General features: G+C 67.8%; 51 protein-coding genes (2 of these 51 cut by a window edge). 35 read left to right on the top strand and 16 right to left on the bottom strand.

The features are described from left to right. The 3 genes from ASG11_RS00835 to ASG11_RS00825 all read right to left on the bottom strand — a co-directional run. A protein-coding gene (locus tag ASG11_RS00835) for a hypothetical protein (RefSeq protein ID WP_055774046.1) crosses the window boundary here: on the bottom strand, positions 1–906 show its 5' portion. 3 nt of this gene lie to the left of the window's left edge; only the first 906 of its 909 coding nucleotides appear in the window; the start codon lies at positions 904–906; its stop codon lies beyond the left edge, outside the window. Positions 907–960: 54 nt separating this feature from the next. Next, entirely contained in the window at positions 961–1143 is a 183-nt protein-coding gene (locus tag ASG11_RS00830) for a CsbD family protein (RefSeq protein WP_055774044.1), read from the bottom strand. A 129-nt stretch (positions 1144–1272) separates the two neighbouring features. Further along, positions 1273–2769: a PAS domain S-box protein gene (locus ASG11_RS00825; RefSeq protein WP_055774043.1), complete on the bottom strand. Its 1497-nt coding sequence runs from the start codon at positions 2767–2769 to the stop codon at positions 1273–1275. A gap of 254 nt (positions 2770–3023) precedes the next feature. On the opposite strand from ASG11_RS00825, the gene ASG11_RS00820 reads away from it, so the two are divergent. After that, positions 3024–4181, top strand: coding sequence for an aminotransferase (locus tag ASG11_RS00820; RefSeq protein ID WP_055774041.1), 1158 nt, complete (start codon positions 3024–3026; stop codon positions 4179–4181). Positions 4182–4343: 162 nt separating this feature from the next. Then, positions 4344–5123 (top strand): sulfite exporter TauE/SafE family protein, encoded by a 780-nt coding sequence (locus tag ASG11_RS00815; RefSeq protein ID WP_055774039.1) that lies wholly within the window; start codon positions 4344–4346, stop codon positions 5121–5123. A 48-nt stretch (positions 5124–5171) separates the two neighbouring features. On the opposite strand, the gene ASG11_RS00810 is transcribed toward ASG11_RS00815, so the two are convergent. Continuing rightward, positions 5172–8165, bottom strand: coding sequence for a TonB-dependent receptor plug domain-containing protein (locus ASG11_RS00810; protein WP_055774038.1), 2994 nt, complete (start codon positions 8163–8165; stop codon positions 5172–5174). Positions 8166–8493: 328 nt separating this feature from the next. Between ASG11_RS00810 and ASG11_RS00805 the strand changes: the two genes are divergently transcribed. The 7 genes from ASG11_RS00805 to dacB all read left to right on the top strand — a co-directional run bounded on the left by ASG11_RS00805 (position 8494) and on the right by dacB (position 18289). After that, complete coding sequence (locus ASG11_RS00805) at positions 8494–10875, top strand: penicillin acylase family protein (protein ID WP_055779973.1); 2382 nt, start codon at positions 8494–8496, stop codon at positions 10873–10875. Beyond that, positions 10872–12476, top strand: coding sequence for an N-acyl-D-amino-acid deacylase family protein (locus tag ASG11_RS00800; protein ID WP_236697335.1), 1605 nt, complete (start codon positions 10872–10874; stop codon positions 12474–12476). Before ASG11_RS00805 ends, ASG11_RS00800 begins: the two co-directional genes overlap by 4 nt. A 276-nt stretch (positions 12477–12752) precedes the next feature. Next, positions 12753–13790: an N-acetyltransferase DgcN gene (gene dgcN, locus ASG11_RS00795; protein ID WP_055774036.1), complete on the top strand. Its 1038-nt coding sequence runs from the start codon at positions 12753–12755 to the stop codon at positions 13788–13790. Continuing rightward, complete coding sequence (gene dgcA, locus ASG11_RS00790; protein ID WP_055774034.1) at positions 13748–14740, top strand: N-acetyl-D-Glu racemase DgcA; 993 nt, start codon at positions 13748–13750, stop codon at positions 14738–14740. Before dgcN ends, dgcA begins: the two co-directional genes overlap by 43 nt. Then, entirely contained in the window at positions 14737–15987 is a 1251-nt protein-coding gene (locus ASG11_RS00785; protein ID WP_055774032.1) for a dicarboxylate/amino acid:cation symporter, read from the top strand. Before dgcA ends, ASG11_RS00785 begins: the two co-directional genes overlap by 4 nt. Continuing rightward, positions 15984–16868: a LysR family transcriptional regulator gene (locus ASG11_RS00780; protein WP_055774030.1), complete on the top strand. Its 885-nt coding sequence runs from the start codon at positions 15984–15986 to the stop codon at positions 16866–16868. The genes ASG11_RS00785 and ASG11_RS00780 overlap by 4 nt, the downstream gene beginning before the upstream one ends. After that, positions 16868–18289 carry a D-alanyl-D-alanine carboxypeptidase/D-alanyl-D-alanine endopeptidase gene (gene dacB / locus ASG11_RS00775; protein ID WP_055774028.1) on the top strand — a complete coding sequence of 474 codons (1422 nt, stop codon included), beginning with the start codon at positions 16868–16870 and terminating at the stop codon, positions 18287–18289. The genes ASG11_RS00780 and dacB overlap by 1 nt, the downstream gene beginning before the upstream one ends. A gap of 497 nt (positions 18290–18786) precedes the next feature. Here the strand turns inward: dacB and ASG11_RS00770 are convergent, their stop codons facing one another. Next, positions 18787–19812, bottom strand: coding sequence for a serine hydrolase domain-containing protein (locus ASG11_RS00770; protein WP_055774026.1), 1026 nt, complete (start codon positions 19810–19812; stop codon positions 18787–18789). Beyond that, positions 19809–21341 carry an MFS transporter gene (locus ASG11_RS00765; RefSeq protein WP_236697334.1) on the bottom strand — a complete coding sequence of 511 codons (1533 nt, stop codon included), beginning with the start codon at positions 21339–21341 and terminating at the stop codon, positions 19809–19811. Before ASG11_RS00765 ends, ASG11_RS00770 begins: the two co-directional genes overlap by 4 nt. Positions 21342–21515: 174 nt before the next feature. On the opposite strand from ASG11_RS00765, the gene ASG11_RS00760 reads away from it, so the two are divergent. Genes ASG11_RS00760 through ASG11_RS00750 form a run of 3 tightly spaced genes read left to right on the top strand, consistent with a single transcriptional unit; the run spans position 21516 to position 24100 of the window. Beyond that, entirely contained in the window at positions 21516–22382 is an 867-nt protein-coding gene (locus ASG11_RS00760) for a BadF/BadG/BcrA/BcrD ATPase family protein (RefSeq protein WP_055774024.1), read from the top strand. Positions 22383–22406: 24 nt separating this feature from the next. After that, entirely contained in the window at positions 22407–23201 is a 795-nt protein-coding gene (locus ASG11_RS00755; RefSeq protein WP_055774022.1) for a protein phosphatase 2C domain-containing protein, read from the top strand. Positions 23202–23215: 14 nt separating this feature from the next. Then, entirely contained in the window at positions 23216–24100 is an 885-nt protein-coding gene (locus tag ASG11_RS00750; protein ID WP_055779966.1) for an N-acetylmuramic acid 6-phosphate etherase, read from the top strand. On the opposite strand, the gene mltA is transcribed toward ASG11_RS00750, so the two are convergent. The 5 genes from mltA to ASG11_RS00725 form a co-directional block, all read right to left on the bottom strand. After that, complete coding sequence (mltA, locus tag ASG11_RS00745) at positions 24080–25393, bottom strand: murein transglycosylase A (protein ID WP_443024466.1); 1314 nt, start codon at positions 25391–25393, stop codon at positions 24080–24082. The genes ASG11_RS00750 and mltA overlap by 21 nt on opposite strands. 317 nt (positions 25394–25710) lie before the next feature. Continuing rightward, positions 25711–28269 carry a bifunctional lysylphosphatidylglycerol flippase/synthetase MprF gene (gene mprF, locus ASG11_RS00740; RefSeq protein WP_082472517.1) on the bottom strand — a complete coding sequence of 853 codons (2559 nt, stop codon included), beginning with the start codon at positions 28267–28269 and terminating at the stop codon, positions 25711–25713. Positions 28270–28273: 4 nt separating this feature from the next. Beyond that, positions 28274–28690, bottom strand: a complete 417-nt coding sequence (locus ASG11_RS00735) for a DUF2147 domain-containing protein (RefSeq protein ID WP_082472516.1) — start codon at positions 28688–28690, stop codon at positions 28274–28276. Beyond that, the gene (locus ASG11_RS00730) at positions 28687–29457 is read right to left on the bottom strand and encodes an AcvB/VirJ family lysyl-phosphatidylglycerol hydrolase (RefSeq protein WP_055774020.1); all 771 of its coding nucleotides are present in this window, start codon (positions 29455–29457) and stop codon (positions 28687–28689) included. The genes ASG11_RS00735 and ASG11_RS00730 overlap by 4 nt, the downstream gene beginning before the upstream one ends. Before the next feature lie 72 nt (positions 29458–29529). Continuing rightward, entirely contained in the window at positions 29530–32886 is a 3357-nt protein-coding gene (locus ASG11_RS00725; RefSeq protein ID WP_055774018.1) for a glycosyltransferase, read from the bottom strand. A 154-nt stretch (positions 32887–33040) separates the two neighbouring features. Here ASG11_RS00725 and ASG11_RS00720 point away from each other — a divergent pair, with 154 nt between their 5' ends. After that, complete coding sequence (locus ASG11_RS00720) at positions 33041–34183, top strand: serine hydrolase domain-containing protein (RefSeq protein ID WP_055774016.1); 1143 nt, start codon at positions 33041–33043, stop codon at positions 34181–34183. 39 nt (positions 34184–34222) lie between these two features. Here the strand turns inward: ASG11_RS00720 and ASG11_RS00715 are convergent, their stop codons facing one another. After that, positions 34223–35554: a NupC/NupG family nucleoside CNT transporter gene (locus ASG11_RS00715; protein ID WP_055774014.1), complete on the bottom strand. Its 1332-nt coding sequence runs from the start codon at positions 35552–35554 to the stop codon at positions 34223–34225. 135 nt (positions 35555–35689) lie between these two features. On the opposite strand from ASG11_RS00715, the gene ASG11_RS00710 reads away from it, so the two are divergent. The 6 genes from ASG11_RS00710 to ASG11_RS00685 all read left to right on the top strand — a co-directional run bounded on the left by ASG11_RS00710 (position 35690) and on the right by ASG11_RS00685 (position 39907). Beyond that, positions 35690–36367 (top strand): queuosine precursor transporter, encoded by a 678-nt coding sequence (locus tag ASG11_RS00710; protein ID WP_055774012.1) that lies wholly within the window; start codon positions 35690–35692, stop codon positions 36365–36367. Between the two features lie 248 nt (positions 36368–36615). Then, positions 36616–37515, top strand: coding sequence for an acetylglutamate kinase (argB, locus tag ASG11_RS00705; protein WP_055774010.1), 900 nt, complete (start codon positions 36616–36618; stop codon positions 37513–37515). 95 nt (positions 37516–37610) lie between these two features. Continuing rightward, on the top strand, positions 37611–37964 hold the full coding sequence (locus ASG11_RS00700; protein ID WP_055774009.1) for an energy transducer TonB family protein: 354 nt from the start codon (positions 37611–37613) through the stop codon (positions 37962–37964). A 94-nt stretch (positions 37965–38058) separates the two neighbouring features. Further along, positions 38059–38364 (top strand): YggT family protein, encoded by a 306-nt coding sequence (locus tag ASG11_RS00695; RefSeq protein ID WP_055774007.1) that lies wholly within the window; start codon positions 38059–38061, stop codon positions 38362–38364. 39 nt (positions 38365–38403) lie between these two features. Further along, positions 38404–39279, top strand: a complete 876-nt coding sequence (folD, locus tag ASG11_RS00690) for a bifunctional methylenetetrahydrofolate dehydrogenase/methenyltetrahydrofolate cyclohydrolase FolD (protein WP_055774005.1) — start codon at positions 38404–38406, stop codon at positions 39277–39279. A gap of 7 nt (positions 39280–39286) precedes the next feature. Next, the gene (locus ASG11_RS00685; protein ID WP_055774003.1) at positions 39287–39907 is read left to right on the top strand and encodes a MarC family protein; all 621 of its coding nucleotides are present in this window, start codon (positions 39287–39289) and stop codon (positions 39905–39907) included. A 161-nt stretch (positions 39908–40068) separates the two neighbouring features. On the opposite strand, the gene ASG11_RS00680 is transcribed toward ASG11_RS00685, so the two are convergent. Continuing rightward, complete coding sequence (locus tag ASG11_RS00680; RefSeq protein ID WP_055779953.1) at positions 40069–41820, bottom strand: hypothetical protein; 1752 nt, start codon at positions 41818–41820, stop codon at positions 40069–40071. 173 nt (positions 41821–41993) lie between these two features. Between ASG11_RS00680 and ASG11_RS00675 the strand changes: the two genes are divergently transcribed. Both ASG11_RS00675 and ASG11_RS00670 read left to right on the top strand, forming a co-directional pair. Further along, positions 41994–42377, top strand: coding sequence for a GtrA family protein (locus ASG11_RS00675; protein ID WP_055774000.1), 384 nt, complete (start codon positions 41994–41996; stop codon positions 42375–42377). A gap of 14 nt (positions 42378–42391) precedes the next feature. After that, positions 42392–43123, top strand: coding sequence for a class I SAM-dependent methyltransferase (locus tag ASG11_RS00670; RefSeq protein WP_055779949.1), 732 nt, complete (start codon positions 42392–42394; stop codon positions 43121–43123). 493 nt (positions 43124–43616) lie between these two features. On the opposite strand, the gene ASG11_RS00665 is transcribed toward ASG11_RS00670, so the two are convergent. Then, on the bottom strand, positions 43617–44651 hold the full coding sequence (locus ASG11_RS00665) for a glycosyltransferase family 2 protein (protein ID WP_055773999.1): 1035 nt from the start codon (positions 44649–44651) through the stop codon (positions 43617–43619). 94 nt (positions 44652–44745) lie between these two features. Here ASG11_RS00665 and ASG11_RS00660 point away from each other — a divergent pair, with 94 nt between their 5' ends. Both ASG11_RS00660 and ASG11_RS00655 read left to right on the top strand, forming a co-directional pair. Continuing rightward, a complete protein-coding gene (locus ASG11_RS00660) occupies positions 44746–44982 on the top strand; it encodes a type II toxin-antitoxin system Phd/YefM family antitoxin (protein WP_055773997.1) in 237 nt (78 codons plus the stop codon). Beyond that, positions 44979–45368 carry a type II toxin-antitoxin system VapC family toxin gene (locus ASG11_RS00655; protein ID WP_055773995.1) on the top strand — a complete coding sequence of 130 codons (390 nt, stop codon included), beginning with the start codon at positions 44979–44981 and terminating at the stop codon, positions 45366–45368. The genes ASG11_RS00660 and ASG11_RS00655 overlap by 4 nt, the downstream gene beginning before the upstream one ends. Here ASG11_RS00655 and ASG11_RS00650 read toward each other — a convergent pair. Then, on the bottom strand, positions 45330–46592 hold the full coding sequence (locus ASG11_RS00650; RefSeq protein ID WP_055773994.1) for a dicarboxylate/amino acid:cation symporter: 1263 nt from the start codon (positions 46590–46592) through the stop codon (positions 45330–45332). The genes ASG11_RS00655 and ASG11_RS00650 overlap by 39 nt on opposite strands. 76 nt (positions 46593–46668) lie before the next feature. On the opposite strand from ASG11_RS00650, the gene glmM reads away from it, so the two are divergent. The 7 genes from glmM to ASG11_RS00615 all read left to right on the top strand — a co-directional run bounded on the left by glmM (position 46669) and on the right by ASG11_RS00615 (position 53522). After that, complete coding sequence (gene glmM / locus ASG11_RS00645; RefSeq protein WP_055773992.1) at positions 46669–48021, top strand: phosphoglucosamine mutase; 1353 nt, start codon at positions 46669–46671, stop codon at positions 48019–48021. A gap of 153 nt (positions 48022–48174) precedes the next feature. After that, complete coding sequence (locus ASG11_RS00640; protein ID WP_055773990.1) at positions 48175–48399, top strand: DUF1272 domain-containing protein; 225 nt, start codon at positions 48175–48177, stop codon at positions 48397–48399. Between the two features lie 32 nt (positions 48400–48431). Continuing rightward, positions 48432–49307 carry a hydroxymethylpyrimidine/phosphomethylpyrimidine kinase family protein gene (locus ASG11_RS00635; protein ID WP_055779946.1) on the top strand — a complete coding sequence of 292 codons (876 nt, stop codon included), beginning with the start codon at positions 48432–48434 and terminating at the stop codon, positions 49305–49307. After that, positions 49304–49954 (top strand): ribonuclease HII, encoded by a 651-nt coding sequence (locus ASG11_RS00630; RefSeq protein ID WP_082472514.1) that lies wholly within the window; start codon positions 49304–49306, stop codon positions 49952–49954. The genes ASG11_RS00635 and ASG11_RS00630 overlap by 4 nt, the downstream gene beginning before the upstream one ends. Before the next feature lie 202 nt (positions 49955–50156). Then, positions 50157–51299 carry a site-specific DNA-methyltransferase gene (locus ASG11_RS00625; protein ID WP_055779940.1) on the top strand — a complete coding sequence of 381 codons (1143 nt, stop codon included), beginning with the start codon at positions 50157–50159 and terminating at the stop codon, positions 51297–51299. A gap of 180 nt (positions 51300–51479) precedes the next feature. Then, positions 51480–52553: a dihydropteroate synthase gene (gene folP, locus ASG11_RS00620; RefSeq protein WP_055773989.1), complete on the top strand. Its 1074-nt coding sequence runs from the start codon at positions 51480–51482 to the stop codon at positions 52551–52553. Between the two features lie 84 nt (positions 52554–52637). Further along, on the top strand, positions 52638–53522 hold the full coding sequence (locus tag ASG11_RS00615) for a bestrophin family protein (protein WP_055773987.1): 885 nt from the start codon (positions 52638–52640) through the stop codon (positions 53520–53522). 7 nt (positions 53523–53529) lie between these two features. Here ASG11_RS00615 and ASG11_RS00610 read toward each other — a convergent pair whose 3' ends face one another. Continuing rightward, entirely contained in the window at positions 53530–54954 is a 1425-nt protein-coding gene (locus ASG11_RS00610; RefSeq protein ID WP_055773985.1) for a sigma-54-dependent transcriptional regulator, read from the bottom strand. Positions 54955–55113: 159 nt separating this feature from the next. On the opposite strand from ASG11_RS00610, the gene ASG11_RS18170 reads away from it, so the two are divergent. From ASG11_RS18170 to ASG11_RS00590, 5 genes are all read left to right on the top strand, one after another. Continuing rightward, on the top strand, positions 55114–55239 hold the full coding sequence (locus tag ASG11_RS18170) for an aa3-type cytochrome c oxidase subunit IV (RefSeq protein ID WP_082472513.1): 126 nt from the start codon (positions 55114–55116) through the stop codon (positions 55237–55239). A 9-nt stretch (positions 55240–55248) separates the two neighbouring features. Then, a complete protein-coding gene (locus tag ASG11_RS00605; RefSeq protein WP_055773983.1) occupies positions 55249–56385 on the top strand; it encodes an NAD(P) transhydrogenase subunit alpha in 1137 nt (378 codons plus the stop codon). 77 nt (positions 56386–56462) lie between these two features. Further along, positions 56463–56846, top strand: a complete 384-nt coding sequence (locus ASG11_RS00600) for an endonuclease domain-containing protein (protein WP_055773981.1) — start codon at positions 56463–56465, stop codon at positions 56844–56846. Positions 56847–56872: 26 nt separating this feature from the next. Next, positions 56873–57061, top strand: coding sequence for a type II toxin-antitoxin system HicB family antitoxin (locus ASG11_RS00595; protein ID WP_236697332.1), 189 nt, complete (start codon positions 56873–56875; stop codon positions 57059–57061). Continuing rightward, positions 57061–57255, top strand: the 5' portion of a protein-coding gene (locus ASG11_RS00590) for a PH domain-containing protein (protein WP_055773978.1). The gene runs 165 nt beyond the window's last position; the window shows 195 of its 360 coding nt (coding positions 1–195); the start codon lies at positions 57061–57063; its stop codon lies beyond the right edge, outside the window. The genes ASG11_RS00595 and ASG11_RS00590 overlap by 1 nt, the downstream gene beginning before the upstream one ends.

The raw sequence follows: 57255 nt of genomic DNA, 5'->3' as shown, positions 1-57255 counted from the left end.
GGCGGTGCGCACGATGCGACGGCGGCGCGTGGCGGTGGCCCCGGCGAAGCCGGCCGCACCTGCCCCGAGGAGCAAGGCCGCGAATGCGGTGAACGACGTCCCGGCGGCCGCGCCCGCGCCCGCATCGGCCGCGTTCTTGGCGGTTTCGACGGTCGCTTCCTTGGCGGCGACGAACTGCTGCTTGGCGCGCGTCACCTGGGCCTGCGCCTCGGGACGAGCGATCTTGCGCTGTGCCGCGACGATATCGACGATCCGCGCTTCGGCACTCCGTCCGTCGGCACCGCCACGGGCAAGCGCCGGCAGTTGCTTGGCGACTTCCTTCTGCGCTTCCTGCGGCGTCATCAGCGCCGGATCGGCCGGGGCCGCGTCGAGATAGGCCGAGGCCTGATCCTCGACGTCGATCCCCGCCGCCTTGGCGACGGTCGGTGCGGTCGCGCCGATGCTGCTGCCGGCCGCGCTGGCCACGCCGCCGATCGTGCGGAACGTGCCGCCGATGATGCTGCCGACCGCCGAGGTCAGCAGATACAGCGTGATGATCAGCGTGACGCCCCAGATGACGAGGCCGTGGACCATTCCGTCGAACGCTTCGACCAGGCCGGCGATGCGCGCGGCGGCATAGCTGCCGGCGGCGAGAGCGACGATCGTGCTCAGCACCCACCAGATGCCGGCGCCGATGCCCAGGCCGCTGGCGCTCGGCGTCGTGCCCGCGACCGGATCGACCAGGCTCATCCCGATGCCGGTGCCGAGCAGGCCGAGCACGATCTGAATGGCGATGGCGATCGTCACCCCGGCGAACACCGCCTGCCAGGACATGCGCGATGCGCGATGCGCCGGTGCATCGACGATGTGGCCGGGCGACACGGGGGCGTTCCCGGCATAAGCCGGGTCTTCGTAGACATGGGACATGATGGTTTCCTGTTGAAAAGAGCGCGCGGGGGCGAGGACACCCCCGGCGGAGTGCTAGTTGCCCTTGGCGTCGCGGGCGGCCTGCTTGGCCTTGCCGAGCGCGGACTGGACCTTGCCGGCCGCCTTCTCGGCGGCACCTTCGGCCTCGGCCGAACGATCGCCGGTGATCTTGCCGATCGCTTCCTTGATCGACCCCTTCACCTGCCTGCCGGCACCTATGCTGCGGTCGTCGTCCATGCTGCGGTCCTTTCGCGACGGAACGGATGCGGCGGGATTGCCGCATCGTTCAGCCCGACCCAGATAGGGATCGGCCGAGCGCGAAATAGAGCGGCTTTGCTCAAATCGTTTAGTGCATTTGAACCAGAACTAGCGTTTTTCGATCGGTGCCCCGCGCGATGACGGCAGCGGAAATCCCCGCTCGCGCGCCCAGATGATCGCCGCGCCGCGCCGGTTGACGCCCAGCTTGGCGTAGATCCGCGCGACGTTGTTGCGCACCGTGTTGCGCGACACCCCCATCGCCACGGCGATCCCGGCATCGTCCTGTCCCTCGCACATCAGGCTCAGCGTCTCGCGCTCCCGCCCGGTCAGCGATCCGACCTCGACGATATGCTGGTGCGCCGCGGGCGTGCGCAGGTTGGCGAGCTTCTCCACGATCATCCGGCTGAACCAGTTGGTGTCGCGCATCACCGCCTCGATCGCGCCGATCAGTTCGAGTTCGGAGCGGCGGCGGTCGGCGATGTCCTGCACCACCCACAGCACGCAATCGCTGCCGTGCATCGGGATGATCCCGGCGGATACCAGCACGTCGATCCGCGTCCCGTCCGCGCGCTGCAACTGCGCGTCGCGGCCCTGGAATCCGCCGTCGCGGGTGATCTCGGCCTCGATCTCGGCGCGCGCCTCGCTCGTCTCCCACAGCTTGATCCCGCCCGCGGTCTGGCGCGTCATCTCGTCGGTGGTCAGCCCGGTCAGTTCGAGGAACGCGGCATTGCCCTGCACGAAGCGGTGTCCGTCCAGGCTGGCGATCGCCATGCCGATCGGGGCCAGTTCGAACGTGCGGTGCGCGCGCGCCTCGCTCTCGCGCAGCGCCCCCTCGGTCTGGCGGCGCGGCTCGAGGTCGGCGAAGGTGAACAGCATGCACGGCTGGTCGTTCAGGTCGATCGGCTGTCCGCCGACGATCGCGAGCCGGCGGCTGCCGTCGGCACAGCGCAGGTCGACCTGCATCTGCGGGATCGTCCGGCCCTCGCGCAGCCGTTCCTTGGCGAGATCGGGGTCGGTCGCGTCGGCCAGCACGTCCAGCTCGTACACGCTGCGCCCCAGCACGTCGTCGCGCTGCCAGCCGGTGAGTTCGCGAAAGCCCAGATTGACCTTCACGAAGCGCTGGTCGGACAGGCGGCAGATCACCGCCGGCGCCGGGTTAGCGTTGAACGTCTGCTCGAACCGTTCCTCCGCCTCGAACCGCAGCGACACGTCCTGCATCACCAGCACGAGCAGATCCGGCTCGTCGTCGGCGTTGGTCAGCACCAGGCTGCGGATCTGGTGAATCCAGCGCGGCTCCTCCTCGCCCTGCGGAATCACCTCGACTATCACCTCGTTGAAAGCCTCCCCCGCCACCACGCGTTCGAGCGGATAGTCGTTCGCCTCCAGCCAGTGGTTGTTGCGGTAGCGCAGGCGAAAGCGCGTGCGATATTCGTCGATCGTCCGGCCGAGATCGGGGATGTGCGAAGCACCGTGCATCCGAAGCGCGGCATCGTTCGCCCACAATATCGCCTGCTCGGGCGAAACGAGGATCACCCCTTCGGTCAAGCCGGTGACGATCTGCTGGAGCCGGCGCAGATCGACGCCGGTCAGGTGGAGGGCGGGCATGATCAGTCTCGTCGCTAGCGTGAGATCGTGCCGACAGCTGCTAACGGCATTGAAGCCGGTCGGACAGGTTCAATGTTCGCGGCTCAGCCCGAAGGTGCGCGCTCGCGCCGGGACCGCTGGACGCGTCCGCCACGGGTGTCGTATCTGTAGCGCCGCGGTGCGAGCCATTCCGTCGCCGACACGAGGGCACCGATCTTGCGCGAACATCCCGGTCTTCCGCACCCGCCCTGCCGCATCCCCCGCGTGATGCACGGATGAATCCGCTCTATGCCGATATGCCGACGAGCATCTTTGAGGAGATGTCGCTGCTCGCGCGCCGGCACGATGCGATCAATCTCGGTCAGGGATTTCCCGACGATTCTGGCCCGACCGACGTGCGGCAGGCCGCCGCCGACGCGGTGCTGCACGGATCCAACCAATATCCGCCGATGATGGGTCTCGACGTGCTGCGCCACGCGGCGGCGGAGCATTACCGGCGCTTCCAGGGGCTCGATATCGGCGCGCCGAACATCCTGGTCACCTCCGGCGCGACCGAGGCGCTGGCGGCGGCGCTGATTGCGCTGATCACGCCGGGCGACCAGGTGATCGTCATCCAGCCGGCCTATGACGCCTATGTGCCGCTGATCCTGCGCGCCGGCGGGGTGCCGCGCTTCGTCTCCGTCGCGCCGCCCGATTGGCGGCTGCCGATCGCCGACATCGCGGCGGCGATCGGCCCGGATACGCGCCTGATCATGTTCAACGATCCGATGAACCCGGTGGCGCGGGTGTTCGATGCGGGCGAGGTCGATGCGCTGGCCGACCTGTGCGTGCGCCACGATCTGATCGCGATCTGCGACGAGGTGTGGGAGCATGTCCTGTTCGACGGCCGCACCCACCAGCCTCTGATCGCGCGGCCGGGCATGGCGGCGCGCGCCGTGAAGATTGGGTCGGCCGGCAAGATCTTCTCGCTGACCGGGTGGAAGGTCGGGCTGGTCGTCGCAGACTCCGCGTTGCTGGGGCCGATTGCGCGTGCCCACCAGTTTCTGACGTTCGCGACGCCGCCCAATCTGCAGGTCGCGGTGGCTTACGGCTTGGGCAAGGACGATGCCTATTTCCGACAGATGCGCGCGGGCTACCAACGCGGGCGGGACCGGCTCGCGGCACTGCTGACAGATGCGGGCTATGCCGTGCTGCCGAGCGAGGGCACATACTTCCTGTGCGTCGATCTCGCCGCCTCCGGCATCGCGCAGGACGATCGCAGCGTCTGTCGAGACCTCGTTGCCGCCGCCGGGGTCGCGGCGATCCCGCTGTCGGCCTTCCACGTCACGCCACCGGACGATCACGTCATCCGCCTGTGTTTCGCCAAGCAGGATGCGGTGATCGACGCGGCCGGCGCACGCCTGGCGGCCTACCGGCGCACCCTCGCCGATTAGCTGGGCCTCGTCGGGGGGCAGAAAATCTACCTCGCGCCGTCACCGCGCATCCGTCACGCTCGGCGTACGATTCGACCATGGGCGAGGAGGGCGTATGAACGACAGGTCTCCCATCCTCCGCAAGATCGCGATTTCGACCCGCGCTGGCGTAACTCGATCGGTATGATCGGCGTCGATCTGCTCTATTCGCTGGCCGGGTTCGCGGTCGGCCTGCTGGTCGGGATGACCGGGGTGGGCGGCGGATCGCTGATGACGCCGCTGCTCGTATTGCTGTTCGGCTTTCACCCGGTGACCGCGGTCGGCACCGATCTGCTGTATGCCTCGGCGACCAAGAGCGTCGGCACGGTCGTGCACGGCATCGGCGGCTCGATCGACTGGAAGATCGTGCGCCGGATGGCGCTGGGCAGCGTGCCGGCGACTCTCGTCACCTTGGTCTCGCTGCATTTTGCCGGCACGCATTTCGAGGGCACGGAGCGGCTGATCACGATCACGCTCGGCCTCGCGCTGATCGCCACCGCGATCGCGATGCTGTTCCGCAATCGCATCATCGCCCGTTTCGGCCACTCGCTCGACCGGGTGTCGGACCGGCGTATCGCGCGTCTGACGATATTGCTCGGGGCGGCGCTTGGCGTGCTGGTGTCGCTGTCGTCGGTCGGCGCGGGCGCGCTGGGGATGACCGCCTTGCTGATCCTCTATCCGCGCCTGCCGACCGTGCGCCTCGTCGGATCGGACATCGCGCATGCCGTGCCGCTGACCTTCGTCGCCGGTGCCGGGCATTGGGCGATGGGCTCGGTCGATCCGGCGCTGCTCGTCTCGCTGCTGATCGGCTCGGTGCCGGGGATCATCCTCGGCAGCCTGGTCTCGACGCGCATCCCGGAGCGGATCCTGCGCACTGTGCTCGCCGCGACGCTCGCGATCGTCGGCGGCAAGTTGATCGTCTGACCCGACCCGTTCGCGCGAAACGAACGGGTCGGTGCAGATCATCGCGCCCTATCGAGTCTGGAAGCGGACCCCGATGCGGAACTGGCGGCCGAGCAGATCCGAATAGGTCGAGTTCGCCGCCAGACCGGTTTCTGGCACCAGCAACGGCCAGCGATCGAACAGGTTGGTCACGTTGAAGAACAGCTGAGCATCGGCCCCGCCGGCTCGGATCTTCGTCGTGAGATTGAGATCGGCGTAGAACAGCCCGGAGACGTGATTGTTGTCATAGGTCGGGAAGAGGGTGGTCGAGAGCGGGCAGCCGGTCTGGCATTCGATGCCGTTGGCGACGTATTTGCCCGCGCTGACGCCGCGCCCGGTCGCGGTGATCGAGAAATGGTCCGTGTCGTAAGTCGCGTTGACGCGGTAGATCCACTTGGGCGTCGACCCCTGTCCACCATTCACGCCGACCGTGTTGAGCACCACCGTGTTCGGAATGCCGCTGTTGAACAGGTTCTCGATATAGCGCGTCGCCACGCCGCGCAGCGTGAAATTGCCCCCGGCCTTGGCGAAAATCGCGTCCAGCGGGAAGCGATAGGACGCATCGATGTCGACACCTCGCGTGAGCTGGCTGGCGGCGTTGAACGGCTGGTTGCGGAACAGCAGATAGGGCTGGCCGGGCGCGGAGCGGGACGGATCCTGCGTGTAAGCGGCGCAGTACGTCTGGTCGCCCTGATAGCACAGATTCAGGATGGTCTGTGCATCGAGCGTGCTGATACCGCTCTTCAGGTTGATGCGGTAATAATCGACCGACAGGTTGAAGCCGCGCAGGAAGCGGGGCGACAGCACCGCGCCGATGTTCCACTGATCCGCTTTTTCAGGCAGCAGATTCAGATTGCCGGTCACCGTGGCGGAATAGCCGAAGGTCGCCGGACCGTTAAGCCCGTCGCTGGTGTAGGCGGGGTTGCGGACCGAATCGCTGTTGGCCGATCCGGCCTGATACAGCTCGTTCAGATTGGGGGCACGGATGTCGCGCGATCGCGTCACGCGGAAGCGGATGTCGGGGATCGGCTGCCAGGTCGCGCCGGCTTTCCAGGTCGTGACGTAACCCGCGGTCGAATACCAGGTCGCACGCCCCGCACCGTTGAGCTCGATGCCCAGACCCAGCGGAACGACGGTCTCGAGATAGGCTTCCTTCACGTTGTACTTGCCGTTGGTGGGCAGGTAATTGCCGACCGACCAGCGGTTCGTCGTCGCCGTCGTGGTCACGGTCGGCTGGAACTCGGCCGGCACGAAGCCACGGATCTTTTCCTCGCGATATTCACCGCCAAAGGCCACGCTGACATCGCCGGCCCAGGTGGAGAAGGGTGTGACCGAAAGGTTCGCCGCGGCGTTGTATTGTTCGGTCACTTCGTCGCGATACGGATTGCCCAGCACATAGGCGATCGCCGCCGGATTGGCGACGCTGATGCCCAGACGATTGAGCGGCACGCAGGCGGCGTCGTCGTTGGTGGTGACTGCGTCGACATTGACGCGGCACTGGATCGAACCGGCCGCATAATTGCCCGGATTGCCCGCCGCGGCGAATACCGCGTCGGTGGCGTTGTTCATGCGCGTGATGTTCATCACGTTGCGCAGCTGCTCGCGCAGGTCGGCGCGGCCATATTGCGCATAGATGTTCCAGGTCGCGCGCTTGCCGAACAGTTCGCTGACGCCCTCCGCGCCGATCGAGTAACGCTGCACCTTGCGCCGATTGTCGATCGCACGGAATGGCAGGTCGGCGGCGGTCGTCGCCACCGTCACGGTGTTGATCCCGGTCAGGCGGCTCGCACCGAGCGCGTTGATCAGGAACGCGTTGTCGCGCTGATAGACGATGCCGGTCGCCAGGTTGGGGCCGGCGTTGAAGAAGATCTTCTGCTGGTTGTACGCGCCTTCCGCGAAGATTTCGATGCCGTCGGCGACTTCGTAGCTCAGCCGGCCGAAGACACCGTAGCGGTCGTCTTTCGGATCCAGGCCGATCCGCCGGCCGGAATCGTTCACCTGCCACGATCCGCCCTGCGTCAGCGTCGGCGCCGCGGTGCCGGTAGGGGAGGGGAAGGTCAGCGCGCCGTATTGAAACTGGTTGAGCGCGCCGCTCTGCCCGAAATAGATGCCGCGCAGATTGTTCGCCGTCAGGCCGCTACCGGCGAGAACGCTGTTGCCGGTGATCAGGCCGCCCGGCGTGGAATTCGCCGCGCCGACCTGACGCCGGATCAGGAATTGCGGGGTGGTGCTGGTGGCCGTCCAGTTTGGGTCCTGGATGCGGACATAGCCGGTCGCGTTCCAGTCGCGATCGACCTGAAAGATGCCGTCGCGGTGCGCGACTTCGCCGGAGAGCAGGATATGTCCGCGATTCTCGCTGCCGAACGCCAGGCCGCCGGCCAGGCTGACCGAATAGTTGCGGCCGTCGCCCTTGTCGGTGATGCCGCTGTCGATCGCACCCTTCAGCCCGGTATATTTCTTGTCGAGCACGAAGTTGACGACGCCGGCTACCGCGTCCGACCCATAGGCGGCGGAGGCGCCGCCGGTGACCACCTCGATGCTCTTCACCAATTGCTGGGGAATGGTGTTGACGTCGACCAGGCCGGTGATCGTCGAACCGACCGAGCGGCGGCCGTCGAGCAGGATCAGCGTGCGATTGTCGCCGAGGTTGCGCAGGTTGATCGTGTTGATGCCGGCCTGGCCGCTCGACAGGTTGAGGCGCGAGTTGGCGGGGCGGGTCGAGCCGGCGACCGATGGCAGCTGGTTGACGAAATCGGCGATGTTGTTCGACGGCGACGAGTTCAGGATCTCCTCGCGCGTCACGACGGTCAGCGGCGTCGGCGACTGGAAGCCGTCGCGCACCACGCGCGTGCCGGTGACGACGATGTCGTCCGCGCTGGGCGTTTCCGTCGTCTCGGCGGCCGGCGTATCGGCGGTCTGCGCGGCGACGGGTGCGGCGATGCCGGCCGCGACGATCAAGGTCGCCAGGCTCGAAAAGCTCGCCAGCATCGAACGGTGCCGCCGGAATTGACCTGAAGTCGTCATATAAGCCCCCTAAAATCCAACTCGTCTTCGCACCGGCCATGATCGCCGGTCGAGTCCCGCTGCCTCCCGCGGCAGTCCGCCGATCGGTCGCCCGGCCCGCGCACCCGGGCCGCGACGCAGATCGTGTCGGAACGGCGAACCTGCGCGTGGGCGACCGCGAGCGTCAAGGCCCGATCGCCATTCCTCACGTGATAGACCTATAGCGTTGGATTATGGGGAGACCTGCCATAAACATCGCTTATGGTCTGCGCAGTGCTTGTCATACGTCGGAACCGCTGGCGTAAGACTAGCCTGCTTGTTCGGACTTCACGATAGCGGAACCATGCCGATGATCGACCGTCGAGTGTTCCTGCACGGCTCCGCCGCCACGCTGGCATTGACTTGGGGGTTCTCCGCCAGTGCCTGCGCGCCCAGCCCCGATAGCGCCCGGGACATATCGGCCATGCCCATACACGGATTGCACGCCCCAATCGAGATCGTCGACGACGTCTACGGCGTGCCGCACATCCGCGCCGCATCGATTCCCGATGCGTTCTTCGGCCAGGGTTATGTCGTTGCGCGCGACCGGCTGTTCCAGATCGATTTCGCGCACCGCCGCGAGATGGGGCTGATGGCGGAGGCGTTCGGTGCCGATTTCGCGAAATTCGATGCCACCGCGCGGCTGTTCCACTATCGCGGCGATCTCGCCGCCGAACTGCGCGGGATTCCCGCTGACGTGCTGGCCTGCGCGCGCGCCTATGTCGCCGGCATCAATGCGCGGATAGACGAAGTCGCCGCCGACCGCACGCTGCTGCCGCTCGAATATACCATCCTCGGCGTCGCGCCGATGAAGTGGGACGTGCGCGATCTCGTCCTCGCGCGCGGCGGATCGATCGGCAATGTCGATGACGAGATCCGCCGCGCGCAGCTCGCCGCGCTCGGTTTGCTCGATCTCGATGCGGTCGTGGCACCGCTCAGCCCCCCATGGCCGATGGCGGTCCCGCCGGGGCTGGACGTCTCCAAGGTGTCGGAGGCCGATTTCGGCGTGATGCGGCTGGGCGGCCTGCCGTTCGGCCCCGGCACCCCGACGGTCGATCCCGCCGACATCGCCACCGAGCGCGCCAATGCCGGCAGCAACGCCTGGACGATCGCGCCGTCGCGTAGCGCCACCGGCCGGGCGATCCTCGCCAACGATCCGCATCTCGGCATCGGCGGGTTCGGCCCGCGCCACGTCGCGCATCTCTCGGCACCCGGCCTCGACGTGATCGGTGGCGGCGCGCCCGGTCTGCCCGGCATCATGCAGGGCCATACCGACCGCTTCGCCTTCGGCCGGACCAATTTCCACATTGATCAGGAGGATCTGTTTGTCCTCACGCTGCACGCCGAGGATCCCGAACGCTACGCGCATGACGGCGGATGGAAGACGTTCAAGAAGGTTGCGGTGGACATCCCGGTCAAGGATGCGCCGCCGCGACGCGTGACGTTGCGCTATTCGGTGCACGGCCCGGTCATTTCGCACGATCCTGCCGGGCACCGCGCCACCGTGATGGGCTCGGTCGCGATGCAGCCGGGCGGCGCGGGCGCGTTCGCGATGATCGCGATCAACCTCGCGCACGACTGGGCGTCGCTGCGCACCGCGTTCCGCCTGCATCCGTCGCCGACCAATTTCCATTATGCCGATATCGACGGCAATACCGGCTGGCAGGTGATCGGCTTCGCGCCGGTGCGCAAGACGGGCGAGGGCCTGCTGCCGGTGCCGGGCGACGGCCGTTACGATTGGACCGGCATGCGCGATTTCGCCGCGCTGCCCAGCGAATACAATCCGGCCAAGGGCTGGTTCGCCTCCGCCAACCAGAACAATCTGCCCGCCGGCTGGCCCCGCGACCGCATCCCGGCTTTCTCGTTCCGCGATCCGTATCGCTACAATCGCATCGTCGATGTGCTAAGCAAGCAGGACAAGCACACGCTGGCCGACAGCGTCGCGCTGCAGCACGACACGCTCTCCACGCCCGCGCGCCAGCTCGTTGCCCTGCTACCGAAACGCCGCTCGAATGCCGCCGATCTGCTGCGCGAATGGGACGGTCGGATCGACGGCGACAGCGCGCCGGCCGCTTTGTTCCAGATCCTGTGGCGCGATCTCGGCAAGCGCCTGCTCGCCGCGATCGTGCCGGACCGCGCCAAGTCGCTCGTTACCGAAATCGCGCCGTCGGTGCTGCTCGGCCTGCTCGCGCATCCCGACGCCCGCCTCGGCCCCAACCCGGTCGCGGCGCGCGATGCGCTGTTCGATGCCGCGCTCGCCTCGGCCTGGGCCTCCGCGCTCGAATTGCTCGGCCCCGATCCCGCCGCGTGGCGCTGGAGCAAGCTGCATCAGGTCCGCATCGTGCATCCGCTGGCCAGCATTCCTGCCATCGCCGCGGCCTTCCCGGCGATCCAGGGCGAAGGTACCGGCGGCGATTCCTACACCGTCATGGCGCGCTGGCTCAGCAACGGCCCGAGCTGGCGGGCGAGCGGTGGGGCGAGCTATCTTCAGGTGATCGATGTCGGCGCGTGGGACAATTCGCTGATGCTCAACCTGCCCGGCCAGTCGAACGATCCGCGCTCGCCGCATTACCGCGATCTCTATGCGCCGTGGATCGCCGGGCGGATGCAGCCTATGCTGTTCGGGCGCGCGACGGTCGATGCGCATGTCGCCGCGCGCCGCACGCTGACACCAGGAAAGACCCGCCGATGACCCCGTCGATCCAGCGTCTCGCTCTCTCCGCTCTGGTCGTCGCCTGTGCCGGGCCCGCGCTCGCCGCGCCGCGCATCGACACGGTCATTCGCGGCGGAACGATCTATACCGGTGCCGATACCGCGCCGATCGTCGGCGATGTCGAGATCGCCGGCGACCGCATCGTCTATGTCGGCCCCTCCCGCCGCACCGCCGCCGCGCGGATCGTCAATGCGACGGGCAAGATCGTCGCGCCCGGCCTGATCGACGCGCATACCCATCCCGATACCTATATCCGTTCGCCCGATGCGAAACAGCGGCTCAACCTGCCCTGGCTGGCGCAGGGCGTATCGACGATCGTCACCGGCGTGGACGGTGGCGGCACTCCGGACGTGGCGCAGGATGCGCGCAAGCTCACCGCCGCCGGCATCGGCACCAACCTCGTGCCGTTCGTCGGCTTCGGCACGATCCGTGGCCGCGTGCTCGGGCAGGACGATCGCGCGCCGACCGCGGCCGAACTCGCGCGCGAACAGGCGCTGGCGGCGAAGGGCATGTGCGAGGGTGCGTATGGCCTGTCGACCGGCCTGTTCTACGCTCCGCAAAGTTTCGCCAGGACGGACGAGGTGATCGCCGTCGCGCGCGAGGCGGGTAGCCGCGGCGGGATCTACGATACGCATCAGCGCGACGAATCCAATTACACGATCGGCCTGATCGCCAGCACGAAGGAGGCGATCGAGATCGGCCGTCAGGCAAGAATGCCCGTTCATTTCGCGCATCTGAAGGCGCTCGGCGTCGATCTTCAGGGGCAGGCGCCGTTGCTGATCGCGACGATCGCCGCCGCCCGCGCCGCCGGGCAGGACGTCACCGCCGATCAATATCCCTGGCTCGCGTCCGGCTCCAGCGTCGATGCCGCGCTCGTCCCGCGTTGGGCGAACGATGGCGGCTACAGGAAACTGATCGCGCGCTTCGACGATCCCGCGACCTTGGCGAAGCTCAAGATCGAGATGGCGGAGAACCTGCGCCGTCGCGGCGGCAAGGAGTCGATCCTGCTCACCAGCGCCGGCCAGCCCTGGACCGGCAAGACGCTTGGCCAGATGGCGACTTTGTGGAAGCTCGATCCCGTCGATGCGGCGATCCGTATCCTGCGCGTGCCCAACGCCGCCGGCACCGAACCGGCCGGCGTCGGCATCGCCAGCTTCAACATGGCCGATCGCGACGTCGATCTGCTGATGAAGCAGCCGTGGATCGTCACCAGTTCGGACGGGTCGGACGGCCATCCGCGCCAATACGCCACCTTCCCGCGCAAATATCAGGTCTATGTGCGCCAGCGGAAGGTGATCTCGCTGCGCGACTTCGTCCGCCGCTCGACCGGGGCGACCGCCGATATCTACAAGCTCGACCGGCGCGGCTATCTCCGCGCCGGCTATTTCGCCGATGTCGTCGTGTTCGATCCCGTCCGCTACGCGCCGCGCGCCGATTACGTCCATCCCCGCGTGCCGAGCGCCGGGGTCACGGCGCTGTTCGTGAACGGCGAGCTCGCACTGGCGAACGGGGCGTCCACCGGCGCCGCGCCGGGTCGCGTGCTGCTGCGCCCCAAACCGGCGGGCTGCCCGGCGAGCTAGGTCATGCGTGTTCTTTGCGACCAGCCCGATTTTGTGAGACCTCTCTGTCATCCCGGACTTGTTCCGGGATTTGCTGTGCTACAGTCTCTCCGGTCTGCAGTTTGCTGCACGGTGGACCCCGGAACGAGTCCGGAGTGACGGCAATGAAGCCGCGAAGGATCGAAAGGCTCAGTCCGACATAGCTCAAGGTTATGGGCCGCAGTCCGAGCATGATTGGCGCGATACCGAGCCCGCATCCTATCCCTCGCTCCTCCTCTCCCTAGACGCAGGTATGCGATGATCCCTGGTCCCTTCCTGCTCTATCTCGGCCATTCCACCGACGCGGTCGGCATCAAGACCTCGCGCGGGCTCGCCGTGTTCCGGCCCGACGATTGCGTCGGCGAATGGCGCCACGACGATAGCCCGCTCACGCTCGGCCTGCCGCGCATGGGCGTGGCCGAGGCACGCGCGGCGGGCGCGCGCACTTTGGTGCTGGGCATCGCCAATGCCGGCGGCCAGATGGAGCCCGCACTGGTCGAGGATGCGCTGGCCGCGATCTCGGCCGGCATGAACGTTGCCTCGGGCCTGCACCACCGGCTGCGCGACGTGCCTGCCTTGGTCCGCGCCGCCGCCGATGCTGGCGTCGCGCTGTTCGACGTGCGCGATCCGCCCGCCCATCTGCCGGTCGGCACCGGCAAGTACCGCGCCGGCAACCGCCTGCTCACGGTCGGCACCGATTGCTCGGTCGGCAAGATGTACGCCACGCTCGCGCTGCGCGATGCGATGCGCCGGCGCGGCATCGCGGCCGATTTCCGCGCGACCGGGCAGACCGGCATCCTGATCGCGGGCGACGGCGTGCCGCTCGATGCGGTGGTGGCCGATTTCATCTCGGGCGCGATCGAATCGATCACCCCGGCGCGGAACGACGACGGCTGGGATCTGATCGAGGGGCAGGGGTCGCTGTTCCACCCGTCCTTCGCCGGTGTCTCCACCGGCCTGCTGCACGGCGCGCAACCCAAGGCGATCGTGCTGTGCCACGATCCGTCGCGCCCGCACATGCGCGGCCTGCCGCATTATCAACTGCCCGATCTCGCCACCTGCCTTGCCGCCAATCTCTCGGTCGCGCGGCTGACCAGCCCGGACGTGCAGGCGGTCGGCATCGCGCTCAACACGATCAAGCTCGGCGAAGACGAGGCGCTCCGGCTCTGCGCCGAGACCGCGGATCGGCTCAATCTGCCGTGCACCGATCCCTATCGCTTCGGGGCCGATCCGATCATCGACAGGATGCAGACATGCTTCGACATCTCGACGCCCGCCATGACCGGTTCGGCCTGAATGCGCCCTTCCGCATTTCGCGGGGGGTGAAGACCGCCGCCGATGTCGTCACCGTGACGCTCCGGCAGGGCGACGTCAGCGGGCGAGGGGAGGGCGTGCCCTATCCCCGCTACGGCGAGACGATCAAGGACACGATCGACGCGATCGGCGGGATCGCGTCACGGGTCGAAGCCGGCCTGTCCCGCGATGATCTCGCGCGGATCATGCCGCCCGGCGCGGCGCGCAACGCGATCGACAACGCGCTTTGGGACCTTGAAGCGAAGCTCGGCGGCACCAGCGTCGCCGCGCTCGCCGGTCTGGCCGATCCCGTGCCGGTCGCCTCGGCGATCACGATCGGCATCGACGCGCCCGATGCGATGGCCGCGCTCGCCGCTCGCGTCGCGCGCGTGCCGCTGCTCAAGGTCAAGGTCGACCGCGACCATGCCGAGGCGCAGATCGCCGCCGTCCGCGCCGCCGCGCCCGATCCGCGCATGATCGTCGATCCCAACGAAAGCTGGTCGATCGCGGAGGTCGCGCGCTTGCAGGATTTCCTCGTAGCGCAACGCGTCGACCTGCTCGAACAGCCGCTACCGGCGGGCGAGGATGGCGCGCTCGCCGGGTTCGACTCGCATGTGCCGATATGCGCGGATGAATCGCTCCACACCGCCGCCGATCTCGATACGCTCGTCGGCCGCTACGACTTCGTCAACGTGAAGCTCGACAAGACCGGCGGCTTGACCGAAGCCCTGGCACTGGTCGATGCAGCACGCGGAAAGGGGTTCGGGCTGATGATCGGGTGTATGGTCTGTTCGTCGCTCGGGATCGCGCCCGCGATGCTGCTCGCCGGGCAAGCCGCGTTCGTCGACCTCGACGGGCCCTTGTGGTTGGCGGAGGACCGCCCCGGCGGCGTGATCGATCGGGGTGGCATGCTCTCGCCCCCCGCACCCGGCTTCTGGGGCACGCCGGCTTGACGCTCCTGCGGGCCTGGTTCGCGATTCCGCTGTGGAAGCGGGTCGTCGGCGGGCTCGTCCTCGGCGCCCTGCTCGGGGCCGTGTGGCCGGAAGGGGCACTGTCGATCAAGCTGGTCGGCGACCTGTTCGTTCGGCTGATCAAGATGCTCGTCGTGCCGGTCGTGCTCGTCACGATCGCTGCCGGCATCTCCTCGCTCGGTGATCCGCGCCGGCTCGGGTCGATCGGCGGGCGCACGATCGTCTGGTTCGCGCTCACGACGCTGCTCGCGGTCTCGATCGGCATGGCGTTCGGCCTGCTGATCCAGCCGGGCGCAGGCATCGCCTTGGCCGGCATCGCCCCGCATGCGCTCGGCCCGGCGATCGCCCCGGCGGATCAGCTGCTCGGCATCGTCCCCGCCAACATATTCGAGGCGCTGGCCAAGGGCGACATGCTCGCGATCATCTTCGTCGCGATCCTGCTCGGCATCGGCAGCGTCGTCTCGGGCGAAGCGGGCAAGCCGGTCGTCGCCTTGCTCCAATCCGGCGCGGCAGTGCTGCTCCAGATCGTGCGCATCGTCATGGAGGCGACTCCGTTCGGTGTCCTCGCGCTGATCGCCGGCGCGGTGGCGAGCAACGGCATGGCGGTGTTCGTCAATGTCGGCTGGCTCGCTCTGTGCGTCGTGCTCGCCTCTTTGGTGCAGATGCTGGTGGTGCATGCCGGCCTGATCGCCTTCGTCGCGCGCCTGCCTGTGTCGCGCTTCTTCCGCGGCATCGTCGATGCGCTCGTGGTCGCCTTCTCCACCGCCTCGTCCTCCGCGACCCTGCCTGTCGCCCTGCGCGTCGCGCAGGACGATCTCGGCATTGCCCGCCCGATCGCCTCCACCGTCCTTCCTTTGGGCGCGAGCATCGGCAAGGACGGTACCGCGATGTATGTCGGCCTGCTCGGCCAGTTCGCGCTTCAGGCGCTCGGCATCGTCCCCGATGCGTGGATGCTCGGCGTCATGCTGCTGACCGGGGCGCTCGCCGCCTTCGGCACCGCGCCGGTCCCGTCGGCCTCGCTGTTCATGCTCGCCGCGATGCTGTCGGCGGTCGGCGTCGGCGCGGAACAGACCGCTCTGGTCGTCGGCCTCGTCCTGCCGTTCGATCGGCTGCTCGACATGACTCGCACCGTGCCCTCGGCCTCGGCCAACCTCACCGTCGCGACGCTCGTCGCCCGCTCGGAAGGCAGTCTCGACGAAGCGCGCTTCCGTGGGCCCGTCCGCACATGAACCTGCGCCACATCGAGATTTTCCATGCCGTCTATGTCAACGGTTCCGTCAGCGCCGCCGCCCGCGCGCTCAACATCTCGCAGCCCTCGGTCTCCAAGACGCTGCGCCATGCCGAGACGATGCTGGGCTTCGAACTGTTCCGGCGCACCAACGGCCGGCTCGTGCCCACCGAGGACGCGCATGCCTTGTTCGGCGACGTCGCCGATATCCAGGAGCGCGTGCGCGCGCTGCGCGAGGCGGGGCGCAACCTGCGCGCCGGGGCCGGCGCCACGTTGCGCATCTCGGCCCTGCCCAGCCTCGCGCTCGGCGCGCTGCCGGTCGCCGTGTCGCGCTTCCTGAAGACCCATCCCGACGTGCGTTTCGATCTGCAGACCGTCCATCACGACGATCTGCTGCGCAAGCTCTACGAACGCGAGACGGATATCGCGATCGCCGCCGAGGTGCCGCGCGGCGCGCCGCTCGGCCAGATCTGGCTCGGCGAGGGCGAACTGGTCGTGCTCTATCGCGACGAGGACATGCCGGACGCCCCGCCGCGCGTCGAACTGACGCAGCTTGCCGGTCACCCGTTCATCACGCTCGCCGCCAGCGGCCCGATCGGGCAATTGTTTTCGACCGAACTCGAACGCCTCGCGCTCGATCTGAACGAAGTCGTCTCGGCGCGCACCTTCTACATCGCCGCCGCCCTCGTCCGCGCCGGCGTCGGCCTGACGGTGGTCGACAGCTTCACCGCCGAGGCGTGGATGTCGCCGGGACTGGCGATGCGCTCGCTGAAACCCCCACTGGCGTTCGACCTGCACGCGATCCACCTGCTGGATCGCCCGCCGAGCGCACTGGCCAGCGAATTTCTCGCCGTCCTCGGCGACGTCATCGAGGCTCCGTGATGCGCATCCTGCTCGCCCCCGCCGTCGCCGTCGTCGCAATCGTCCTCACCGCCGCCGGCCCGGCCGATCCGGCGGTCGAGGCCGCCCTGGCCAGCGCCGGCCCCGGCACGCGCATCGGGCTGGTCGTGGCCGACGATCAGGGTGACGAGATCGTCGCGATCCGCCCCGACGACCGCTTCGTGCCCGCATCGAACACCAAGATGTTCACCACCGCCGCCGCCTTCGCCTCGCTCGATACCGCCGCGCCGGACGGCGGCGGGGGCGCGACCGTGCGGCTCGAGGGGCGGGACGTGGTGCTGGCTGGCCACGGCGACGCGCGCCTGTCGAGCGCCGCCGATTGCGCCACCGATTGCCTGTCCGATCTCGCTCGCGCGGTGGCGGCGCGCACCCGCATCGTCCACGACGTGGTCGGCGACGACAGCGCTTTTCCCGACGAACGCTGGCCGGCTGGCATGAGCTGGAACAACATGGCCGGGCGCTACGGCACCGCGATCTCGGCGCTGACGATCGACGACAATGTCGCGACGGTCACGGTAGCCCCGGGCGCGGCGGGTGCCGCGCCGACGATCGCCGGCGACGGTTATTACCGCATCGACAATCGCGCCACGACCGGGGGCACGAAAGCGGCGATGTCCGTCACGCGCGAACCCGGCAGCGATCTGTTGCGCGTCTCCGGCACGATCCCGCCGGGCAAGCCGGTCACTTTGTTGCCCGGCGTGGACGATCCCGCCCACCGCGCCGCCTGGCGGCTGGCCGCGCAACTCCGCACTTTGGGCGTGCGTGTCACCGGCCGCATCCTCGTCCGCCACCGCCCCGGTTCGCCCTCGGACGATCCGGCCCAGCGCGGCACCGCACCCGCGCCGCGCCCGCCCGGACAGCCGGTCCTCGCCCGCCTCGCGCCGCCGCCGCTCGCCGACGATCTTCACCACACCAACAAGATCAGCCAGAATCTGCACGCCGAACTGTTCTTGCGCCGCGTCGGCGCGGTCGCCGGGTCGGGGTCGGTCGCGGACGGGCAGATGGCCGTGCGCGCGATGCTCGACCGCGCCGGGGTCGATCGCTGGAGCTACGATTTCGCCGATGGCTCCGGCATGTCGAGCTACAACCGCATCACCCCGCGTGCGGCGGTGCGCTTCCTGCGCTGGACGCAGACCCAGCCCTGGGGCGCGGCATGGCGCGCGACGCTGCCGGTCGGCGGCGTGGACGGCACGCTCGCCGGGCGCTTCCGCGGCACCGCGCTCGACGGCAAGCTGTTCGCCAAGACCGGCACGCTCAACGCCAGCAACGCGGTCTCCGGCTTCATGATCGCCGCCAGCGGCCGCACGCTCACCTTCTCGGCGCTCGCCAACGACATGCCCGGCGACACTTCGGCGACGGCGGCGGTGGACAAGGCGCTGCTCGCGATCGCGGCGGCGAATTGATTTCACGCGAAGGCGCGAAGGCGCAAAGAAGAGCGCTCGCGCAGAGGTGCGGGGAACGCGGAGATATTCTCAAGGCGATGGCTTGAACCCGAACCGTTCGTGCTGAGCCTGTCGAAGCACGTGTTCCACACGCTCCGGCTGCTCTTGGGACACGTGCTTCGACAGGCTCGGGACGAACGGGGAGGTTGAACCACATCCTCCGTCATCACCGCGAAGGCGGGAATCCATAATCATTGCACTTTCTGGAGACTATTCGGTTCAGCCAGTATGGAATCCCGCCTTCGCGGGAATGATAATGGAGGGAAGGCAATTCGAACCGAAGTCATCGCGCCCTGATCCGCGCAGCGGCATTCCCACCTATCGGCCCAAGAATTGGTGCTGGTTGGTGCTGACTGACCTGCGGTCCTGGTTCCCTCCGCGTCTCCGCGCCTCCGCGCGAACCAACCTTCTTCTCTCAGCGCCTTCGCTTCACCTTAGCGCCTTCGCGTAAACGACCTTCACCCCGCCAACCAAGCATCCCAGGCTCCGACCAGCGCATCCCCCGTCGCCGGCCGCAGATCGAACATCCCGCTGTCGAAATGCCGTGTCGGATGCACCCGATTGGTCAGCAAAGTCCACGCCACGCCGCGATCGAAATCGACCCACAGCCCCGTGCCGGTGAACCCGGTATGCCCGATCGTGCCGGGCGAACAGGCCTGCCCGCCCGACCAGCCGGGAAAGCGGATCTCCCATCCGGCGGTGCGATGCCCCTCCACCGGGGTACGGATCGCGTCCAGCATCGCAGGAGACGCGCCGCTGCCGTCGAGCAACCCGCGGGCAAATCCCAGCACGCCGTCCACCGTGCCGAACAGGCCGGCATGGCCGGTCCGCCCGCCCATCGCCGCGCAATTCTCGTCATGCACCTCGCCGTTCAGCACGCGCCCGCGCCACTGACAAAATTCCGTCGCCACCGCCGGCCCCGGCGGCGGGCCGAAGCTCAGGCCCGGCCCCAGCGGCAGCGCGTCGAGCCCTGCGCCGGTCAGCCGTTCCACCGCGATTCCCAGCAGGATGAAGTTGATGTCGGAATAGACCGCCGGGCCGTGTTTCCAGGCGCGTTGCAGCACGAACGCGCGCAACCGCGCGGGATCGTCGCCATAAGTGTAGATCGGCTCGACCGCCGGCAAAAAGGTGCGGTGCACCAGGCAATCGCGGAACGTCAGCCGCCGCTCGGGCGCGCCCATGACGTCGTACTGGCGCAGATCGGGGATCGCATCGGTCAGCGGCCGGTCGAGATCGATCCGCCCCTCCTCCGCCAGCCGCAGCACGAAGCTGTTCGTCGCGATCACCTTGCTGACCGAGGCGAGGTCGAACCAATGCTCCGTCGTCAGAATTTCCGGCACCGGCACCTTCTGCGCCAGCCCCGCGACCCGCACCGCCTGCGTGCCATCGGCGGTGACGATGCCCAGCACCGCTCCGGGAATCCGCCCCTGTGCGACAGAATCGGCGGCCGGCCGGAAGGCGGCGTCTGCGATGCGCTCGATCATGCCCCGTCCTCCGACTTACCGTCCTCCGGCTCACCGTCCGTCCGTGCCCGCACCCGCGTCAAGGCCGGCACGAACGGAATCGCCGCCAGACTCGCCACGCCAGAGATCAGGAAGAATTTGTCATACCCGATCACCCCGACGATCGCGCCGCCGGCTCCCGCCAGCAGGCGCGGCAGGAGGAACGCGAACCCGGTCAGGAACGCATATTGCGCACCGGCATGACGCGGATTCACCAACAGCGAAAGATAGACGACGAACACCGCGCCGGCGAAGCCGTTGCCGAACTGGTCGAAGGCGGTGGCGACATACAGCATGGATTCGGCGACCGGCTGATGCGCCAGCCAGACGAAGCCGAAATTGCCGATCCCCGCGACCACCGCGCCGATCACCAGCATCCAGCTCATCGGCCAGCGCGTGACCAGCCAGCCGCCCAGCCCGACGCCGACGATGCTGGAGAACAACGCGACGACGCCGTCCGCCCGCCCGATCTGGCTCAGCGAATAGCCGAGCGCCTTGATCATCGGCTTGGACAGGTTCAGCGCCAGCACGTCGCCCATGCGATAGATCGACACGAACGCCATCAGCAGGATCGCGGCGAAGCCGTAGCGCCAGAAGAAATCGACATAGGGCCCGAGCGCGACGGAGGTGCGGATCGGCGCGTCGGCCGGCGCGCGGCGGATGCGCGGCAAGGCGGCGGCCATCGCCACGAACGGCAGCATGCACAGCCCCAGCACCCAGGGGGTCACGTTGCTCTTGGCATCGATCCCGGCATGCGCCGCCAGGCTCAGCGCGACCCAGCCGATCGCCGCGGTCGCCGCCGCCACGATGCCCAGGATCACGACGCTCGCGATCACCCCGGTCGCCAGCGCCCCGCCCCGCCCGCTACCTTCGGACCCATGTGAGCGCATCGCGACCAAGATCGGGAAGGGCAGGAACGCCGCCACCGCGATGCCCAGATAGGCGAACGCCCAGCCGCCGCTGTCTGCGATCAGCAAGGCGCCGCTGCCCGCCGCGACCATCGCGCTGCGATAGCCCCACAGGTTCGCCGCGACGATCGGCCCCTGTTCGTCCTGCGTCGGGTACAGTTCGATGCGCCAGGCGTCGGCGGCGATCTCCAGCGTGGTGGTCCAGAACGCCAGCAACACCGCGAACAACGCCGTAACGCCCAGGCTCGCGTCGCTCGACGTCCACGCCATCGCCACCATCGCGGTAAAGATGCCGAGCTGCGCGAGCATGATCCAGCCGCGCCGCTTGCCCCAGAAGCGCCCGAACCCCGGAATGTCGTAGCGATCGAGCAATGGCGCCCAGAGGAATTTGAGCGTCGGCAGCAACTGCACCCAGGCGAAGAACCCGAGTACCGTCAGCGCGACACCGTGCGCCTGCAACCGCAGCACCAATACGGTCGAGAACATGTAGAAGGGCAGGCCGGCGGCGAAACCGAGCAGCCCGTACAGCAACATGCCCCGGCGATCGGTGGCATGCGGAACCCCCGGCAAGGGCGGAACCGCGATGGCGGCGGCGTCTGGCATCTTCTCTCCCCGAAACGCGCGGAGCGTCCGTCGATCGCGCCCGCCAGTCAACCGTTCGATCACCCCCGGTTATGGCTGGCGGTCGATTCGATATGGCATTGCGTCATCACGCGGTGGCCCAAATCCGTTAAGGTGCACCGGTGCGGGGCATGGTGTTCGCGCAGGAGACACCGGATGAGCTATTATCTCGGCATCGATGCGGGCGGCAGCCATTGTCGCGCCCGGATCGTCGATGCCGCCGGGCGGGTGATCGGCACGGGTGCTACCGGCCCCGCCAATGCCCGGATCGGCGTCGAGGCGTTGCGCGCGGTGCTCGATATCGCGATCGGCGAGGCGCTGAAGGCCGCCGGGCTGGACGAGGCCGCGCTGGGGCAGGTGCATGTCGGCATCGGCATCGCCGGCATCTCGCGGCCCGGCGTGCGCGATGCGCTGGCCGGTCTTCCGTTTCCGTTCGCATCGGTGGTCTGGGCCACCGATGCGGAGATCGCCAATCTCGGCGCGCATCGCGGTGCCGACGGCGCGATCCTGATCCTCGGCACCGGCAGCATCGCGCAACTGCGCGTCGGCGGCGCGGATTTTGCGATCGGCGGCTACGGCTTCCCGATCTCGGACGAGGGCAGCGGCGCGGCTCTGGGGCTCTCGGCGATGCGCCATGCCCTGCGCGGGCTGGATGGCCGGTCGGAGCGCACGCCGCTCAGCATCGCGATCGCCGACCGGTTCGAACATGCGATTCCGCGCGCGATCGCGTGGATGGATCGCGCCACCCCGCGCGATTATGCCGCGTTGGCTCCGATCGTGATGGACCATGCCGAAGCCGGCGATGCCCTCGCGCGTTCGATCGTCGAGGACGCCGCGCAACATGTCGAACGGTTCGTCGAAACCATCTTCGAACGCGGTGCCCCCGCCTGCGCCCTGACCGGCGGCCTCGCGCCTCGCCTCGGCCCGTGGCTGCGCCAGCGCACCACCGCGCGTCTGGTCGCGCCGCGGGGCGATGCGCTGGATGGCGCGTTGCAACTCGCCGGGCTGCGGCACGACGACTGATCCGCGAACGAGACGAGGCTGCCGATGCATTTCGATCTGATCCAGACGCTGAGCCTGGCGGGCGACCCGGCCACGCCGAACGACGATCGATGCGGATCCACCGCCCGGCTCGCCTGGATGATCGACGGCGCCACCGATCTCGGCGAGGCCGGGCTGATGGGCGCGCAGGGCGGCGCGGCGTGGCTGTCCGGCACCGCCGCACGCGCCTTCGCCTCGGCCGATGCCGCGCCGCTCGCTACGACCGTCGGCGCGGTGTTCGCCCGGCTCGCATCGGCCTATCTGGCGGAGCGGGCGCGCGAGCCGCTCGGCGCATGGGAGCATCCCAGCGCCGCGTTTTTCGCGGTTGCGATCGAAGACGAGACGCTGCACCTCGCCTGGCTCGCCGACTGCGCGTGCCTGCTGGTTCGCGCCGACGAGGTCGTCCGGCTCGGGCCGCAGGCAACCAGCGCCGAAACTGAACAGGCGCGCGCGCTGGCCGGGTCGCGCGACGCGGCGACGACGGCGTTGCGGCAACATCGCGCGCGTCCCGAGCGCCGCGTGCTCGGCATCGATCCCGCGCATGCCGATCACGTCCATCATGCCAGCGCGACGATCCGCGCCGGCGACGACATTGTGTTGATGACCGACGGCATGGCCGCCCTGTTCGACGATTACGACATGCCGATATCGGCCTTCGTCACGCATCTGCGCGACGAAGGCCTGCCCGCACTTGCCGTCCGTCTGCGCGCGATCGAGCGCGACGACGCGGTCTGCGCGCGCTACCCGCGCTTCAAGCGCAGCGACGATGCGACCGCCTTGTGGTTGCGGGTCGCCGGCTGAGCCCGGAGGAAACGATGTCCACGGAAACCACCGACCCCCGCTTTCTCCACGTCGCCACCTGGCCCACCGCCACCGCCGTGGAAGCGATGCTGGAAGGCCAGCTCTCGGCGATCGCGGCGCTGCACTCGCAGGTCGCCGCCATCGCCGCGGCGAGCGATGCGGCGGCGGCCCGGCTGAAGGCGGGCGGGCGGCTCTGCTATGCCGGGGCGGGAACGTCCGGCCGCATCGCGGTGCAGGACGGCGTCGAATTGCGACCGACCTTCGACTGGCCGAAGGACCGGCTCGTTTTCCTGCTCGCCGGCGGGACGGGGGCGCTGACCGAAAGCGCCGAAGGTGCGGAGGATGATGGCGATGCCGCCCGAGCCGGGGTCGCGACGGAAGCGATCGGCGCGAACGACGTGCTGATCGGCGTCGCGGCGAGCGGCACGACGCCCTTCACGCTGGCCGCGATCGAAGCGGCACGGGCGGCGGGCGCGCTGACCATCGCCGTAGCGAACAATTCCGCCGCGCCGCTGCTGGCGGCCGCCGAGCACGCGATCCTCGCCGAGACGGGCAGCGAGATCGTCGCCGGCTCCACCCGCATGAAGGCCGGCACCGCGCAGAAGGCGGCGCTCAACATGATCTCCACCGCGATCATGCTCCGCCTGGGCTTCGTGCATCGCGGTCTGATGGTGAACATGCGGATGTCGAACACCAAGCTGCGCCGGCGCGGCGCGGCGATCGTCGCGGAGATCGCCGGCGTGTCGATCGCCGAGGCGGACGGGGCGATCGAAGCCGCCGGGCGGCACATCCCCCGCGCCGTGCTGATCGCGCTGGGCGAAACGCCGGATCGCGCCCGCCACCTGCTCGACCAATCCGGCGGCAGTCTCTCGCAGGCCTTAGCTACCCGGCAGGGCTGACCGCGCCGCATCCAGCCGCGCCCCCTCCAGCCGCGCCAGCGTGCCGACCGGCAGCAGCACGAACGCGGTGCCGCGCCCGGACATGCCGCCGGCGGTCGATTCCGCCGCCGCGCCCGCGCCCCAATAGGTGTCGATGCGGTTGCTGCCCTTGATCGCGCCACCGATATCCTGCGCGATCCACAGTCCGGACGCGTCCTGCCGGTCGAGCGACAGGAACACCGGTGCGCCGAGCGGCACGAACTTGGCATCCGCCGCCGCGCTCACCTGGCCCGTCACCGGATAGCCCATCGCGCCCGTCGGCGCGCCGATCTCGCGGAAGAACACGAAGCTCTTGTTCTCGCGCATGATTGCCTGACCCTCGGCCGGGTTGGCGTGCAGCCAGGCGACGATCCCCTGCATCGAGGTCTGCCCCGGCTTCAGCAGCCCGCGCGCCTTCATCAATGCGCCGATGCCGGTGTAATCGCGCCCGTTCTGCGTATCGTAGCCGATGCGCAGGATCTCGCCGTCGGGCAGCCGCAGCCGGCCCGACCCCTGGATCTGCAGGAAGAACAGCTCGACCGGATCCTTCGCCCAGGCGAGGATCGGCGCGGTTCTGGACAGCGCCCCCTGCTCGATCGCGGTACGATCGTAATAGGGCACTAGCCGGCGGCCATCGACCCGCCCGCGGATCGTCTTGCCCTTCAGATCGGTCGAGAACGCGCCGAGATCGACATCGACCAGATCGCTCGGCCGGCCATAAACCGGCGCATATCCGGCGCGCTGATCGAGCGAACCGTCGATTTCCGGCTCGTAATAGCCCGTCGCCAACGCCTTGCCATCGCCGATCTGCACCGCTTCGAACCACTGGGCGAAAAACGCGCGCGCGCCGCCCGTCGGGGTCGCCGCCGCCGCCGCGCAGGCCGGCTGCCAATCCGCGCCGCGCGTCAGGCCGGACGTGTCGGCGCGGCGTTGCAGGCCCGGGCAACTGGTCAGGAACACGATTCGCGCCGCCTCGGCCTCCGCATCGGTGATCGGCAGGGACGCGATCGGCGGCCCCGGCAAAACGCCCGCCGCGACTGCATTGGTGGGCTGAGTCACCGGGGCCACCGGCATCGCCGCCAGCGGAACCGCGCCGACGATCCGCGCGGGAAACTGGATATTCCGGATATTGGGCGCCGCACCCGGATCGCGCAGCGGATGCACGCGTGGCGGCGCGGATCGCTCGCCGACCGAGACCGGCTTGCTCGGCGGCGCCACGCCACCGACACAGGCGCTGAGCAGCAGGCCCAACGCAATTCCCCCCGATACGCGCATCATATCCAGCCCGTTTCCGCCGTTTCCAGTGGGACCGCTACTCTTCGAGTTTGTCGCGATATGCAAATGAACATGCGCCGGCGGGCATGCTCATCCGCCTAAGGGAAAATCGACGTTCATCGTTATGATGGGTTTTAGCCCCGTCACCCCGGACTTGTTCCGGGGTCCACCGTGCCGGGAACTCGGCACTCACAGCGTTGTTCGTATCGAAAGCCGCTTGGTGGACCCCGGAACAAGTCCGGGGTGTCGGTTGTGTATGGTAAACAGCTCTCAAAGCTTCCAAAAATCGAATGACGATCCGCCTTAGCCTTGGCGCGTCAATTTCCGACGATGCGCACCAGATCGACCAGAGCGCGGACCATGCCGGCGCCGCCCGGCGTGGCGATGTAGCGCGGGGTCCAGTCCGGCGCATATTTCGCCTTGAACGCGCGCAGGCCGACAAACCCGTAGATCCGCTCGCCATTCTCGAACAACGTCCGCGCCAGTTTCGCCCAGAGCGGGGCCAGGCGGTTGCCCTGGATACCGGCCAGCGGCGCGACGCCGAGGTTAAAGCGGACATAGCCTTCTGCGCGGCCCCATTCGAGCAGGCGTACGAACAGCAGGTCCATCGTGCCGTACGGTGCGTCGAGACCGTGGCGCATCAGATCGACCGACAGCTCGCGCCCGTCCGCCGTCGTCCAGATATTGGCGAAGGCGTGGATCCGACCTCCCTCCCGCACCACCGCCAGCGGGAACCGGGCGAGATACTCGGCATCGAACGCACCGAGGCTGAACTGCTTGTCCTTGCCGCCCTTCTCGTCGAGCCAAGCATCGGAGATCGCACTCAGTTCGGGGATCAACCCCGGCACGTCGGCGGCGGGCACCACCGCGAAGCTCAGGCCGGCCGCCTCGGCGCGGCGCGTGGTGTGGCGCAGGTTCTTCGCCTGCGGTCCGGCCAGGGTGAAATCGGCGAGCGGGATGGTCGCTTCCTCGCCATATTTGATCGTGGTCAGGCCGAGATCGACGAACAGGGGCAGCATCGCGTCGCTCGCCTGGAAGAAGCACAGCCGCCCGCGCGCGGCATCGCAGGCACGCCGCACCGCCCAGACCAGTTCGCTCCACGCCGCGCGCGGGCCGACCGGATCGCCCATGATCACCCAGGTGCGGCCATGGATGCGGTACATCAGGAACGCGTCGCCGGCGCGGCTGACGATGAAGCTCTTGTCGCCGGTGAAGGCGAGGTTGGCGTCGGTGCGCTCGGCGAAGGCCAAGGCCTGCGCGGCGACGCCGTCGGGCAGCAGGTCCGGCACGGCGCGCGGGCGGCGACCGGACATGAGGTGCCAGAAGGCGGTGGCGGCAAGCAGGATCCCCGCGCCGAAACTGGCGCGCAGGAAGCGTGGCGCGTTGCCGTTCAGCGCGAAATGCCACCACAGATCGTCGGAATAGGGCGTGCGCTTATAGGCGAAGAACCCGGCCCACAGGCTCAGGGCGACGGCGATCGCCGCACCGCCGAGCCACGCCCAGTCGATCGGTTCGGTCAGCAGGCCGCCTTTGCGATAGAAGCCGCGGCGGCAATATTGCAGCAGCCCGGCGATCGCGAGCATGATCGCCGCTTCCTCGTAATCCAGGCCCTTCATCAGCGAGAAGATCGCGCCGCCGATCAGCAGCAGGCGCGCCATCTGGAATCCGCTCTGCAGGCGCGCGTTGAGCGCCGGGGCGACGAGCAGCAGCGCGGTCCCGATCAGGCTGCCGCCCAGATGCGATCCCTCGATGAACGACAGCGGGACGATATCGTCGAGGCTGGTGAGCCGCGCCTTCACGCCGGGTAGCGCGCCCGACACGAGCAGGATGAAGCCGGCGGCGAACACCAGCAGCGTCACCGCGCCCGGTGCCATCGCGCGGCCGGCGCGATCGAGCAGCGACAGGCCGGTGCCGATCGGCTGGCGCAGGCGCTTGCCCTCGGCGACCGCGATCAGCGCGCCGGCGACGAGCAGCGGCAGCAGGTAATAGAGGATGCGATAGAGCAGCAGCCCGGCGAACACGGCCGGACGATCGTCGGGCACCATCGCCAGCATCACCGCCTCGAACACGCCGAGTCCGCCGGGGACATGCGTGACCAGGGCAGCGAGCAGGGCGAGGATATAGGCGAGGACGAAGATCGGGAACGATCCGATCCCCAGCGACGGCAGCAGGACGAACAAGGCGGCGGAGGCGGCGAAGACGTCGATCAGCGTGACGCCGCCGAGCGCCAGCAACTGGCGGTTGGTGGGCAGCGGCAGCGATGCGCCGCCGACGCGCAGGATCCGGTTCCGCCGGGTGCGCAGCAGAGAGACGGCCACCACGATCGCCGCGACCACGCCGATGCCGAGCGCGCGGCACTGCCACGCGGTGAGCGCGATCGGTCCCAACGCGAAGCCGTGCGTCGCGGTGAGCAGCGCGAGCCCTCCGGTGGTGACGATCCCGCCCCAGAAGGTCAGGCTGGCGATCGCCGAGACGCGCGCGACATCGCCGAGATCCAGCCCGACCGAGGTATAGACCCGGTAGCGCGCCGATCCGCCGGTCAGCAGCGACAGGCCGAGATTGTGGCTGATCGTATAGCTGGTGAACGACGCCGTCGCCGCCACCAGCCAGCGCTGCGGCCGGCCGATCACCTGCAGCGCGATGGCATCGTAGAAGGTGAGCGCGAGATAGCTCCCCACGGTCAGCGCCAGCGCGAGGGCGATGCGCTCGCGCGGCACGGCGGCGATCGCCGCGCGCACGTCGCTCAAATGCACTTCGTGCAGGATCAGGCGCAGCGCCTCGAAGCCGATCCCGGCGACCAGCGCGACGACCGCCAGCGTGATCGCGCGGCGATATTTCATGGCCGTGTTGACGATGGCGGCGATCATGTCGGGCATGATATCACTTAAGGCGACGCCACACCTGCGACTTGCAGAGGAAGCCGCCGACCAGGCACCCGGAGATCTTCAGCGCGTCGGGCGACACCTGTTCGATCCGCGAGGAAAAGCTGCGTCCCATGTCGGGCACATAGACCCGGCCCGACCAGACGCCGCCATGCGCGGGATGATAGTCCTGCAGCAATTGCAGCCCGATCAGTTGCGGCACGCCGGCATCGCGCGCATCGGCCAGCGCCTGTTCGTCGGCGCGGACGATCGCGCCGCACAGCCCACCGGCCTCGCACGCGGCGGTCTGCACCGCGAGCGTGTGCTTCGGGTTGACCCAGGTGCCGAGCACCGGATTGGACGAGGCGACGGCCGGGGCCGTGCCGGCGATCAGCATCGCGAGCGTTGCGGTCAGGGTGGCGGGAATGCGCATCATGGTCGGTCCTTGGAGGGGGCAGGCGAGGGGGCGGCCGGGATTGCGGCCAGCACATGGGCGATCAGCCCGGCACTGTCGCGGCCTAGGAAATGGCCGCCGGGCATCGCGATCGTGCGCAGGTTGGGCAGCACGATCTGCGGGCACAGGCTGTCGCTTTCGGCGGAGCCGTAGATGCAGGTGAAGCGCGTCCAGTTCAGCTTCCGCGCGGTCGCCGCGCCCATGCTGTCGGGCGTGCCGTGATAGACGAGGCCCGAAGGGTCGGCGCGGAAGAATACGGTCTCGCCCGGCACGACCAGCACCACGCCTGCCACCTTCGCGCGCAGATCGGCGGGCAGGGCGGCGAGGCCGGTCTGCAGGATGTCGGCCCCATAGGATTGGCCGATCAGCACGACGCGGTCGGACTGAGTCTGTTCGAGACCCCGGCGCACGGCATCGGCGACGATCCGTTCGACGTCCGCCCGCGTGCGGCGGCGCGCGAACAGCGTCGGGCTGTTGATCGCGTAGACGGGATAGCCGTTGGCGGCGAGCGCCGGGATCGTGTCCGCGCTCATCCCGAAGCGCACGCCCATGTCGCCGGTGAAATAGACCGCGCCGATCGCTTTGCGCGGGTCGGTCGGGGGCACGATGTGGACCGCGTCCGCGTCGAAGAAGCCCGCGCTGGCGAACAGCGCGACGATCGCCAGCAGGATCAACGCGGCGATGCCCGCGACGATGCGCAGGCGCCGGCGGGTGCGCGGGGCGGCGGAGGGATGGCGGCGACCGATCATGCCGTTCCCGCTAGGCGCATGCGCGTGTCCCACCCGTGACGCCGACATGACATTCGCGTCATGCGGATCGCCTCAGGCCCGGCCCTCGGCCTCCACGCTGCCGGTGCGTTCCAATTTGCCCCAGCCGACGCCCAGCCCGCTGATCGCCGCGCCGATCGCCTTCAGCACCACCCAATACATCACCTGGCGATAGATGAAGCGCTGCGCGATCAGCAGGTGCGCCGGATAGCGCTGCTCGCGCGGTTCCAGCCGATAGGCGATCCAGCCGCACAATACGTCGATCGCGGTGAAGGCGGTCCAGTAGATCGCCATCATGAACACGTCGCTCTGCGTCTGCGCCCAGCCGTGCTGCGATACGCGGATCCAGGTGCCGACGATCGAGACGATCAGCGCCAGATCGATCACCGGCGACACCGCGGCGAAGAAGATCTGGAACATCCACGCCTGCGGCATGCCGACGAATGCCAGGCCCTTGGGCTGGCCGGTGCGCATCACGCGGCGATGCTTCCACAGGCATTGCAGCGTGCCGAACGCCCAGCGGAAGCGCTGCTTGGCGAGCGCGGTGAAGCTTTCCGGCGATTCGGTCCAGGCGACCGCATCGACATCGTAGGCGATGCGCCATCCCGCGCGCTGGATCGCGATCGTCAGATCCTGATCCTCGGCCAGCGTGTCGATCGGATATCCGCCGACCGCGTCCAGCGCCGCGCGCCGCCACGCCCCGACCGCGCCGGGCACGACCATCATCGCATCGAACTGCGCCAGCGCGCGGCGTTCGACGTTCTGCGCCGTCACATATTCCACCGCCTGCCAGCGCGTGACGAGATTGACCCGGTTGCCGACCTTGGCATTGCCCGCCACCGCGCCGATCTCCGGATCGTCGAACCAGCGCACCAGCCGCGCGACCGTTTCCTTCTCGAACTGCGTATCGGCATCCAGCGCGACGACGATCTCGCCCTTGGCATAGGTCAGCGCGCGGTTGAGCGCCTCGGCCTTGCCGCCGTTGACGAGCGTGAGCAGGCGCACGCGCGGATCGCCGTCGAACGCGGCGGCGACCACCGCGCTGGTGCCGTCGGTCGATCCGTCATCGGCCACGATCACCTCGATGTGCGCGCTCGTACTGGCCAGCACGCGTTCGATCGAGGAGACGATCACGCGTTCCTCGTTCCACGCCGGGATGATCACCGAGACCAGACGGTCGGTATCGAACGGCGGTGGCACCACGCCGTTTTCGCGCCTTTTGTTCCACATCGCGAGCCCGGCCATCACGATCGCGCGCGCGATGCCGAGCGCGATGGCGAGGAAGAAGATCCATTTCAGCAGCCAGCCGATCAGCGCGAGGAACGCGAAGATGCCGACATCGGCGCGCACTGCGATCAGATCGTTGCCTTCGATGCGCGGCATCACCTGGTCGCGCGAGAGGCCGGCAAGCTGCGAGACGGGCACGAAGCGATAGCCCCTGGCGCGCAGCTGATCGATGATCTGCGGCAGCGCGGCGACGGTCTGGGCGCGATCCCCGCCGCCATCGTGCAGCAGGATGATGTTGCCGGAGCGCTCGTCGTCGCCGGCGAGCACCTGGTTCACCGTCTGCGTGATGATCGCCTGCACGCCCGGGCGCTGCCAGTCGTTCGGATCGACGTGCAGCCCGACCGAGGTGTAGCCGCGCTGCTGCGCCTCCAGCACCGGGAACAGTTCGTCCTCGGTGGTCGGTTCGGCATCGCCGAAATACGGCGCGCGGAACAGCCGCGTGGCACGCCCGGTATAGGCTTGGATCAGGCGCTGCGTCGCGTTCAGTTCCACCGCGATGCCGCGTTGCGAGGCGAGCGCCATGTTCGGATGCGTATAGCTGTGGTTGCCGATCTCGCTGCCCTCGTTGATGATCCGGCGCAGCAGCAGCGGGTGGGCGAGGCCGTTCTCGCCGACGATGAAGAACGTTCCGACCGCCTTCTTGGCCTTCAGGATATCCAGGATCTGCGGCGTCCACGTTCCGTCCGGGCCGTCGTCGAAGGTCAGCGCGAGCTCCTTCGGCCGGTCGCCGACGCGCTGCACGATATAGGGCGTCGGCAGATCGCCGTAGCGCACGTCGCGGATCAGGCGGTTGGCGTCGGCGCGGATCGTGCGGTTGCCGTCGCTCGGCGTGGCGGCGATGCGCAGGATCTCGCCATTGCCCTCGACGTCGACGTTGGTCAGCGGTCTGATCTTGGTCAGGTCGGGCAGGCCCGCGCCCTGCCAGCCGGCAAGATCGGCCCAGACGCCGGGATCCTCGCTGCCCAGCCGCCACAAGGCGACGGAATTGACCCCCATCGCATGCGTCACGCGCAGCTGGTTCCACGTCGCGGTGGCGTCCAGCATCCAGACGTGATGATCGGTCGTGCCGTCATTGTACGCGAAACTGGTATTGCCGCTGGCGGGATCGAAGCTGATCTTGGCACCGCTGTCGTGCGCGGCGAGCCACGCTTCCTCGATCGTCAGCGCATCGACATGCGCGTCCTTGCCCTCGCCGTGCCAGTCGTAGCCGTAGCTGCCGAACGCGACGATCAGCTTGTCGCGCCCGATCCGCTCCACCGCATCGCGCAACTGGTGCAGGAACCAGGGCTGCGACGCGATCGGCCCGGCCGTGCCGCCCTGCCAATGCTCGTCGTAATTCATCAGGAAGACGCGGTCGGCGACCTTGGCGAAGGCGCGCAGATCCCAATCTCCGTCGCCGGCCGGAACGGTGAGCGTCACCAGCAGCTTGCGCGGCGCGAAGAGCGTGCGGGCATCGCGCAGGAAGGCGCGGTAATCGGCCAGCGACGATGCGGGCAGGCTTTCCAGATCGAACACAGCGCCCGCCGCGTGGCGCTTGTCCAGCGCGTCGGCGAACTGTTTCAGCAGCGCGCGCCGCGCCGGCACGTTGCGCATCAGCGCCGCCATGCCCTCCCCGTCCCAATTGCCGCCGGCGATGTTCTGGATCATCGGCAGCACCGCCGGGCGACGCGGCGACGTCGCCATGATGATGTCGAAGCGCTGGTCGGGGGTCTGGACCAGCTGGTGCTTCGGCCCGGCCACGGTGAAGAGCGCCGGCACGACCCAGTTGAGCTGGTCCATGTGCGCGCTGAGCGATACGCGGCTGGCATCGTCCCACGGCACGTAGAAACCGACCGACAGCGGCTTGCCGCCGGGCTTGCCGCGCGCGGTATGGTGCGGCAGCCAACCGAGCGAGCGCAGCCGACGCGAGATGTCGTGCCGGATCGCGGCGACCTGCTCGCCCAATACCGGCGTCGAGTGCGCGCGTTCGTAGCGGATCGGCAGCGGATCGCCCGAGGGGACGTTGATGATCGTCAGCGCGAAGACGCCGGCGGCGATCAGCACCATGGCGATCAGCGCGAACAGGCTGCGGAACGACCAGCGCCGCCGCGTGCCGCGGGAATCGAAGAAGATCGGCTTTGACATATATGCGCGGCCCCTAATGCCGCCCCGCGCGCATGACGGTGTCGGCAAGATGAAATTTACGTCACGTCGGCGCTACGGACGAACTGCCGGCGGACGGGCTCGACTTACGCCGCCGCTGTGGCACAGTCGAGGGGCGAAGATTGGGGAGGGCGATATGCTGGGGTTGAGCGCGGCACTTGCGATGATTGCTCCGGCCGCGGTCGCGCCTTCTTCGGGAATGCAGGCGCGCATCGATGCGGCGGCCGAAGCGGCGATGGCCAGGACCGGTGCGAAGGGCCTGGCCATCGCGGTGGTCGATCGCGGGCGGATCCTGGCGGTACGCGGCTATGGCCGGCGGAACGCCGCCGGTGCGCCGCTCGCCGGGGATACCGTGATGTATGGCGCATCGCTGACCAAGATGATCGTCGGCTATACCGTGATGCAGATGGTGGCCGAGGGGAAAGTCGATCTCGACCGGCCGATCGCCGAGTATCTGCCCCGGCCGCTGCCCGAATATGGCAATCTCGATGCCTATGGCCATTGGGGCGATCTGGCCGGCGATCCGCGCTGGCGCCGGATCACGATGCGCCACGTCCTCACCCACAGCACCGGATTCGCCAATTTCGCGTTCGTCGAGCCGGACGGAAAGTTGCGCATCCATTTCGAACCCGGCAGCCGCTACGCCTATTCGGGCGAGGGCATGATGCTGCTGCAGTTCGCGCTGGAAAAGGGGCTCGGCCTCGATCTCGGCAAGGAGGTGCAGCGTCGGGTGTTCGCGCCGTTCGGGATGACGAACACCAGCCTGATCTGGCGCGCCGATTTCGCCCGCAACCTCGCCGATGGCTGGAAGAGCGACGGCAGCGTCGAGCCGCACGACGAACGTAGCCGCGTGCGCGCGGCGGGATCGATGGATACGACGATCGCCGATATGGCGCGCTTCGCCGCCGCCGTGTCCGCCCGACGCGGGCTAAGCAAGACGGCGTTCGCGCGGTGGGTGCGCCCGCAATTGCCGATCACGTCGCGCGCGCAATTCCCCACCTTGCTGCCCGAAGCCCCGGCGGTCGAGCGCACGCCCGGCCTGTCGGCGGCGCTCGGTGTGGTCGCCTTCACCGGTCCGCAGGGGCCGGGTTTCTACAAAGGCGGCCATGACGACAGCACCGGCAACACCTTCGTCTGCCTCGAACGGGCGCGGCGCTGCGTCGTGATCCTGTCGAACGATGTGCGCGCCGAGGCGGCGTTTCCCGATCTGGTGAAGGCGGCGCTGGGCGATACGGGCGCACCGTGGCGCTGGGAATATCCGCAACTGGTCGCGAAATAACGGCGCCGGTGTCAGCCCCGCCGCTCATCCCGGTTCGTCCTACCCGATTAGCAACCCGGCCAGCGCCGCCGACATCAGGTTGGCCAGGCTCCCCGCCGCCAGCGCGCGCAGGCCGAGCCGCGCGATCATCGGGCGCTGGTTCGGGGCGAGGCTGCCCGTCACCGCCATCTGGATCGCGATCGAGCTGAAATTGGCGAAGCCGCACAGCGAGAAGGTCACCACCGCCACCGTCCGCGGGCTCAGGCCGTTCTGCGCGCCGAGGCTAATATAGGCGACGAATTCGTTGAGCACGATCTTCTGCCCGAACAACCCGCCGGCGATTCCCGCCTCGCTCCACGGCACGTTGAGCAGGAACATGATCGGCGCGAAGACATAGCCGAGCAGCCCCTGGAAGCTGAGCTGCGGATAGCCGAACCACGCGCCCACGCCGCCGAGCAGGCCGTTGGCGAGCGCCACGAGCGCCACGAACGCCAGCACCATCGCGCCGACCGCGACGGCCAGCTTCACGCCGGTCTGCGCGCCCTGCGCCGCGGCCATGATGATGTTGGCCGGCTTCTCCTCGTCGTGCGTGGCCTGGGGCAGCGGTTCGCCGGGCACGCTTTCGGCGATCAACGCCGCCGGGCCGATCCCGCCGCTGCGCGTCTCGGCGAGCTTGATCTGGCGATCCTCGTCGGGCAGGTCGCCGAGCGGCAATTCCCCGTCCGGCGGCACGACGCGGTCGGGCATGATGATCTTCGCCATCAGGATGCCGCCCGGCGCGGCCATGAAGCTGGCGGCGAGCAGATAATCGATCCGAATGCCCATCGACGCATAGGCGGCCAGGATGGTGCCCGCCACGCCGGCCATGCCGCTGGTCATCACGGTGAACAATTGCGCCGGGGTCAGTCCCGCCAGATACGGCCGGATGACGAGCGGCGATTCGCTCTGCCCGACGAAGATGTTCGCCGCCGCGCACAGCGATTCCACCTTCGATACGCCGATCACCCATTCGATCGCCCCGCCCACCCAGCGCACGATCAGCTGCATCAACCCCAGATAATAGAGGATCGACACCAGGCTGGCGAAGAAGATGATCACCGGCAGCGCCGCGATGGCGAAGCTCTGGCCGCCGATTTCGGGCGTGGCCATCTTGCCGAACAGGAATTCGGTGCCCTTCTGCGAATAGCCGAGCAGATTGGCGACGCCGCCGGACATTTCGCCGAGGATCATCTTGCCCGCGCTCGAATAGAGCACGAGCACGGCGATGCCGGCCTGTAGCGCGAACGCCGCGCCGACCACGCGCAGGCGGATCGCGCGCCGGTCGCTCGACAGCAGCACCGCGATGCCGAGGATCACGGCAATGCCTGCCAGACCGATCAAGAACCTGTTCATCGTACTCAATATTCCCCGCTTTGGCCGAAGCTTCGCAGCTTTGGCACGCATTCCGCAACCGATTTGTGCGCCGCACCCCCAGCCGCGCCACCCAAGCGGATTGACGCGCGCCCCGGAACCGGTAGCGTCGGCGCGATGGAAACCGCTACCCTCAAGATGCCGCGTTCGCTCTTCGTCTTCTCGATCTTCTATGGCGGCATGGTCTGTATTGCCGGCGTACTCGGCAACAAGCAGGTGTCGCTTGGCCCATTGTCGGCGATCGGGCCGATCTTCGGGCTGGGGCCTTTGGCGGTCGAGGCCGGCATCTTCGCGTTTCTTCTGCTCGTCATCGTATCGAGCGCGGTCGCGGAATTGCATGGGCCGAAGGTCGCCAATCAGCTCGTCCGGATCGGCTTCATTCCGTTGATCGTATCGATCCTGTTGTCGTGGATCGTGCATATCCTGCCGGCTTCCCCCGATATGCAGCCCGCCAATCGCGATGCGATCCAGCTGGTGCTGGGGGCGACGTGGCGCATCTGGCTCGGCGGGATCGTCGCCTATGGCATTTCCCAGACGCTGAACGTGACGATCTTCGCGGCGCTCAAGGGGCGCGAGGGCAGCAAGCTGCTCTGGTTCCGCGCGGCGAGCGCCAGCGTCCTCAGCCAGATCGTCGATACCTTGCTGTTCGCGACGATCGCTTTCTACGGCGTCTTCCCGATCGGCGAACTGATCGCTGGACAGATGCTCGCCAAGATAACGCTGTCGGTCCTGCTCGTGCCGCCACTGATTTATCTCGTCGTCGCGATCGGGCGACGGCTGGACCGGATGGCCTGAACTTCCCGTCATCCCAGCGCAGGCTGGGATCTCCCGGAGGCGCGCAGTGCGCCCGCCCCACCGAGACCCCAGCCTTCGCTGGGGTGACGTTAGAGGAGCGCGGCCCAGTCCCATTCCCGGCTGTGCCGAGCTTGTCGAAGCACTGCCCTTCCTTTCTGCCGCCGGGAAGAAAGGCGGTCCTGCGACAGGCGCAGGACGGACGGCACTTGGGGTTGGGGTTCGCGCGAGTATCGCATAATAGGCAGCCCATGACCGATCACACTCCCGCGCCGGCGCTCCTCGCCAAGGCCGAAACGCTCGTCGAGGCGCTGCCCTATCTGCAGCGCTACGCCGGGCAGACCTTCGTCGTGAAATATGGCGGCCACGCGATGGGCAGCCCGGAATTGCAGCGCGACTTCGCCGAGGATGTCGTGCTGCTCAAGGCGGTCGGCATCAACCCGGTCGTCGTGCATGGCGGGGGGCCGCAGATCGGCGCGATGCTCAAGCGGCTCGGCGTCGAATCGCGCTTCGTCGATGGCCTGCGCGTGACGGATGCCGAGACCGCGCAGATCGCCGAGATGGTCCTCGCCGGCAGCATCAACAAGGAAATCGTCGGCTGGATCGGCCAGGCCGGCGGCCGCGCGGTCGGGCTGTCGGGCAAGGATGCCGGCTTCGTCACCGCCGAGAAGGTCGAGCGCAGCACGCCGGACAAGCTGCAGGGGATCGAACGGCATGTCGATCTCGGGTTCGTCGGCGAACCCGTCGGCGTCGACCGGCGGATCATCGACACCCTGTCCGCCGCCGGGATCATCCCGGTGATCGCGCCGATCGCGATCGGCGCGGACGGGCACACCTACAACATCAACGCCGATACGATGGCCGGCGCGATCGCGGCGGCGCTGGGCGCGTCGCGCTTCTTCCTGCTCACCGACGTGGTCGGCGTGCTCGACAAGCAGGGCGAACTGCTCACCGATCTCGACCCTGCGCGGATCGCCGAGCTGCGCGCCGACGGCACCGTCACCGGCGGCATGATCCCGAAGCTGGAAACCTGCGTCACCGCGGTCGAGGCCGGGGTGGATGCGGCGGTGATCATCGACGGCCGCGTGCCGCACGGCATGCTGCTGGAGATCTTCACCCGCGAGGGCGCGGGCACGCTCGTGCATCGCTGAGCGCATCCCGCTGTCGCCAAACGGTAACCCTGCGGTAGCGTAAGCATCACATCGGCGGCGTATCCTGCAGATCCCCGAAGCAGGAGTGCCCCCTCATGCCCGCCGATGATCTGAACCGCTGGATCGCCGATCTCGCCAATGCCATCGCCCGCGCCACCGCGCAGGATCCGATGAGCCCCGAACACCGCTACCGCACCGGCGTCGTGATGCTCGCCTTCAAGGTCTATCCCGATGGCGGCATCGCCGACATCCGCGTCGTCGGATCGTCGGGCGAGGACAGCCTGGATCGCCGCGCCGTCGCCAAGCTGCGCCGTGCCGATCCGCTGCCCGCCGGCCCGGAAGAGGCGCGCGCGCGTGGCCATGTCGCGGTCGTGAGCGTCGCCGAACGCATCCTGACGCCCGCGCACTGCGCCGTTCCGGGCAAGATCCGGGCCTTCGCCACCGTCTGACGGACCGCGCGCCGCGGCAAATGACGCGAAGGTGTTGTTCCCCGATGGCCGCATGCGCTATCGGGGAACGACAAGGCCTATCCGGAGACCGTCATTGCTCGTCATCCTGCGTATCGTCATGGTGCTCCTGAACGTCGTCTGGTGGATCATCATCATCCAGGCGATCCTGTCCTGGCTGATCGCCTTCAACGTGATCAACACGTCCAACGATATGGTGCGCACCGTGTGGGAGGCGCTGCGACGCATGACCGAGCCGCTGTACCGACCGATCCGGCGCATCCTGCCCGATTTCGGCGCGCTCGATCTGTCGCCTCTGGTCGTGCTGCTGATCCTCTACATCCTGATGAACATCGTCATCCCCTCGCTGGCGGTGCAATTCTATCCCGTCCCCACCGCCTGAGGTAGCGAAGACGCGCGCGCCGCTCTATGAGGCGGCGCCATGAGCGCAGAGATTATCGATGGAAAGGCCTTCGCCGCGCGCCTGCGCGGGCGGATCGGCGAACGGGTCGCGGCCTTTCACGCGGTCAGCGGGCGCGTGCCCGGCCTAGCCGTCGTGCTGGTCGGCGAGGATGCGGCAAGCGCGGTCTATGTCCGCTCCAAGGGCAAGGCGACTCGCGAGGCGGGAATGCAAAGCTTCGAGCATCGTCTGCCCGCCGATGTCGATCAGGACGATCTGCTCGCGCTGATCGATACGCTGAACGGCGATCCGCAAATCGACGGCATCCTCGTCCAGCTGCCGCTGCCGCCGCACATCGACGAGCGGCTGGTGACGATCCGGATCGATCCCGAAAAGGATGTCGACGGCTTCCACCCGGTCAATGCCGGGCGGCTGGCGACCGGGCTGGACGGCTTCGTGCCGTGCACGCCCTATGGCTGCGTCATGCTCCTCAAGGATACGCTCGGCGATCTCGCGGGGCTGGACGCGGTGGTGATCGGGCGCTCGAACATCGTCGGCAAGCCGATGGCGCAATTGCTGATCGCCGAAAGCTGCACCGTGACGGTCGCGCATTCGCGCACGCGCGATCTGGCCAGCGTGGTCGCGCGCGCCGATATCGTCGTCGCGGCGGTCGGGCGGCCGGAAATGATCAAGGGCGAGTGGATCAAGCCCGGCGCGACCGTGATCGACGTCGGCATCAACCGCACCGAAGCCGGGCTGGTCGGCGATGTCGATTTCGCCGGCGCGATGAGCGTGGCGCGCGCGGTGACGCCGGTGCCGGGCGGCGTCGGCCCGATGACGATCGCGTGCCTGCTGCGCAACACGCTGATCTCGGCGCACCGCCGCGACGGCGTGCCGTTCGACCCGTCCGGCCTATAATACTGACATGATCGAACTCTACATCTCGTCGCTGATCACCTTCTTCGTGGTGATCGATCCGCCCGGCTGTGCGCCGATCTACGCCGGGCTGACAACGGGCGCGAGCGCCGTGCAGCGCCGGGGGATGGCGGTGCGCGCGGTGCTGGTGGCGAGCGCGATCCTTTTGGTCTTCGCGCTGTTCGGCGAGGCGTTGCTGAAGGGCCTCGGCATCAACCTCGCGTCGTTCCGGATCGCGGGCGGCATCATGCTGTTCCTGATCGCGCTGGAAATGGTGTTCGAAAAACGCACCGAACGACGCGAGGATCGCGCCGCAAAGGTCGCCGCGACGCCCGAAGTGGAGGACGTCTCGATCTTCCCGATGGCGATGCCGATGATCGCCGGGCCGGGATCGATCGCCTCGGTCATGCTGCTGATGGGGCGCACCCAGGGGCTGGAAGCGTCGCTCGTCGTCTTGGGGTCGCTGGCAACGATCCTGTTGCTGACGCTGCTGGCATTGCTCGCCGCCGGGCCGATCATGCGCGTGCTGGGCGCGAAGATCGAGGCGGTGATCACGCGCCTGCTCGGCGTGCTGCTCGCCGCGCTTGCGGTGCAGTTCGTGATCGACGGAATCCGCATCAGCCTGACCTGATCGGTTATCGCGCGCCGTTCCAAAGGTCGTCATCCCGGACTTGATCCGGGATCCAACGTGCCGCACGGGCGATCCTCACGGTTCTACGCCGTGGCTTGCCGCCCGTTGGATCCCGGATCGCGTCCGGGATGACGGCAGTATTCCCGGAAAGCGTTCGAGCCTCACCTGATCCGCCACAGCCGGAATGGAGACTTGGCCGGCAACGGCAATTGCTCCAGCCAAACCGGTGTCTTCCCATGCGCCAGCTGGTCGTAGAATCCACCCGGATTGCGCGCGCGGTACACGGTCGATTCGGCCATGTTCGGGCACACCAGCAGCATCGTCGCGCCATATTTGCGGGCGATCGCGCGGAAATTCTCCGGCGTTCGCGAGAACGCGTGCTGCACGTCGAGAATCTGTTCGCCGTTGCGATGATACGGCCCGGCGATCGCATCGTGATGCGTCAGCACGATCAGGCGCGGGCCGAGATCGACGAACGTCATGATCGTCTGTTTCGGATAGCGGTCCAGCGGCTTCATCGCCGGCAGCGTCATGCACAGGCCGGTCGAGCGGTTGACGACGTTGGTCCGCTTGCTGGCCGGCGCGACCTGATAGGCGAAGCGGTGTCCGAACAGCGTGAAATCGATCGGCTTCAGCACGTAGCCGACGAACATGCCCGACACGACCAGGAACGCGATCACGGTGCCGAACACGCGGATCAGCATCGATTTCGAATTCAGGCACCAGGGGAGAATGACCCACGCCAGGGCCACCGCGCCCGGCACCGCGAGCAACTGCGCCGCCGGCCCCGCGCGGGTCTGCCACAGCAGCATCGCGCCGGCGAAGGCCACGAACATCAGCACCGGCACCCAGCCGGTGATGTTCGGCGCACGCCGCGCGCGCCACGTCGCGATCGCCGCGCCGAGGATCCCGATCACCGGCAGCGCGACGATCGTGAAGGCCATGCGGAACGGGTGCTGGTAGACCGGCTTCGCTTCCTTGACGTTGTCGAGCCAGGTGCGCGCCAGTTCGGGCGACACCTGTTCCGGCCGGCCTAGGCATTGCGGGAACAGCCAGCCGAACCCGCCGCCGACGATCCCGGCGGCGATCAGCGCCAGTACGAGCCGTTGCCAGCGCGCCGCCGGGCCGAACCGTCCCATCGCGAACAGGAACGCCCCGCCGACCACCATAACGCTCAGCCACACCGGCGTCAGCGCATCGCAGCGCAATACCTGATTGGCGTTGGAGGCGAACAGCACGAAGCCGATCGCGCTACCTGCCGCGAGCGTCAGCGCATAGACCATCAGCCGCTGCGCCTCGGCCCGGTCCCACACCCAGCGCAGGCCGATGATCGCGCCGGCCATCGCGGCATAAGGCAGCATCTCCAGCCCGATGCTGAGCGAGAAGGCGCTGGCGCAGCCGACGATCGCCCCGCCGCGTGCCTGCCGCGGATCGGACAGGCCGGCCACCGTCAGGCTGAGCATCGCGAGCTGCCAGCCGTGATGATCGACGCGGTCGGGCATGAACATCAGCATCGTCGCGGTGGCGCCGATCAGGAACACGATCGCCATTGGCCAAGCGACCGGGCTGACCAATCGCCGCACCGTCGCGGCCAAACCGATCATCGCGATCGACAGCGGCAGCAGCGGCGCGACGCCGCACGCCAGCCGCTCCGCCTCGCCCGTGCCGAAGAACGGGCGCAGCAGCAAAATCATTGCCGCGATCGGCAGATCGACGATGCGGCTCCAATGGATGTCGAAGCCCCGGGGCGGGCTGAGCCGGTACTGGCGCAGGTCGTACCAGCCCTGCCCGTCGAGCAAGGCGCGCACCTGCGCCAGGCGCATATTGTCGTCCGTATCGCCCAGCGACAGCCAGTGGATCGCGTTCCAGCGATCGAACAGATACCACAGGACCAGCAGGCCCCACGCGATCATCGTCAGGCGCAGCCAGTGGCGGTCGAGTTCCTCTCGCAACTGCACGCCGGATTTTACGCTATCGTTCAAAATGCTTTCCTCGCCCCCGTCCGCGCTCTAGTGCGGCCCGCGTAAAGGGCAAGACACGCGTGAACGGGATCATCAGACAGTTCGATAGCCTCAGGGCGAGCGGAATGCTCGGCCAGCTGATCCGCTTCGCCATCGCCGGTGTCATCTCGACCGCGATCTACACCGCGGTGTATCTGCCGCTGTCGGCGCATGTCTTCGCGCCCAAGCATGCGGTGTTCGCCGTGCCGTTCGCCTTCGCCGTCGCGGTGGTCGCGGGTTTCTTCCTCCACAGCGCGTGGAGCTTCAAGGGGCATGGCACGCGCGACACGAGCGGCAGGCAGCACGCGAAGTTCATTGCGGTGCAGGGTTTCGGGCTGGTGCTCAACGCGCTGTTCACCTGGATTCTGACCGGGCCGTTCCATCAGCCGAACTGGGTCCCGCTGATCCCGGTCTTGCTGGTCACGCCGATCGCGACCTTCGCGCTCAACCGGCAATGGGTATTCGGCTGAAATGGCCAAAATCGATGGATAGAATCGTCTACGATCGCATGGCCGCGCATGATTCCACCCATTGGTGGTATCGCGCCCGCCGCGACATCCTCGCCGATTATCTGACGCGCGAGGGCAACCTGCCCGACCAGGCGCGCATTCTCGAGATCGGCTGCGGCACCGGCCACAATCTGCCGATGCTCGCGAGCTTCGGTGCGGTCGACGCGATCGAGATCGATCCCGCCGCGCGCGACATCGCCTCGCTGCGTCTCGGCCGCGCCGTCAGCGCCGCGCCGCTGCCGATCCTGCCGGGGGTGGAGCGCGGCGCCTATGATCTGATCGCTGTGCTGGACGTGGTCGAGCATATCGAGGACGACGTCGCCGCGCTGAAGGCGATGGCGAGCTGCCTGAAGCCCGGCGGCAAGATCCTGATCACCGTTCCCGCGCATCAATGGCTGTGGAGCGCGCACGACGTGGTCAATCACCACCACCGGCGCTATTCGAAGAAGACGCTGATCGCCGCGATCCGTAAGGCCGGTCTGGAGCCCAAGAAGCTCGGCTACTTCAACTCGCTGCTCTTCCCGCTCGCCGCCACCGCCCGCCTGCTCGGCCGGATGACCGGCCGCGACGACAGCGACGATTCGCCGCCGCCCAAGGCGGTGAACAGCCTGTTCGAAACGATCTTCCGCCTGGAACGGCACTTGGTCGGTCGCGTGCCGATGTCGCCGGGCGTGTCGATCATCACGCTGGCGATGCCGAAGGTCTAGAACTGATCGACATTCAGCCTTTCTTCGTCACCCCGGACCCGTTCCGGGGTCCACCAGGCGGCTTTCGACACGAAGAGTGCATTGAACGGCGAGTTTGCGGCACGGTGGACTTCGGAACAGGTCCGGGGTGACGGTGAGCAGAAAGCAAAAATTGCCTCGCAACGACTGAATGTCGATCGGCCCTAGAGCACGATGACTTTGGTTTGAATCGCCTTCCCTCCATCGTCATTCCCGCGAAGGCGGGAATCCATACTGGCTGATCCGAGTGAGTCTCACAAAGTGCGATGACTATGGATTCCCGCCTTCGCGGGAATGACGGAGCATGGGGTTCAAGCTTATGTCATCACACTCTAGGCGATAAGGGCAGTTGGATTGCGCCGCTCTCCGCCGTTCGCCCTGAGCCTGTCGAAGGGCGTGCCCAAAGCGCGCCGGCTCGTTCATGGCACGTGCTTCGACAAGCTCGGCATGAACGGGGATATGGGCTGCGCTTATGCTATTCCGCCGACCGCGAGATCATCGCCTCCACCGGCCCCGGCGGCACGCTCGTCGCCACCCGGGGTTCCGCGCGATAGCCCAGGGTCGCGGTGCCCTGCACCGGCCCGGCGATATCCGACACCAGATACAGCGGCCGCCGCTTCGATTCCACGTACAGCCGCCCGAGATATTCGCCGATCATCCCCAGCACGAACATCTGCACCGCGCCGATCGCGACGACGATCAGCATCGTCGAGGTCCAGCCCTGCACCGCGCTGCCACTGAAGAACCCGATCGCGATATAGACGAACAGCAAAGCCGACAGGCCGGTCAGCGCCAGGCCGATATGGCTGGCGAAGCGCAAGGGTGCCGTCGAGAATCCCGTCACCGCATCGAACGCCAGGCGCACCATCTTGCCGAGCGGGTAATTGGTCTCGCCGGCATGGCGCTCGGCCCGGTCGTAGAGGAACGGCACCTGGCGGAAGCCGATCCACGCCACCATCCCGCGTATGAAGCGCGCCTGTTCAGGCAGGCTGAGAAACGCATCCAGCGCGCGGCGGCTCATCAGGCGGAAATCGCCGGTGTCGAGCGGGATCGGCGTGTCGGTCAACCGGTCCAGCATGCGGTAGAAGATCGCGGCGGTCAGCTTCTTGAACACCGTCTCGCCCTCGCGCTTGCGGCGCACCGCATAGACGACGTCGGCGTCCTGCGCCGCCATCGTCGCGCGCATTTCGGCGAGCAGTTCGGGCGGATCCTGCAGATCGGCGTCGATGATCAGGATCTGCTGCCCGGCGCACAGGTCCAGCCCCGCCGTCAGCGCCAGTTGGTGGCCGTGGTTGCGCGACAGGTTGATCGCGACCAGATGCGGATCGGCGGCGGCCAGGCGCTGCATCGCCGGCCAGCTCTCGTCCTTCGATCCGTCGTTGATCAGGACGATCTCGTAATCCTCGCCCACTGCCGCCCGCGCCGCGCCCGAAATGCGCGCGTGGAGCAGGTCGAGGCAGGCGGCTTCGTTATAGCAGGGGACGACGATGGACAGCGCGGGACGGTTCATGCCGCCTGCAATAGCGCGGCCGGCGCGCGCCGTCACTTGCGAGATTGTGCCTGGCGACCAACTTAGCTATGTTGCTTAGCTAAGGAGATGTCCGATGGCGACGGTCGTGAAGATGCATGAGGCCAAGACCAATCTGTCCAGCCTGGTCGCGCGCGCGCTGGCCGGCGAGGACATCGTGATCGCGCGGGGCGACAAGCCGCAGGTGAAATTGGTGCCGGTGGAGGGAAAACCAAAGCGGGAATTCGGGTCGATGAAGGGGCAGTTTGCGATCGACGATCGTTTCTTCGAGCCACTGCCCGAGGAAGAGCTTGCTGCCTGGGAGGGTAAATGAAGCTTCTGCTCGATACCCATGCACTGCTCTGGTTTCTGCTCGGCGATCTGAAATTGAGCCATCCGGCCCGCGCGGCGATCGAATACGATGACAATATAATTCTGGTCAGCGCGGTTTCGGCGATGGAAATCTCGACGAAATACCGGATAGGCAAATTGCCTGAGGCGGCTGAGATCGCGGGGCGATTGGCTACAATCGTGCCGGCTCGCGGGTTTCAGGGCTTGGACATCACGGTGGCGCATGGCGATCTCGCTGGATCGTTACCGTTCGATCACCGGGACCCGTTCGACCGCCTGCTCATCGCGCAGGCCCAGATCGAGCAGGCGCTGCTGGTGTCCAACGAAGTCCTATTCGATCGCTTCGGCGCCCGTCGCCTCTGGGATTGAGGCCGGGCCCCGCCGCGCCAGCGTGACGGTGGTCGCGAGGTCCATCATCACGTTGCCCAGGGTGCGCACGATATCGGGGATCGTCTCGACCGCCACCAGCAGCCCGAGCGGCGCGACCGGCGCGCCGATCGCCGAGGCGACGGGGGCGATCGCGCTGACATAGCTGACCGTGCCGGGCAGGCTGACCGATCCCAGCGAGGTGAGCGTTGCCACGATCGCGCCGACCGCCAGCGTCGCGGGCGACAGCGGCACCTGGAACCAGATCGCGATATAGATCGCCACCGCGAAATTCATCGCCGGGCCGGTCGCACGGAAGATCGCGACGGCCAGCGGCAGCGTCACGCCGGAGGTCGTCACCGGCACGCCCATCTCGCTCGCGCCCTCGACCATCGCCGGCAGCGAGGCGAGCGAGCTTTGCGTGCTCACCGCCACCGCCTGCGCCGGAAGCGCGGCCTTGATGTAACGCGAAATACCGATCCGCCCGCCGAACACCGCCAGCGGATAGGCGCAGAGCGATACGGTGAGGCCGACCGCCGCGATCGTCAGGATGTAGTGGATCAGCGCCCCGAACGCGCCCGTTCCGGCCTTAGCACCGACAACCAGCGCCAGCGCGAACACGCCGACCGGGCCGATCCACAGGATCCAGTCGATCACCACCAGCATCGTATCGCGCACCGCGGTGAAGAAGGCGACGAGCAGCGTGCGCGACGTGGCGGCGACCCGGCTCATCGCGAACGCGAAGATCAGGGAGAAGATGATCAGCGACAGAAAGGCATTCTCCGCCGCCGCCTTGACCACGTTGGAGGGGATGACGGCAGCGATGAATTCGCCCAGCGGCGGGATCGGCCCGATTTTCTCCGCGCCGATCATCGCCGCGCGCAGGGCGGCGGCCGAATCGACCGGCAGCGGCACGATCTCGAGGAACAGCGGCGTCAGGATCGCGGCCGAGACCGCCGACAGGAACAGGATCACGACGTACATCGCGATCGCGCGCCCCGCGAGCCGCCCGGCCTGCGCCGCTTCCGCTGTCGCCGCCACGCCGGTGATCAGCAGCGCCACGACCAGCGGCACGATCGTCATCTGCAACGCGTTCAGCCAGGCGGTGCCGATCGGCTGCGCGACCAGCACGACGCCATCCACGCTGCCATGCGCGAACGCGGCCAGCGCGATGCCGGCGATCAGCCCGACGATCAGCGCGAGCAGGATACGGGTGGCTTGCGACATGCAGATCCTTCGATATGGCGGTAAGAGACGATAAGGCGTTAGGAATACGCCGACATAGCGGACGGGAAGCCGAGGAATGGCAAGAAAATATTTCGGTACCGACGGCATTCGTGGCGTGACCAACGGCGCGAACATGACCGCGGCGATGGCGATGAGGGTCGGCATGGCGGCCGGCGCGCACTTCCGGCGCGGCGATCATCGCCACCGCGTGGTGATCGGCAAGGATACGCGGCTGTCGGGCTATATGCTCGAAAACGCGATGGTCGCGGGCTTCACCTCGGTCGGCATGGACGTGGTTCTGCTCGGGCCGATGCCGACGCCGGCGGTGGCGATGCTGACTCAGTCGATGCGCGCCGACATGGGCGTGATGATCTCGGCCAGCCACAATCCGTACGGCGACAACGGGATCAAGCTGTTCGGCCCGGACGGCTACAAGTTGAGCGACGAGGACGAACTGGCGATCGAGGCGCTGATCGATGATGCGGCAGGCGGCGACATCGCGCTCGCCGCCCCCTCGGACATCGGTCGCGCGCGCCGCGTGGACGACGCGCAGGGCCGCTACATCCACTTCGCCAAATCGACCTTTCCGGAGGATCTGACGCTCGACGGGCTGAAGATCGTCGTCGATTGCGCCAATGGCGCCGGCTATCAGGTCGCGCCCTCGGCGCTGTGGGAGCTGGGCGCGGAGGTCATCTCGCTCGGCGTGTCGCCCAACGGCAAGAACATCAACGACGGCGTCGGATCGACCGCGCCGGACCTGTTGTGCGAGACGGTGGTGGCCTCCGGCGCGCACCTCGGCATCGCGCTGGACGGCGATGCCGACCGGCTGATCGTGGTCGACGAAAAGGGCCATGTGGTGGATGGCGACCAGCTGATGGCGACGATCGCCAGCGGCTATGCGCGCGCCGGGCGGCTCAGGAATGGCGGCATCGTCGCGACGGTGATGTCGAACCTCGGGCTCGAACGGCATCTCGCGGCGCAGGGCATCGGCCTGATCCGCACCGCGGTCGGCGATCGCCACGTGCTCGAGGCGATGCGCGCCAAGGGCTATAATGTCGGCGGCGAGCAGAGCGGACACATCATCCTGTCGGATTACGCGACCACCGGCGACGGGCTGGTCGCGGCGTTGCAGGTGCTGGCCGAACTGGCCTGGGCGCAGGTGCCGGCCAGCGAGTTGCTCCACCGCTTCGAGCCGCTGCCGCAATTGCTCAAGAACGTGCGCTTCAAGGGCGGCAAGCCGTTGGAGGCCGAGGCGGTCAAGACGGTGATCGCCGAGGCCGAGGCGGAACTGGCCGGGCGCGGTCGGCTGGTGATCCGTCCCTCGGGCACCGAACCGGTGATCCGCGTGATGGCCGAGGGCGACGATTCGGCACAGGTCACTCGCCTGGTGGACCGGATCTGCGACGCGGTACGCGTGGCGGCGGAGTAGTTCGCCGCCGCCGCTTCGCCAAATCGTCATCCCAGCGCAGGCTGGGATCTCAATGTGGCGCGCGCAGCCTTAGCCCCACAAATATCCCAGCCTGCGCTGGGATGACGTTTGGGGCGGGATGACGAACGGGGCGGGAGCGGCTAGAGCGGGGTTATGCTCGAAATGCGCCCCGATTGCGAACGCTGCGGCATCGATCTGCCGGCCCAGGCGCCCGGCGCGTTCATCTGTTCGTTCGAATGCACCTTCTGCACCGATTGCGCCGATGCGCTCGACGAACGCTGCCCCAATTGCGGCGGCGAGTTGATGGATCGCCCGGCGCGCACCGGCAAGGCGCTCGCCCGAAACCCGGCCTCGACCGTCCGCACCTTCAAGGGCTGATCCGCGTGACCCCGGACATCCCGATCCCCCGCATCCTGATCCCCCGCATCCTGATCATCGCCGGGTCCGATTCGGGCGGCGGTGCCGGCATCCAGGCCGATATCAAGACCGTGACCATGCTCGGCGGGCATGCGATGACCGCGATCACCGCGATCACCGCCCAGAACACCCTGGGCGTGCAGGCGGTGCATATGGTGCCGACCGAGATCGTCCTGGCGCAGATCGAATCCTGCGTGTCGGACATCGGCGTGGATGCGGTGAAGATCGGCATGATCGGATCGGCGGAGACGGCAAACGCCGTGGCCGATAGACTGGCGGCGCTCGATGTTTCGATCGTGTTCGATCCGGTGATGGTGGCGACGAGTGGTTCGGTGCTGGCGGATGCGGCGACGATCGCGGCGTTCGAACGGCTGACGCGGATTGCAACATTGGTTACGCCGAATTTCCCCGAATTGGCGGCCCTACACGCCACCCTCTCCCCCGTTATCGATAAACTCTCCCCCGTCCGTGCTGAGCCTGTCGAAGCACTGCCCTTTTCTTGCGCGGTCGATCAGGAGGACAGTGCTTCGACAAGCTCAGCACGGACGGGAATTGGGTTGGCGGCGGCTTTCGATACCGCTGTGCTGGTAAAAGGCGGCCACACCGACACCGCCGACGTCACCGACATCCTCTACGCCCCGGACGGCGAGATCGCCCGCTGGAGCGCACCACGCATCCACACCACCAGCACGCACGGCACCGGCTGCACGTTGGCCAGCGCGATCGCCACCGGCCTCGGGCAGGGGATGGCACTGCCCGAGGCGATCGAACGGGCGATCCGCTTCGTCCGCCGAGCGCTGGAAGCGGCACCCGGTCTTGGCCAGGGTCACGGCCCGATGGGTCAGCAATCGGTGACGGATTTCCAATGACGCGCGCCACCCCGAAACCCGCTCCCAAAAACGGTCAACGCCCCGGCCTCCGCCATGAAAAGCTCTGCCTGGCCCCCGTCGCGGGCGTGGACGAGGCCGGGCGCGGGCCGCTTGCCGGGCCGGTCGTCGCGGCGGCGGTGATCCTGCCGGACAAGGGCATCCCGCGCGGGATCGACGATTCGAAGAAGCTCGGCCACGCCGAACGCACCCGGCTGCACGATCGGCTGCGCGGGTGCGCGCGGATCGGGGTCGGCATCGTCGAAGCGGACGAGATCGACGCGCTCAACATCTATTGGGCGACGATGAAGGCGATGACGCTCGCGGTCGAGGCGCTGATTCGCGACGGCGGCTGCATGCCCGGCCATGTGCTGGTCGACGGCAATCGCCTGCCGCGCTGGAGCTATGCCGCGACGCCGATCGTCTCGGGCGATGCGATCAGTCTGTCGATCGCCGCCGCCTCGATCGTCGCCAAGCACACCCGCGACACGATCATGATCGCGCATGCCGAGACCTATCCGGTCTACAATTGGCATTCGAACAAGGGCTATGGCTGCCGTCATCATCTCGCCGCGCTGCGCGAACACGGGCCGACACCGCTGCATCGGCGCAGCTTCGGCCCCGTCGCGCAGGCCTGGCTCGATCTTTGATCGCCAATCCTCGGCCCTGAGTCTTTTGCGCCACACCCCACCGCTTGGGGGCTGTGGATAAGTCGGGACTCAACATCTGCCTTCACCCCGCAAATGTTCCGCGTGCTTAACGATTTGGTGAGCTTTTCCGTTAACCAATGTTCGCTTGACCGGGCGTCCGCGCTCCGACGACATGGCGGCGATGCAGACGGGGATTGGGTTGATGGGGGTTATCGAAAAGGTTCGTGAGGGCGTAGCCGTGCCGGTGGCGGAGACGCCGATGGTGGCCTTCGACACGCTGCCGCTCGACCGGATCCTGATGGGCGAATGCATCGCGACGATGCGCAGCCTGCCGGCCAAGTCGGTCGATCTCATCTTCGCCGATCCGCCCTACAACCTGCAATTGGGCGGCGATCTGTCGCGCCCCGACGGCAGCCATGTCGATGCCGTGACCGACGATTGGGACAAGTTCGATTCCTTGAGCGCCTATGACCGCTTCACGCGCGAATGGCTGTTCGAGGCGAAGCGCATCCTGAAGGACAATGGCGCGATCTGGGTGATCGGCAGCTATCACAACATCTACAAGGTCGGCGCGGCGATCCAGGATCTGGGCTATTGGATCCTCAACGACATCGTCTGGCGCAAGGCGAATCCGATGCCCAATTTCAAGGGCACGCGCTTCACCAACGCGCATGAGACGCTGATCTGGGCGTCGATGGGCGAGAAGGCGCGCTACACGTTCAACTATCGCAGCATGAAGACGCTGAACGACGAACTGCAGATGCGCAGCGATTGGGAATTCCCGATCTGTGGCGGGCAGGAGCGGCTGAAGAAGGATGGCGTGAAGGTCCACCCGACGCAGAAGCCCGAGGCGCTGATCTACCGCATCCTGCTCGCCTGCACGAAGCCGGGCGACGTGGTGCTCGATCCGTTCTTCGGCACCGGCACGACCGGCGCGGTGGCCAAGCGGCTCGGCCGGCGCTGGATCGGGATCGAGCGGGAGGGCGTCTATGTCGCGGCGGCACAGGAGCGGATCGACGCCGCGCTGCCGCTGGACGAAAGCGCGCTGACCACGATGCAGTCGCCGAAAGCCGCCCCGCGCGTCGCGTTCGGCACGATCGTCGAGAACGGCATGCTGACCGCGGGCGCGGTGCTGGTCGATGCCAAGCGCCGCTACAGCGTCACCGTTCGGGCGGACGGATCGGTATTGTCGGGCGACGTCACCGGCTCGATCCACAAGCTCGGCTCGGTCCTGCAGAACGCGCCGGCCTGCAACGGCTGGACCTTTTGGCATTACGAGACGCCCGAGGGGCTGAAGCCGATCGACACGCTGCGGCAGGAATATCTGCTGGCGACCCAGCCCTAGCCTTTACGCCATTCCCCAGGCCGCCATTCCCCAAACCGCCATTCCCCAAACCGTTCGTGCTGAGTAGGGACTGAGTAGCCGAAGGCGTATCGAAGGCCCGTATCGAAGCATCTGCCCCAAACCATCCTTCGATACGCGTCTTCGACAAGCTCAGCCGCTACTCAGGACGAACGGGTTCCTATGACTGCGTTGCCCCTCCACCTCCGCCCGATCCAGTTCGTCGATACCCCGATCGGCCTGCCCGAGGGGTCGGTTGCGCGCCTCGCCGGCGGCATGCAGTGGTTCGCCGCCTATGAGGTGATCGAGGGCCGCGCGCGGCGCATCGTGCCGGTCGCCGACTTCGATACCGCACTCGGCGGGAACGAAAGCGCCGCAAAGCTCCACGCCGCGATCACCGCGCCCCGACCGGCGCTGACGCTGGGGAATCGCGTGCTGCGCTTCGACCAGCCGAGCATCGCCGGCATCCTCAACGTCACCCCGGACAGCTTTTCCGACGGGCGCGCCTATGGCGACGATCCGGCCGCCGCCGCCACCGCCGGCTTCGACATGACTGTGGCCGGCGCGACGTTGATCGATATCGGCGGCGAATCCACCCGCCCGGGTGCGCCGCTCGTCTGGGAAGGCGACGAGATCAAGCGTATCGTGCCGGTGATCGAGCGTCTGGCGAGCGGAGGCGCGCTGATCTCGATCGATACCCGCAAGGGTGCGGTGATGGAGGCAGCGCTCGCGGCGGGTGCGCAGATCGTCAACGACGTCGCCGCGCTGCTGTGGGACGATCGCGCGCTGGGCATCGTCGCACGCGCCGGCTGCCCGGTGATCCTGATGCACTCGCCCGATCCGGCCAAGGGTCCGCACGGCGACGGACACTATCGCAACGTGCTGACCGACGTGTTCGACTGGCTGGAGGCGCGCGTCGCGGCGGCGGTGGCGGGCGGCATCGCGCGCGAGCGGATCATCGTCGATCCCGGCATCGGCTTCGGCAAGTCGCTCGCCGACAATCTCGCTCTGCTCAACGGCCTCGCGCTCTTCCACGGCCTCGGCTGCCCGATCATGCTGGGCGCCAGCCGCAAGCGGATGATCGGCGCTTTGTCGAACGAGGCTCCGGCGGACCGGCGGCTCGGCGGATCGCTCGCGCTCGCGCTGAAGGGCGTCGAGGCCGGCGTGCAGATCTTGCGCGTCCACGACGTCGCCGAAACGGCGCAGGCGGTGCGCGTATGGCGCGGGTTGAAGGATCAGGCGCTGGTCGGCGGATGATGGTTGCGATGCATTTCCGATGCATCCTTAGCGCGCTTTCTGCGTTCGGGCCGCGCAAACGCCGCTGACATCGAGGGGAAGAGCGTGATCGTAGATGCCGTGCCACGGGTCAAACATATGGTGGCGGAGGTATGGAAGCCGCTGATCGCGCTGTTCGTGTGGGACGTCATCGTGACGGTGATCTATTACGTCCAGCCGTACAAGGCGCCGTCGCTGCCGCTGACGATCTTCGGTTCGGCCTTGGCGCTGTTCCTCGGGTTCCGCGACACCTCGGCCTATCAGCGCTGGTGGGAAGGGCGCGTGCTGTGGGGCGCGATGATCAACTCGTCGCGCAACCTGGCGCGCGCCGCGCGCAGCTATCTGCCCGACGAGGAGGGGCGCGATCTGCAACGCGCGATCATCCTGCGCCAGATCACCTATGTCCAGGTGCTGCGCTGCCAGCTCCGGCGGCAGGATCCGACCGCCGAGGTCAACCGCTTCCTCTCGCCCGACGAGGCGGCACCGTCGCTGGCGCGCACCAACATCGCCAACGGCATTCTCGACGGCACCGGGCGTCGCGTCGATCAGGCGCGCGCCAATGGCTGGATCGACACGATCCAGCAGGCCTCGATCGAGCGGACTCTGGTCGATATCGCCAACGCGCAGGGCGGGATGGAGCGGCTGAAGAACACGCCGCTGCCCAATCAGTACCGCTTCTTCCCCAGCTTCTTCACGCGCCTGTTCTGCGTCCTGCTGCCGATCGGCCTGGTCGAGACGTTGGGCTTCGCGACGCCGGTCGGCTCGACCATCGCCGGCCTGATGTTCCTCGCCGTCCTGCAGATCGGCGAGGATCTGGTCGATCCGTTCGCCGGCAAGATCCACGACGTGCCGCTGACCGCGATGACCCGGACGATCGAGATCGACCTGCTCCAGGCGCTCGGCGATCCGGCGCCCGAGCCGGTCGTGCCGGTAAAGGGCGTGTTGTGGTGAGGCCGGATCAGGCCGCCGCGTTGTCGATGCCGAGTTCGCCTAGCTTGCGATAGAGCGTCGAGCGCCCGATCCCCAGCCGCCGCGCCACTTCCGTCATGCGGCCACGATAATGGCCGATCGCGAGGCGGATCACGTCGGCCTCGATATCCTCCAGCGCGCGCATGTTGCCGTCGGCGTTGAACAGCGTCACGCCGCCCGACGTCGCCATCGGCGTCGGCACGGGGGCAACGTGCCGCGCGGCCCCCAGGGCGGCGATCTGCGGAAAGTCGGCGCGCGTCAGCGCCGCACCGTCGCACAATACGGCGGCGCGGAAGAGCGCGTTCTGCAGCTGGCGGACATTGCCCGGCCAGTCGTAGCTGCCGAGCAAATCCAGCGCATCGTCGGTGATGCCGAGCGGACGCAGCCCCGGCTGCTGCGCGACGCGGGCGAGCAGATGGCGCGCCAGCGCCGGAATATCGCCGGTGCGTTCGCGAAGCGGCGGGATCGTCACCTGCACGACGTTGAGCCGGTAATAGAGATCCTCGCGGAACCGCCCGGCCTCGACCTCCTCGATCAGCCGTTTGTTGGTGGCGGCGATGACCCGCACGTCGACCTCGCGGGCATGCCGCGCACCGACCGGCTGGATATCCCCGTTCTGCAGCACGCGCAGCAGCTTGACTTGCGCTTCCAGCGGCATCTCGCCCACTTCGTCGAGGAAGATCGTGCCGCCGTCGGCCTCCTGGAAGCGCCCGATCTTGCGTTCGAAGGCACCGGTGAACGCGCCCTTTTCGTGGCCGAACAGTTCGGATTCGACCAGGTTCGCGGGGATCGCGCCGCAATTCACTGTAACCATCGGTTTCTTGGCGCGTGGCGAGGCGGCATGCACCGCCTCCGCCACCACTTCCTTGCCGACGCCGCTTTCGCCTTCCAGCAGCACGGCGACGCGCGCGCGGGCGGCCTTGGCGGCGATGGCCAGCGCGGCACGGAAATCGGGCGCGGAGCCGACGATCTCGTCGAACGCCAGCAGGGCCGGGATCTTCTCGGACAGCGGGCGCAATTCGCCTGCCGTCTTGCCGCCGACCGCCGCGTCGAGCGCCGAGAGCAGGCGTTCGGGCGCGATCGGCTTGACCAGGAAGTCGGTCGCGCCCGATCGCATCGCCGCGACCGCCTGCGCGACCGATCCGTTGGCGGTCAGCATCAGCAGCGGCAGCGCGGGGCGGCGTTCGCGGATTTCGGCGATCAACGTCGCCGCATCGGCCTCCGGTCCCCAGGAATCGAGGAGGATCGCATCCAGCTGCATGCCGTCCTGCGTGCCGAGCATCGCGATCGCCATCTCGCCGTCATTGGCGAAGACCGCGCGCCAGCCGCGACGCGCGGCGATCGCCGCGACCAGCCGGCGCTGTGCCGGCTCGTCGTCGATCAACATCAACAGGCGCTGTCCGTTGCGCGTCATCCGGTGTTCCCGTTCCCGTTCGTAGCGGGTAACCTTAATCGTGCCGGGTAAAGACCAGCTTAAGCCGCCTCAAGACGGGACATGCGGGACTGGGGCTTGAGGGCGCGGCGGGCTCGGGCTAAGCGGGATGCGACAAAAGCTCTATGGGGAAATGAGGCCATGGCCGGCAACGGTGATCTGAAAGCGCACGAACAGACCTATGGCCAGGTGATCGGCCTGTTGAAGTGGGGCGCCGTCGCCTGTGCCGTGATCGCCGCCGCGGTGATCTGGCTGATCTCGCGCTAAGCGCCGCGGGTGAAGATCGCGGTCCTGAAGGAACAGGCGGCCGGTGAAAACCGCGTCGCCGCCACCCCCGAGACGGTCAAGAAGTTCATCGCCCTTGGTGCCGAGATGGCGGTCGAGGCGGGGGCCGGTGTCGCGGCATCCTTTGCCGATGCCGATTACGCCGCGGCCGGCGCGACGGTCGGCCCGCGCGCGGATACGCTGAACGGGGCGGAGATCATCCTCGCGGTGGTCGGACCCGATCCGGCGACGATCGGCGGCGCGGCCCCGGGTGCGTGGCTCGCCGCAAGCCTCAATCCGTTCGGGGCCGGAGAAAATGGTGGGCGCGCCCGCGTCGATGCCTATGCCACCGCCGGCATCGAGGCGTTGGCGATGGAATTCATGCCGCGCATCACCCGCGCGCAATCGATGGACATCCTGTCCTCGCAATCGAACCTCGCCGGGTACAAGTCCGTTCTTGACGCGGCGGCCGAATATGGCCGCGCCTTCCCGATGATGATGACGGCGGCCGGCACGGTGAGCGCCGCGCGCGTGTTCGTGATGGGCGTCGGCGTGGCCGGCCTGCAGGCGATCGCCACCGCCCGCCGCCTGGGCGCGCAGGTGTCCGCGACCGACGTGCGCAGCGCGACCCGGGAACAGATCCTGTCTTTGGGCGCCAAGCCGATCTTCGTCGAGAACGTCGCCGGCATCGAGGGCGAGGGTGCCGGCGGCTATGCCGGTGAGATGTCGCCCGAATATCAAGCGGCGCAGGCGGAACTGGTCTCCGGCCACATCGCCAGGCAGGACATCGTCATCACCACCGCGCTGATCCCCGGCCGCCCCGCGCCGCGCCTGATCTCGGCCGAGCAGGTCGCCAGCATGCGCCCCGGCAGCGTGATCGTCGATCTCGCGGTCGAGGCTGGCGGCAACGTCGAAGGGTCCGTGGCGGGCGAGGTGGTGAGCGTGAACGGCGTGAAGATCGTCGGCCACCGCAACGTCGCCGGCCGCCTGGCGGCGGACGCCAGCGCCTTGTTCAGCCGCAACCTGTTCAACTTCCTCAGCGCGTTCTGGGACAAGGAAACGGGCAAGCCGGTGCTCGATGAAGAAATCGGCGACGCGATCCGCCTGACCAAGGGTGGTGCCGTGGTGAACGCGAGGCTCCTGTCTTGATCCTCCCCGGCACGGGGAGGGGAACCGCCGAAGGCGGTGGAGGGGGCGTGCCGCGAGCGCTGCGCCCCGAAGTTGCGATGGCCCGTCGCCTGCGTCGAGACATGAGCCTGCCGGAAGTGCTGATTTGGCAGCGCCTGAAAGGCAAGCAGACCGGTCTGAAATTCCGCAAGCAACACCCGTTCGGCGCGCATGTCATCGATTTTTGCTGTCTCGAAAACCGCCTGGCGATCGAAGTCGGTGGCGAGGCGCATAATCGCGGTGATCGCCCCGCGCGCGATGAGCGCCGTGACGCATTCTTGGGGGAGAATGGCTGGCATCTCCTGCATGTCGCGGCTGCCCGTATTCTTAAAGACCCGGACGCTGCTATCGACGCGATCACAGCCTTTGCCGCCCGCCCCCTCCACCATTCGCCGGAAGAGGCGAACGGTCCCCCTCCCCGTGCCGGGGAGGATCAAAAATGAAGTCGCCCTTCGATTTTGGAGTAAAGATGTCGCCACTCTCCGACGCCGATGGCGGCGGTTTTACGGCGATCGCGCCCGAACTTCCCGGCTGTCGATCCGACGGGGATACCCCCCAGGAAGCACTGGACAATATCTACGATGCGATCGGCTGCTGGATCGAGGCCGCCCAGGAAATGGGCCGACCCGTCCCCCAGTCGCGTCGCGCCGCCGCCTGATGGGCATCCTCCACGCCACCGCCGCCGATCCGCGCGAACTGATCGAGAAGCATCGCGCGGCGCTGACCGATGGCGAGACGGTCTATTATTGCTACAAGACGGTGCGCGATTACATCGCCTTCACCAACTGGCGCGTGCTGTACATCAACGTGCAGGGCCTCACGGGCAGCAAGCGCGAATATCTCACCGTGCCG

Origin of the sequence: Sphingomonas sp. Leaf357, assembly GCF_001423845.1 — a bacterium.
Classification (GTDB): Bacteria; Pseudomonadota; Alphaproteobacteria; order Sphingomonadales; family Sphingomonadaceae; genus Sphingomonas.
Note: the sequence above shows the minus strand (reverse complement) of the source record. Positions and strands in the feature narration are given on the sequence as shown.

Coding starts and splice junctions, on each gene's coding strand:
- ASG11_RS00830 (WP_055774044.1), bottom strand. CDS start 1,143: ATGGACGACGACCGCAGCATAGGTGCCGGCAGGCAGGTGAAGGGGTCG.
- ASG11_RS00825 (WP_055774043.1), bottom strand. CDS start 2,769: ATGCCCGCCCTCCACCTGACCGGCGTCGATCTGCGCCGGCTCCAGCAG.
- ASG11_RS00820 (WP_055774041.1), top strand. CDS start 3,024: ATGAATCCGCTCTATGCCGATATGCCGACGAGCATCTTTGAGGAGATG.
- ASG11_RS00815 (WP_055774039.1), top strand. CDS start 4,344: ATGATCGGCGTCGATCTGCTCTATTCGCTGGCCGGGTTCGCGGTCGGC.
- ASG11_RS00810 (WP_055774038.1), bottom strand. CDS start 8,165: ATGACGACTTCAGGTCAATTCCGGCGGCACCGTTCGATGCTGGCGAGC.
- ASG11_RS00805 (WP_055779973.1), top strand. CDS start 8,494: ATGATCGACCGTCGAGTGTTCCTGCACGGCTCCGCCGCCACGCTGGCA.
- ASG11_RS00800 (WP_236697335.1), top strand. CDS start 10,872: ATGACCCCGTCGATCCAGCGTCTCGCTCTCTCCGCTCTGGTCGTCGCC.
- dgcN (WP_055774036.1), top strand. CDS start 12,753: ATGATCCCTGGTCCCTTCCTGCTCTATCTCGGCCATTCCACCGACGCG.
- dgcA (WP_055774034.1), top strand. CDS start 13,748: ATGCTTCGACATCTCGACGCCCGCCATGACCGGTTCGGCCTGAATGCG.
- ASG11_RS00780 (WP_055774030.1), top strand. CDS start 15,984: ATGAACCTGCGCCACATCGAGATTTTCCATGCCGTCTATGTCAACGGT.
- dacB (WP_055774028.1), top strand. CDS start 16,868: ATGCGCATCCTGCTCGCCCCCGCCGTCGCCGTCGTCGCAATCGTCCTC.
- ASG11_RS00770 (WP_055774026.1), bottom strand. CDS start 19,812: ATGATCGAGCGCATCGCAGACGCCGCCTTCCGGCCGGCCGCCGATTCT.
- ASG11_RS00765 (WP_236697334.1), bottom strand. CDS start 21,341: ATGCCAGACGCCGCCGCCATCGCGGTTCCGCCCTTGCCGGGGGTTCCG.
- ASG11_RS00760 (WP_055774024.1), top strand. CDS start 21,516: ATGAGCTATTATCTCGGCATCGATGCGGGCGGCAGCCATTGTCGCGCC.
- ASG11_RS00755 (WP_055774022.1), top strand. CDS start 22,407: ATGCATTTCGATCTGATCCAGACGCTGAGCCTGGCGGGCGACCCGGCC.
- ASG11_RS00750 (WP_055779966.1), top strand. CDS start 23,216: ATGTCCACGGAAACCACCGACCCCCGCTTTCTCCACGTCGCCACCTGG.
- mltA (WP_443024466.1), bottom strand. CDS start 25,393: ATGCGCGTATCGGGGGGAATTGCGTTGGGCCTGCTGCTCAGCGCCTGT.
- mprF (WP_082472517.1), bottom strand. CDS start 28,269: ATGCCCGACATGATCGCCGCCATCGTCAACACGGCCATGAAATATCGC.
- ASG11_RS00735 (WP_082472516.1), bottom strand. CDS start 28,690: ATGATGCGCATTCCCGCCACCCTGACCGCAACGCTCGCGATGCTGATC.
- ASG11_RS00730 (WP_055774020.1), bottom strand. CDS start 29,457: ATGATCGGTCGCCGCCATCCCTCCGCCGCCCCGCGCACCCGCCGGCGC.
- ASG11_RS00725 (WP_055774018.1), bottom strand. CDS start 32,886: ATGTCAAAGCCGATCTTCTTCGATTCCCGCGGCACGCGGCGGCGCTGG.
- ASG11_RS00720 (WP_055774016.1), top strand. CDS start 33,041: ATGCTGGGGTTGAGCGCGGCACTTGCGATGATTGCTCCGGCCGCGGTC.
- ASG11_RS00715 (WP_055774014.1), bottom strand. CDS start 35,554: ATGAACAGGTTCTTGATCGGTCTGGCAGGCATTGCCGTGATCCTCGGC.
- ASG11_RS00710 (WP_055774012.1), top strand. CDS start 35,690: ATGGAAACCGCTACCCTCAAGATGCCGCGTTCGCTCTTCGTCTTCTCG.
- argB (WP_055774010.1), top strand. CDS start 36,616: ATGACCGATCACACTCCCGCGCCGGCGCTCCTCGCCAAGGCCGAAACG.
- ASG11_RS00700 (WP_055774009.1), top strand. CDS start 37,611: ATGCCCGCCGATGATCTGAACCGCTGGATCGCCGATCTCGCCAATGCC.
- folD (WP_055774005.1), top strand. CDS start 38,404: ATGAGCGCAGAGATTATCGATGGAAAGGCCTTCGCCGCGCGCCTGCGC.
- ASG11_RS00685 (WP_055774003.1), top strand. CDS start 39,287: ATGATCGAACTCTACATCTCGTCGCTGATCACCTTCTTCGTGGTGATC.
- ASG11_RS00680 (WP_055779953.1), bottom strand. CDS start 41,820: ATGATCGCGTGGGGCCTGCTGGTCCTGTGGTATCTGTTCGATCGCTGG.
- ASG11_RS00675 (WP_055774000.1), top strand. CDS start 41,994: ATGCTCGGCCAGCTGATCCGCTTCGCCATCGCCGGTGTCATCTCGACC.
- ASG11_RS00670 (WP_055779949.1), top strand. CDS start 42,392: ATGGATAGAATCGTCTACGATCGCATGGCCGCGCATGATTCCACCCAT.
- ASG11_RS00665 (WP_055773999.1), bottom strand. CDS start 44,651: ATGAACCGTCCCGCGCTGTCCATCGTCGTCCCCTGCTATAACGAAGCC.
- ASG11_RS00660 (WP_055773997.1), top strand. CDS start 44,746: ATGGCGACGGTCGTGAAGATGCATGAGGCCAAGACCAATCTGTCCAGC.
- ASG11_RS00655 (WP_055773995.1), top strand. CDS start 44,979: ATGAAGCTTCTGCTCGATACCCATGCACTGCTCTGGTTTCTGCTCGGC.
- ASG11_RS00650 (WP_055773994.1), bottom strand. CDS start 46,592: ATGTCGCAAGCCACCCGTATCCTGCTCGCGCTGATCGTCGGGCTGATC.
- glmM (WP_055773992.1), top strand. CDS start 46,669: ATGGCAAGAAAATATTTCGGTACCGACGGCATTCGTGGCGTGACCAAC.
- ASG11_RS00640 (WP_055773990.1), top strand. CDS start 48,175: ATGCTCGAAATGCGCCCCGATTGCGAACGCTGCGGCATCGATCTGCCG.
- ASG11_RS00630 (WP_082472514.1), top strand. CDS start 49,304: ATGACGCGCGCCACCCCGAAACCCGCTCCCAAAAACGGTCAACGCCCC.
- ASG11_RS00625 (WP_055779940.1), top strand. CDS start 50,157: ATGGGGGTTATCGAAAAGGTTCGTGAGGGCGTAGCCGTGCCGGTGGCG.
- folP (WP_055773989.1), top strand. CDS start 51,480: ATGACTGCGTTGCCCCTCCACCTCCGCCCGATCCAGTTCGTCGATACC.
- ASG11_RS00610 (WP_055773985.1), bottom strand. CDS start 54,954: ATGACGCGCAACGGACAGCGCCTGTTGATGTTGATCGACGACGAGCCG.
- ASG11_RS18170 (WP_082472513.1), top strand. CDS start 55,114: ATGGCCGGCAACGGTGATCTGAAAGCGCACGAACAGACCTATGGCCAG.
- ASG11_RS00600 (WP_055773981.1), top strand. CDS start 56,463: ATGGCCCGTCGCCTGCGTCGAGACATGAGCCTGCCGGAAGTGCTGATT.
- ASG11_RS00595 (WP_236697332.1), top strand. CDS start 56,873: ATGTCGCCACTCTCCGACGCCGATGGCGGCGGTTTTACGGCGATCGCG.